Raw genomic sequence first — 57671 nt, 5'->3', positions numbered from 1 at the left:
CTCTTGGATCATAGAGGCGTTTTCAGCAGACGCCGAGCCATCCACGCCCAAGGTGATATTCATTCCTGAGTTTTCCATGGCAATCACAGGCGCTACACCACTGCCAAGACGACAGTTAGAAGTAGGGCAATGACTAATACTCGTTCTAGTTTTAGCAAATAAATCAATATCTTGCGCTGAGGCCTTTACTAAATGTGCAAACCATACATCTTCTCCCAGCCAACCACACTCCTCTGCATATTGCACCGCTGAGGTACCATGTAACAAGCGTGATTGGCGTTCATCAAAGTCTACCTCTAACAAATGAGAGTGCATTTTTAAACTATGGCGTCTAGCATATGCTGCCAATGCTTTTAAATCTTCAGCTTTAGTACTATGAATCAAGCTAGTGGGAGCCACGACTAAACGCCGCATAGCGTTGGCATCTGCTTGATGATAGCGTGACCGGCTATCATCTAAACGCTTTATCATTTGCTCAACCGTTTCGGGCTGAATACCTCCTCCTTTTAAGCCTTTGTGACTTCCAATAGATGTTGCTCCTCCTCGGCACAGAACTAAGCGCATACCAATATCAGTCGCGGCCTGCCAAACAGCCTCTTCAACTTCAGGGCTCACAGATTCATGATATAAATAATGATGGTCACAGCAGGTTGTAGCACCAGAGCGTAATAACTCAGCCAGCCCCAATGTTGCAGTGTCATACATAAGCTGCGCATCTATGTTAGGCCAAAAACGGTAAGGGACCGCTGCTAACCAATCACCTAACCCCGAATTTAACCCTGCTGGAATACCTTTTAATACACTTTGAGCTAGGTGATGATGAGTGTTTATTAGCCCTGGATAAATAACACAATTAGTAGCATCAATTAAGGTCTCATTGTTAATTAGCTCTAATCCTTGACCAATTTCGCTGATCAGGCCTTGGCTTATACGTATGTCACAGGGGGCACTTTCTGATTTTGATTGAAACTGACTTGTCGTTTTAATTGTTGACGACGCTAAGATCCCAGTCGCGTTTTTAATAAGGTAATTCAAGAAATATTCCTTGGGGTCACAACGAAGCCATAGTTACATGCTAACGACTTAATTTGATTAGGCAAACAATCTGACTATATCGAATATCCCCCAAGAGGCAAAGCTCATTTATAAGCACAAAAAAATTGGGTACTTTTGGGGCGAACTGAACTAATTGCACAATGTTAATGCATGAATCAAAACTAAAATCCAATCAACCACCTTTAAATATAAGGTTTTCAGTACACATTGAATTTGGCACATTAACTGCTATTTCTGACTCTATATTGATTTCGAACAGCTAAAAATGAATTGCAAGAAATCAGTACACAAACTTTGAGTAGAAGCTGTCAGGTAAGAATCGTAAGTGTCTTGACACACGTTTGCACTAGGACATTGCTCACAACGTTTAGTTAGTGTGGTTTAACTGACTTGGGTGTGAGCTTGCTAATTAAAATAGTTTATAAATCTCATCGTTTACCCTCGCTAGTAATCACTTTTAGTATCAGACATTTTACAGTCATGACTTAATCTTTTTTAGCTTGTAATGAGGTCAACAATGCAGAAACCACTATTTCCCCGTGTTATGTTAGCTCTTTGTTTTTTCTGTGCGACTTCCCAAGCTGCAAGAATGGATGAAGTAACCTTTCAACTAGATTGGTTGCCTGGGGGCGATAAAGCACCACTATACGTTGCCATAGGTAAAGGTTTTTTTGCAGAGCAAAACATCAAAGTGAAAATTTCTCACGGTAAGGGATCATCAGACTCATTAACCAAACTAGGAGTGGGAATTGCTGATGTAGGTTACGCCGACTTGTCTTCTTTACTCGCAGCTAAAGCGCAAGAACCATTAGCCGTTTCTGCAATCATGAGTGTTTTTAGTAAAGCGCCCCACGCATTCTTCTCTCTAAAAGGCTCTGGTATTGAATCGGTCGCAGATGTAAAAGGAAAGCGAGTTGCAACCTCAGCTTTTAGTTCATCCGTAGTATTTTTACCTTTGCTTTTAAATCTAAATAGCATCCCTAAAGACAGTATCCGCATTATAAAAGTAGATGCAGGAGCCTTAGGGCCCATGTTAGCCACAGGTAATACCGACGTGATTATTTCTTGGATGACAGATACAGTAAAGTACCAATCACAAGTCGCTACTGTTGGTAAAGAACTTCACGTTATGCCTTGGTATGATGCAGGCTTAGAGTTTTACTCAACAGTAATTGTAGGCACTGACAAATTTTTAAAAGCCCGGCCAGATGTGGCTAAACGTTTTTTAGTCGCTTTTCAAAAAGCCATTGAATTTACATGGGCTTCCCCTGAAGAATCGGCTGCAATTGTGCATAAACTGGTGCCAGAAGTGGATACCCAAATCGCCCTAGACACTATTATTAATATACGCAGTTTAGTCTATAACAACGCAAGTGACGCCCACGGCTTAGGCATAATTAACCCAGAAAGATTAGCAACATCTTGGTCTTATGTAGCACAATCTCAAGGGTTTAAGTTAGACGCTATAGAGCCTGAAGAAGCCATAAACCGTAGCTTTATGGAAGCTATTTCCCCAGTCGCAACCAATAATGATGAAAAAACAAGCGTTCTTAAAGTAGAGAGTCAATAAAAATGCTTCCCCACGTCACCTTTGAAGGTGTTGGCCATACCTACGAAACAGAGGATGGTAAAAACGTCTGTGCCTTAGATAATATAAATTTTTCAATTAAAAAAGGGGAATTTGTTGCAGTTTTAGGGCCTTCAGGGTGCGGTAAATCAACTTTACTTAGACTATTAGCGGGTTTATTTCCAGCAACAAAAGGCCAAGTTTCTATTTATGACTACCCTGTTGCAGAACCACAGTCGAATACGGGTATAGTGTTTCAAAAGCCAACTCTACTACCTTGGAAAAACGTATTAGAGAACGTGTTGTTTCCTATCCAATATAAGCAGGGCCGAGTTTCTAGAAAAAACAAAGAGTCAGCAGCGAACATGTTGAATATGGTGGGGTTAAGTGAGTTTTCTGAGCACATGCCTGATCAATTATCTGGTGGTATGCAACAAAGAGTCGGTATTGCTCGCGCCTTGTTGATGGATCCCGAAATTTTAATTATGGATGAGCCTTTCTCAGCTTTAGATGCCCTCACCCGTGAACAAATGGGGTTTGAGTTATTAGATATCTGGCGGCAAAAACCAAAAACTGTATTGTTTATTACCCATTCAATATCCGAAGCGGTTTTACTAGCCGATAAAGTATTAGTATTGAGCCCAAGACCTGCTCATATAATTGAAGATATAACCATTAGCCTACCCAGACCTAGGTCGTTAAATACCATAAACACACCAGAATTTAGCGCCTACACTGATCAAATCCGCCAGTTAATTTATCATCCGAATACTAATGCGTGCTCTTCTGTTTCTGGAGATAAAAATGACTAAAGGAAAGCTTAATTTCTCTACCAGCAAACTGTTTCCAGTGTTTACTTTGCTAGCCATACTACCAATCTGGGAAGTTATGGTGAGGATATTTGAAATCCCAAATTTTCTGTTACCTGCCCCATCGGCAATTTATCAGGCATTTATTGCGGTTGACCCCTCTCGTTGGGGGTTACATTTATGGGCCACGCTAAGGGTGGCTATATTAGGATTCTGTTTATCCTTAGTAATAAGCTTACCTTTAGCTATTTTTATGGTTAAGTCTAAGTTTTTAGCAAAGACCCTGTACCCGATTTTGGTTATTATCCAATCAACTCCTGTTGTCGCTATCGCCCCATTGTTAGTGGTTATCATGGGAGCTGGTGAAGCCCCCAGGCTTGCCATTACTTGCCTAATTACCTTCTTTCCTTTAGTGGTATCCGCAACAACTGGCATGATGTCAACACCAGAAGAATTGATAGAGTTATCAAAATCTTTAAAAGCATCTGCAGTAAAAGAGGTATGGCATATTCGCTTACCCTATGCTGTGCCACATATTTTTAGTGGTATGAAAGTCGCTATAACTTTAGCGATCATTGGGGCAGTGGTGGCTGAATTTGTCGCAGCTGAACAAGGACTAGGTTACTTTGTGCAATTCTCCACTTCATATTTTAAAATCCCTCAGGCTTTTGCAGCCCTGCTACTTTTATCGACATTAAGCTTGTTATTATTTAAAACAGTTCAGTTGATTCAATATTTATTTTTTCGTTGGAGTCTGCCGAAAGACAAGTTCTGACACTAAATATATTGGTTTATAACCCATTAATTTTATCAGCCATTTTCACGCCACGATAAATGGCAACCAGAGTAGAAGCGCTGGTAAGGTCAGCATTGCTCTTATTACATAAACTTAAGAGAGTAAAATGAAAAAAACAGAAACAAAGCAATCTAATTACGAGCTTCAAGAATTACAGCTAGAAGCTGCATTTAGCCAAGTAAAATCTGACATGCAAGAAATCAGCATTCCTAAGATTGATTTAACTGAGTTTGAAAATCGTTTTGAAGATATAGCTAATCAATTATGGGATGCAGCTACTGAAGTAGGATTTTTTCAACTAGTGAATCACGGCCTGCCATTCTCAAGTATCACCCAAGGGTTTTCTGAGTCCAAAGCCTTTTTTGACTTGCCTGAGTCTATTAAGGGCCAATATCCATTAAAAAATGGCTCAAATGCGGGTTGGGAATATATGGAACAAGTGCGCCCTTCAACTGGCGTGGCTGATCAGAAAGAGTCTTATCAAGTCACCCTGCCACGTATGCAAGGGTTATGGCCTAACACTAAAGAATTGACCACTTTTAAAACTCACATTCTTTCCTTAGAGCATCAAGCTTGGCAGCTTGGTATGAAGGTTTTACAATGCTTTGCCTATAAACTTGGGTTTGAAAGAAATTTTTTTACGGTTGCTCACGACCGAACTCAAGCCGATTATCAAAGTACCCTAAGACTGTTGCATTACCTACCCATTTCGGAGGACGCTGAATTACCCGAAAATACATGGCGTGCTGGAGCACACACAGACTATGACTGCTTAACTATGGTATTTCAAAAAAAGGGACAAGCTGGGTTGCAAGTATGTGCCGGAAAAGATGCTTCAATTCATCAATCATGGTGTGAAGTAGAGGCATTAGATGATGTGATCACATGTAATATAGGGGATATGTTAATGCGCTGGAGTGATGACCAGCTAAAATCAACTCTACATAGAGTAAGAATGCCCCATAAAGGAGAAAACAAAAATCCACGTTATAGTATGGCTTTTTTCTGTCAAGCTAATAAAAATGTAACGATTCAGGGGCCTAAAAAAACCTACCCCCCCATAAGTGCAGAAGACTACTTAAAGATGCGAATTGCGGCAAACTTTAGTCGCTAGTTAAAACACCACTCGATTACCAACAAATAATTTACCGTTGTATCGACTAGCATTACGACGGTTGCTTTGTTCACTGATAACAGCATTGAATACATCCATTGCCCGAATGAATTCTGGATTATTAGAAATAAACTCCATTTCATCATCCACATCACCAATATGATACATCATGGCTTTTTTCGCCCGTGACGGGTCGCGGCTAATGATGGCATCAACAATATCGGAATGCTCACTAATCACCGAAGTATTACGATCAATACCAATCATAGCTTTTAAATTTCTAACCCTGTCAATTTCGGCTCTAGAACTATCTAATAATAACCAAGCCCCAACAATTCCTGCATATTCAAAAAGCGTACGATGAAACAACTCGTTTATCTCGTATGAAGGTGAATTATGGTAGGTGCTGTTAGGGTTGGTGTTACTTTCATCGATTTGTTTATGCTCAGTAATAATAGCCTTTAGCTGTACTTGTTCAGATAAACTAATGCCTTTATCAGCGAGCCGTTTTACACAACCACCTTCAAGGTTAGTGCGGATAAAACAGGCTTCCAAATATCTCTCTAAACTAATAGCAGTAACATAGCTGCCGCTTTTAGGAATAATTTGTACTAAGCCATCATTGGCTAAGCGAATGAGTGCTTCTCTGACTGGAGTTTTACTAATCTCGAATATAGAAGCGATTTCTTTTTCTACTAAAGGCATATCAGGAGGTAAAGACAAATTAATAATATTGTCCCTTAAAACCCAATAAATTTGATCGACTAAGCTGCCTTCTTTGGTAATACCTGAGGCTATAATTTTATCGATACTTTTAATTTCGAAGTTAATTGTGTTCATTAAATACGTTAATAGCCTCTTATTCTAAAATCACCACACCTTATATCCATATATAAGATGCTTGCAAGTAAAAGCAATGAATACCGCATCTTTGGCGCAGGGTTGCAACCCCTCACACCCAGCAAAAAACGTTATACCAAATAGTACTTGAAATAATTGTTACATCTTTATTAGCAAAAACAATAGTTTGGCGGCTTTTTGTTGATTTTTACAATTTATTGTTAAAAAGTTGTTGCGATTTTAGAACAAATAAACTTAAAATGCATCTGATATATAAAAACAACAACTAATATATTAGATTTACACTGGCTCTACTGGGCTGAGAATTGATATATCTCCTGTATATATAAATAAGCGGTACAGGAAATATATAAACTACGGAGATACCAATGAAACTGAACAAAATTACATCAATGTTTAAACAGCATAGACACACCAATCGAAATGTTAAATTATTCGGGGCAACACTAGCGACATTGCTAGCTGCACCGACTTTCGCACAAGAAACAACCGACACAGCATCATCTGGAGTGGAAGTTATTCAAGTGAAAGGTATTGCAGGCAGCCTCGCTGAATCAGCTCGTTTAAAACGTTTTGATTCGCGTATAGTAGACGCCATCGTTGCAGAAGATATTGGTAAATTACCTGACAATAACATTGCTGAAGCATTGCAACGTATTACGGGTGTTTCAATCAGCTCAGATTTTGGCGTGGGTAATAGTGTTACCATTCGTGGTATTTCCCAAAACCGTGTTGAGTTAAATGGTCGTTCTACATCAGGTAGTGCTCGTAATGGTATCAGTTTAGAAGATTTCCCATCAAGCTTCTTAAAAACAGTTGAGGTAATTAAATCGCCAACGCCTGAAATGATTGAAGGTTCTTTAGGCGGAACAATCAACATGAAGACTGTTCGTCCATTAGAATTAGATGAGCCTTTAGTCGCTTTCTCTTTAGACGCTGAATATGCAGACAAAACTAAGAATACAGCGCCGAAATTCAATATCTCAGGAGGTAAAAACTGGGACCTTGGTGATGCTGGTACTTTTGGTGCTTCAGCCGTTTTAGCTTATCAAGACCGTGAGTTACGTCGTGATGAATATATTACTTTAGTTACGCCTACAGCGTTAGATTTAGACGGTGATGGTAATATTGATCAATCTAACTCTCCAAGTGGGAACTACTTAGTTAGAAGCCAGAATACTCTTGAGCAAAAAACTGAGCAACGTGAACGTACAGCATTGGGTCTATCTCTACAATGGGCTCCTCAAAGTAGTGATGGCTTTATTTATTTAGATATAAATTCAACTGAACTTGACGGTGGTCAAGAAGCTTATGCTATCGGTAATGATAGTAAAGATTATGATGATTTAATCTTGGATAACGCTTATGGCGATGCGCAAGGCCAACTCAATAACTTTGGTTCTGGTAGTGCATTTGTTCAGCCTAAAACTCAATCTGATTTTACAACTAGCGAAACCGTATCAAATGCGCTTGGTGGTGAATACCAAATCACTGATCAGCTGCTTATTTCTGCTGAAATTGCTTATACAACATCAGAGGAACGACGTCGTAAATCTGAGTTTAATTTACGTCCTATCGATCGCGAATTATATGATGCTGACGGTACTGTTACAGAACGCCTACTAACTGTCACACTGAATGAAGTAGGCGATCAAGTTCCAGGACTTACTTTCTCTTATCCAACAGCTATAACAGATGGTGAAAACCAAGCTATTCGCCAATTTAGCCATCAACGTTATAACACTGATAATGAAGAAACAGCATTTAGAATTGATGTTGAATACACCGAACCATTTGCAAGTTTAGAATTCCTTTCATCAGTTAAAATGGGGATTCGTACTACTGATCGTGATTATGAACTTACTCGTGCCGATTTAAGAAATAGTGGCGGAGACGGAGTCGGTGGTAGCGAGCTTAAAAATTTACAAACAAGCGTTACAGTTGATGGTGTTGTAACTCCAACTTTTGTGAATGATTTTAATGAAGAATTTGGAGGGTTCACAACAATAAACCACGGCAACACATTTGAACAAAATGGTGATTCTGGTGGTAATGCATTAACAAACTTCTTTGTTTATGATGCAGCTTTACTCGCTTACGATATTGAAGGTACTTATGACAGAGTTCAGCGCATGCTTACTGGAACGAGTCATGAATTAACGGGTAGCCTTGAAGACAACATGGTTGCAAATAATGGTTCATATGCGCACATTGAAGAAAAAACTAGAGCCTTATACACGCAGTTTGATTTAGACTTTGGTGACTTAACGGCCATTGTCGGCGCTCGTTATGTAGAAACGGACCTAACATCAAGCATTATTGACCAATCTAATACTAATGAATATTCTGATTTTCTACCAAGTATTAATGCGACTTATAATTTAAGTGAAGAAACATTAGTACGCTTTGCGGCAGCTAAAGTAATGCGCCGTGCTGGCTTTGGTGACTTAAGCCCTGCAGTAAACATTGACAACTCATTAGTAACAGGTGATCAAGGTGCTTACCAGTTAGACCCATTCCGTGTCACTCAATATGATTTATCAGTCGAGCATTACTTTGGTAAAGGCGGTGTGGCTTCTGCTGCAATTTTCTATAAAGATGTAGAATCATTTACACAAAGCAGCAGTTTTTGTTTAGCTAGTTCAGATACAGCTCTAGGTCAAAACGTAACAGAATTTGTAGACGTATGTTTCTTAGATAGCGTGGGTGTTAATAACCCAGATCTTATTCAGGCAAACACTTCTCAAGGCCAAGATCTTGCTTTTGTTGAAGCTCGACGTGACGCTGGTTTAACGGGTATTGTGATTGATACAACCGTTAATGGTGGTAGCGGTAAAGTTGCAGGTTTAGAGCTTGCCTACCAGCAACAGCTAAGCTTCGTCCCTGGTTTAGGTGTTAATGTGAATTACACTTATTCTGATAGTGAACAACCAGATGGTAACCAACTTTTAGACACTTCAAAAAATCAATTTAACGGTCAAATATATTGGGAAAGTGAGAATATTCAGCTTCGCTTAGCATATAACTGGCGTGATAGTTATTTAGATACTCAAGATGAAAAACGTGTTCGTCCTGTAGGTGCATTAGCTATTGCTGACGCTGATGATGTGACAAGAGGTAATAACTACCGTGATGCTCGTGGTCAACTAGATTTCTCTGCTAGCTACGACATTAACGATAACTTTACCGTTGTTGCTAATGTAGTTAACTTATTGGGTGAGCCAACTACCTTTTCAACTGAGTTAGATAGTATTTGGAAATATAGCGAATCGGATGCTCGTTATACTCTTGGTTTGCGTGGTAAGTTTTAATTTGTGTGTCAGCGAAGTCTTTCACCCTAACAGGTAACTGGCTTCGCTTTTTTAAACACACAACAAACATGAAAATCAATCGCCCCTTATAGGGCGATTTTTAACGTTACACAATAAATCCCAAAGGGTCTTTTTGAACAGAACGGCTTGTTCACTTATTTAAGCATTATTCTAAAGGGATGATTTATGACCATACAAAAAGCAACATTAACGGCGTCAATTTTAAGTATTATCTTAAGTGGTTGTGGCAGCTCCCGTGAGCCTGTTGATGTAAACAAAACAAATAATATTCAAGTGCCAGCCAATAAGTTTGATTTAAGTCATTGGTACCTCACCGTACCTATGGATGATGACAATGATAAAGTATCGGATATATATGATGTGGCCAAACTAAAAAGCTATCAACATCCAGATTTTTTTTATCTTGATGATAATCAGTATATGGTGTTTGCAAGCCCGAATAAAGCAGCCACAGAGCGCACTTCTACTAACACTCGTAGTGAACTGCGCTATATGATCCGAGGCCTTGATCAATCTATTTCAGAAGCAGACTTAGCCAACAACTTTGCGTTAGCCGCTCATAATAATGCGGATGAATTTGCATCAATTGGAAGCCAATTACAGGCCACCTTGCATGTTGACCACGTTGCTGTAAATGCGACTTACCCCAATAAGCCCCCGGCCTACTCAGTGGTAGTGGGTCAAGTTCATGCTTATCAAGTTAAAGATGAAGAACAAATCCCAGGCTTTGGATGGGGTAACGAACCCTTAAAAATATCCTATAAAAAATGGCCTAATCATGAAAAGGGCTCTGTGTATTGGACCTATGAAAGAAACCTAGCTACCGATGATCCAAATAGAACCGATATCTCATATCCTGTGTGGGGGAGTAATTGGGATGACGCCACAGACCCAGGAGCAAGCGGTATAGCTTTAGGAGAGGATTTCAGTTACACGGTAAACATATACAAAAATGTCATGCACCTTGTATTTACGAGCCCAAGTCATAAAACCGTACATCACCAAATTAATCTTGCAGATAATACCGATGCAAATGGTGAGAAAGATACGAAAGATTACCCAACGGCCTACGCTCAAGAAATATTATATTTCAAAGCTGGAGCCTATAACCAATGTAGTACCAAAGATGTAAAACTCAGTTTTCGCTATCCTGCATGTGCAGGAACAGGAAATTGGGAAACCGATTTAGCAAACGGTGATTATACCAAGGTCACGTTTTCTAATTTAGTAGTCAGCCCGTCTGTACCTATGTAAATAAACTTAAGGGTGGTATTGAATATAAGTTATCTTATATTGGATATCGTCAACTTCATATTAGGTGTGAGATTGTATATGGAGCTGAAAAGCATTAGCTTTTCAGTGAGTAATTTTTTAACTAGGAGTATAACAACATGTCAAAAGTGTCTAGATTACACTTTTTATTGCTTGCGCTAAGTATTGCACTTTTCTCTTGCTCGGAAACACAAACAGCGGACAGCTCAATCAAACTGGTTGAAAACATCGAACAATTCGATGAAGTAGTGGAAACACTAGAACCCGGTGACCAAGTAGTTCTTGTAGACGGTATCTGGACCGATGTTGAGTTTGTATTTAAGGCTATGGGAACTGCTGAGAAGCCCATAGAATTAAAAGCCCAAACACCAGGTAAGGTGATTATCACAGGTCAGTCTAACTTGGCATTTTCTGGTGAGTACATTGTTATTTCTGGGCTGGTGTTTAAAAACGGCTCCACCCCCACTGGCGAAGTTATTTCTTTTAGAACTTCCAATGATGATTTAGCGAACAATTCCAGAGTAACTAATGTTGTTATCGATAACTTTAGTACAGAAGACAGACCCATGTCAGACCTTTGGATTGCCATGTACGGTAAAAACAATCGACTTGATCACAACTCTTTAGTTAATAAGCGAAATCGTGGAGTAACCGTTGCAGTTCGCATGAACTCAGAAGGTAGCCGTAAAAACCATCACTTAATTGAATACAATTACTTTGGACCAAGACAAATACTTGGCTCTAATGGTGGCGAAACCTTGAGAATAGGCACCAGCCACTTCTCTCGTGAATATTCAAACACCACTGCGCAATTTAACTACTTTGACCGCACTAACGGTGAACACGAAATCATTTCTAATAAATCTAGTGGTAACTCGTTAATCAACAACGTGTTTTTTGAAACCCAAGGCACCCTAACGATGCGCCATGGCCACTTCACTATAGTTGAAGGGAATTACTTTTTAGGAAATCGTAAGCCAAATACCGGCGGCATTCGCATCATCAATGAAAGCCAGTCGGTGAGCAACAACTACATGTATGGCTTAACGGGTAAACGATTAAGGGGCGCTTTAGTTATTATGAATGGTGTACCAAATTCACCGCCTAACCGTTACGATCCGGTTATCGACTCAGCAATGAACAACAATATTGTAATTGATAGTGACCACATTGAATTGGGCGCAGGCTCTGACGAAGAACGTTCTGCTCCGCCAACAACCTCAGAGTTTAAAGGCAATATCATTTTGGGTAAATCAAACTTAACCCCATTTACCCTGTATGACGATATGTCAGGGATTAACTTTGAAGGTAATTACCTAAATGAAGAAGCTAGTACCCCAATAACATCTGGCTTTGCTAGCACCCCTTATTCAGTCTCTACTAACCAATACGGCTTAAAAAGCCCTGATCAAACGCTACTTGATGAGATTGGTTTCGGTGAAGTGAAACTTCCAGTAACTAAAGATGAAGTGGGTGCAAGCTTCTATCCAAAAACTGAAGCTATTATTGCCTTTCAAAGTGGCAAAACTATTAATGTAAAATCAGGAACCGACACCATACTTGAAGCATTAAGTTCAAGTGATGCTGGCGATACTTTAGTTCTGGAAAATGGCGGCGAATACTTATTAACTAAATTCGCTGAAGTACACCACCCTATTACTATTATGGCCGCAGCGGGTGATAAACCTATTATTCGTTCGCAAAAACCAAACTTCATTAACATCGAAAATGGTGGTGCGTTAGAAGTTGAAAACCTTTGGTTTGATGGAGCAGAATCACCTGATTACAAAGGTAACAATGTGATTAGTACCAGTAGCACTTCAATGAACATTAACTACACCTTGTTTGTACGCAATATCAAGGTGACAGATCTTGACGTAAATGGTTATTTCTACTTTTTCAAAGCTAATGCCGGCACATTCGCTGACACCATTGAAATCCTAGACTCAGAGTTCACCAATATCACTGGCGCTATTTTGCAGTTAAACCGTGAAGTGGATGACCTAGGTGTTTACAGCGTTGAAAACCTAGTTATTTCTGGCAACACCTTTACAGATGTAAAAGAAGAAGTCGCTACGGTTTACAGAGGCGGAACAGACGAAAGCACCTTTGGCCCAATCGTAACAGTTACAGACAATGTTTTAACTAATGTAGGTCAAGGCCCTACCCATAGGTCTGGCGCTTCTATGTATTTTCATGGGGTACAAAAATTAAATATCTCAAACACCACTTGGAATAAAAGTGCACCACTTGAATTATTCCTCACCAATGGTGGCCCAATCACTGAGATTAAAGATGTAGTTATGAAAGACACAGCAAAAATCAGCGCCAACAATGATGGATATACTGCTGAAAACGTTACATACGAATAATTTTCGAGGGTTTCACTCTGGAATTCCACCGGTCTTACAGCCCTAACGGGGCTTGTAGGACCAATAGATCCATAACTTAATTACCTATAAATTTAAAGTCTCAATTGACCAAGGATTAACATGAATAACAAGTTAAGCGGTAAGAATGTCCTCATCACTGCTGGTGCCCAAGGAATAGGCGAAGCTACCACCAAGCTGCTCATAGATAGCGGCGCGAATGTTGCCATTCATTATTTTTCTAGCGCAGACACTGCCAACACATTAGTGGAATATGCCACTAGTAAAGGACAAAAAGCAGTGGCCATAAGCGGAGACTTAACCACAGAAGCTGACGCAAACGCTATGGTAGCGGAAACAGTAGCTGCATTAGGGAGCTTAGACATTTTAATCAACAATGCAGGCTCACTTGTAGCAAGGCGTTCTTTAAAAGATATGGACGCTGAGTTCTGGCACAAAGTAATGGACATAAACCTTACTTCTATGATGTTTGTAACCAGAGCAGCGTCTCCCTATCTTGCTAAAAACGAAACTAGCAGCATAGTAAACTTAGCTTCACTGGCTGGCCGCAAAGGTGGCCACGCAGGCTCTCTTGTTTACTCAACAAGTAAAGGCGCCATTCTTACTTTTACCCGCGCGTTAGCGTCAGAATTAGGGGCACAAGGCACCCGAGTTAATGCCGTAGCTCCTGGCCTAATATTGGGTACATCATTCCACAATACCCACACCACTAAAGAATCTGCAGACGAGACTATTTCTGGTATTCCCATTAACCGAGCCGGTAATGTTGATGATGTAGCACGTTCAGTGGTTTATCTAGCTTCTGAATATGATGGCTTTATTACTGGAGCAACGTTAGATATCAATGGCGGCGTTTATAACATGTAAGGGCATAAGCCCTTACCGTTGTCTGCCCTAATTAACCTAACCGTTATAAACCTTGATTTAAGGATTAAGTAAATGCTCAAAACACCAGTAATACACCCTACCATAATGGAAGCCCTTGGACGTTCGGGTCATTTTTCGCAGGTTGTCATAGCTGATGGCAATTTACCTGTTGGCGCTATGAATGGCCCAAACTCGACAACTGTGCATTTAAATTTTCGCCCCGGTTTATTAGATGCACTAACGGTTCTCGAAGGAATTCTTGAAGTGTGCCCAGTACAAGGTGCAATTGTAATGGAAAAACCACCTGAAGCAAATGCAGAAATCCACCAAGCCTACCAAACCCTATTGGGAGAGGTTAGCTGGGATGAATTGGAGCGCTGGGCGTTTTACGACAAAATTCGCGACCCAGCCACTGTGTTGATTATTCAAACCGGTGAACAGCGTCGTTTTGCCAACTTAATACTCACAGTTGGGGTGGTAAAAATGGCAGAAGAAAGCAGTTTTTAGAAACTTATTCATCATGCAAAGCATTGGTATTTAACCTTAAAGTAATACCAAAAATAATAAAATAGCAGGCCGGCTAACGCCCAAAACCTGCAATAGACAACATGTTTGTGGAGAAAAAATGTGTCAACATTAATAAGAGCAATTTTAAGTTTTGGGCCAGCGTTCTTAGCCATTGGTTATACCATAGGTACTGGCAGTGTAACGGCTATGATAGTTGCAGGTAGTACCTTTGGAATGCAGTTATTATGGGTATTATTGCTAAGCTGTTTGTTTTCAGGGGTACTGATATACGCATACGGTAACTTCGCCCTAGTCACGGGTGAAACCGCCTTATACAGCTTTAAAAAGCACCTCAAATTCGGTAAACCCATGGCGATACTCATCATCCTAGGGGTGAGCTTTGGTCAGTGGAACTCTCTAGTGGGTATTTTAGGGATATCTGCCAATATCATCTTTGAAATGATTGCATTGTATTTCCCCGCGGTTATTGAATACAAATATGAAGTGGTGATCGCCATAGCCGTGATTGTTATTGGTACGATGTACACTATTTTATTGATTGGTAGATTCTCATTATTTGAAAAAATCTTAGTGATTTTTGTATCTTGTATGGGCTTGTCTTTCATACTGTCTTTGTTTGTTGTTAGCCCACTGCCATCAGAAGTAATTCAAGGTATGATCCCCGTTATTCCAGATGTAGAAGGCGGAAAAATGATGGTAGCTGCATTTGTAGGTACGACTATGGCAGCAGCTACATTCTTATCTCGTCCGCTATTCATTCAAGGTAAAGGTTGGGACATTGCAGATAGAGGCCAACAAAAGAAAGATGCCATAGTTGCTGCTGTTTTAGTATTTATTATCAGTGGGTCAGTCATGGCTGTAGCTGCAGGTGCTTTATACCACGACGGCAACAAAGTAACCGACGTACTTGATATGGTAAATGCCCTAGAGCCTATCGCTGGTAAAGGCGCGTTAACTGTGTTCTTTTTTGGAACCTTAGCCGCAGGTTTATCTTCGGTATTTCCTTGTATGTTGATTGCACCATTATTAATTGAAGATTACCGCTCGGGTAGACTTGATACTCAATCTAAGCAATTCCGAATTATTACTGGTATTGCAGCCATAGTCGCCCTTACTATTCCTGTGGTTGGTTTTAACCCTGTTAAGGGCCAAATATTGACTCAAGTGTTTAACGTGTTTGTATTGCCCCTAGTTATTTTGGGTATTATTTTACTGATTAATAAAAAAGACATTATGGCTAAACACACAGCAGGTTATGTACTTAATTTTGTATTGGGATTAGCGTTTCTTTTCTCCGTCATCATTTCGTACAATGGTGTATTAGCCCTTATTGGACAATAAAAAAGGAAATTAAATGATCCTGATCATCTGTGGCGTTTCTGGTACCGGAAAATCAACTATAGGTAGCCAACTAGCCAAAAAGCTTGAACTACCTTTTTACGATGGTGATGATTTTCATCCAGAAAGTAACGTGCAAAAAATGCAAAGTGGCAGCCCTTTGAATGATCAAGATAGACAGCCTTGGCTAGAGTCTCTAGCCAAGCATATTGCTTATTGTGAAGCTGACGGCGGTGCAGTACTGGCTTGCTCTGCATTAAAAGAGACTTACCGTAGCATTTTAGCTTCTCAAGCTAACGGCAAAATAATCTGGATTATGCTCAATGGAACCCGTGAGTTATTAATCGAACGTTTAAACTCAAGGAGCGGCCACTTTTTTGACTCAAACCTTTTAGACTCGCAGCTAAATGCCTTGGAGTTACCTGACTACGGATGGTTAGTAGATATCAAAGATACTCCAGCTGCGATAGTTGATACAATTTCAACACGGTTACAAGAATTAAAATTACCGAATTAAACAAGGAACAATTGACGGCCAACATAAAATCGTTAACGTATCCCCTACAACAAAACAGCAATAGAGATTAACAGAGTACTCAAAATGAATTTCAATAAAAAACTAGTTACATTGACAACTACAGCCTTAAGTACATTCGTACTTGTTAGTTGCAACACCACAGAAGATGCAACTAAGCATACCACTTTACCGGCTGAAAAATTTGATCTGACTCATTGGAAAATTACCATTCCAACCGACATAAACAATGATGGCAAAGTAGATTCTATCAGCACACAAGCTATCCAGACCTACCAACACCCAGACTACTTTTATTTAGATGCTGATGATAATTTGGTATTTACAACGCCTAATAAAGCCTTCACTACCCCGAACTCTTCTAATACTCGCAGTGAGTTGCATCAAGTAGTAGCAGGACTAGAAGACAAAGGCGATAAATACGCTAACAACTTTACTATACAAGCCAATGAAGACGCAGAAAAATACGGTCAAATTGGCGGTAATTTACAAGCAACACTCCAAGTAAATCATGTAGCCAAGCGGGCTAAATACACAGAAAAAGCTCCGGCTTATTCTGTTGTTGTTGGGCAGATACACGCCACTAAAGACAAAGAATTTGTAGCAGAAGGTGAAGGATACGGCTACGGCAATGAGCCATTAAAAATCTATTTTAAAAAATGGCCAGAACACGATTACGGCTCTGTGTTTTGGAACTACGAACGTAATCTTGAAAAAGAAAACCCAGATAGGAAAGACATCAGCTACCCAGTTTGGGGTAACTCTTGGTTCGATAGCACTAATCCACGTGAAGCAGGTATCGCCCTTAACGAAACCTTTAGCTACGAAGTTAACGTGTACGAAAATACTATGTATTTAACCTTCATTAGCGAGCGCCTAGGTACAGTTAAGTATTCTATAAATTTAGCTGATAATGTTGATGCATATGGAAAAGTTGATGAGCTTGACCATCCAAATGGTTACACAGGAGATGGCAACTTCTTCAAAGCTGGGGCCTATGACCAATGCAGTATCAAAGACGACCCAGGGTTTTGGTATCCAGCATGTTTAGGTACGGGCAACTGGGAAACTGATAAAGCAAACGGCGATTATGCCCAAGTAACCTTTATGGAATTAAAAGTTGGTCCGGCGACAGCGCCTAAAGAATAGTTAAAAATTAACTCTCCAACAAGAAAAAGGGAAATGGATAAAACCATTTCCCTTTTTCGTATCTACATTAATCTTTAATGCTTAACGTACTAATTTTAAGTATTACCGGGATAACATTCTAAGATAGACATACCTGAGTCAGATTGATATTCAAATTCGGTGACACCAGCAGGGCAAAAAAAGCGCTCCCAACGTTCCAATTGGACCACTTCATTACCAATCTTAAGTTTACCAGAACCGTCAGTTACAATACCGTAAAAGAAAGTTTCTTCTTTTCGCTCAAAACGCCCCATTACCGATGCTCTTCTAACAGTAAAACAAGGAGTTTGATCTGAGCCAATTAATTCTTCTAAACGATTACCCTGCCCACCTGAGTTTAACTCTGTTGGCTCACAACGAAATTCAGCATCTGTTTTTTCTGGAGTAACAGGGTCAAAGTTAAACACGTCTAATGCTGTTTCAATGCCCCTGTCCATAAACCTTGCTTTTTCTGGGATTTCGTAACCACAACGTTCAAATTCAAATCGCACAGCAAGATCGGAAGGCTCCATGATTTCTAGCATCAAAATGCCCTCCCCTAATGCATGAGGTCTGCCCCCAGGTAATAGAAATACATCACCTGGTTTCACGGGAATACGGTCAAAACACCCCTCTATTGAGTCTATATCTTGGGTCTCAATCCACTCTTTAAGTTGTTCTCGAGTTGGCGGACGCTGAAAGCCAGCATAAATATAAGGTTCGCTTATATCTTCGCGGGTTTCTAAAATAACATAAGCTTCGGTTTTACCTCTGGGTAGGCCTAATCGCTCTTGAGCAAACTCTCTAGTAGGATGGGCTTGAAAATGCAAACGTGTCGAGCTATCTAGATACTTAACCAGAGGGATATCATCTAAAGGGCGCACCTCAGAACCCTTTTTACCTAAGAAGTATTCTTGGTTATTTTTTAGAAGATCCCGAAAAGGAACAGACTTACCTTTTTCATCCTTAACCATGGCAAGTCCTTCAGAGATATGCTCTCTACCAACATTACGGGCTTCGACAGTAGAGCCAATCCAATCTTCAGGGAAGCTAGAATCCACAGGCACTTCCTTTCCTTCGATGGTATCTAACAATTTCCCACCTTGATAGGTACGCCAAACTCGGTTGGCACCAAACTTTATAACTTTGCTCATGGATACGGCTCCAATTTATTTTACGGCTTTACTTTTTTAGTAAGGACCCGTTTACTGCGGTCATTAACATTCTCATGTCGTTATGAGAGCTATGTTAAAAATGAAAAATGTAAGTATTACAGCGCTTGTAATGTAGAAACAATGCCATTGTAACTCATGTAACTCATAACCAAAGCAAACACAAATATCAAAGATAATAAAACGTTTACTAGAGTCGAAAACTTGTGCTCTCCCATTAATCCTTTTTTATTCCCTATGTAAAAAATGCAAGCAACGGTAGCGGGTAAAACCAATGCACCAAACGCTTGAGAACCAACCATAACGGCAATTGGCTTAGCATTGAATATTGGTACAACTAAACCTAAGCATGAGATAACAAGGGCCATTACTCGGTAACTTGGACGCTTTAAATTAGGCTTACGCGCATGAAAGTCATCTAATAACCATGGCAACAAAGCTACGTTAGGAAATTGCGAAGACACACCTGCAGCAATCAAACCGATTGTAAAAATGGCAACCGCGGAGGCACCAGCCAATGGCTCTAACAAGTTTATCATCTGAGTTACATTTTGTAAGGTAATACCCTTTACATATAAAGAACCAGCCGCCGCTGCCATTATTGAGGTACTAACAATAAACATTAAAAATGCTGAAAATAGCGCGTCTCTGTTTTGGGCTTTTAAATCAGACATAGTCCAACCCGCTTCTTTAACTAATATGGTTCTTAATATAAACAGCCCAGAAAAAACAGTAGTGCCTACCATAGATGCGATTACCAAAAATGAGCTTTTATTAGCAGTAGCCTCTGGAACATTTGGCACCATACCTCTTAATATTTCCATGGCAGGTGGCATCAAAATAAAGAAATTAATCAAAAAACATAACGCCATAATAGCGACGAAGAGAGCCAACACCTTTTCAAACACTTCTGTTTTCCCGATTAAGAAAATGACGTAAACAAAGCCAATGAAAAACAAAGCAAAATAAAGTGGGCTTATTCCACCTTCAATAAAGGTTTTAGACCATTCGTAACACACATCAGCCAGAATCCCCATCACTCCAATCACACTGCCGCATATCTGGGTAGTCAACGCCACGATAAAAAACAAACTCACCCCAGGGTGGATATGTTTCTTAAAAGATTGCAATGCAGTTAAACCTGTTACTAAGGTAAATTTTCCAAATAAAGAAATCAGAAAGTAAGTAATGGCACAGGATAAAAAGATAGTCCAAAGTAAGGACATACCATAATCTGCCCCAGCTTTAGCCATAGAGGTAACACTGCCAGTTCCAACAGTAAAGCCAAATAAAAAAATGCCAGGTAAAAGTGATTTAAAAAATGTTTTGATATTTGTCATTATTATAAGTACCACCAGTTTGATTAATTGAAGCAATCATTTGCCGGCTCAAAACCAACTAGACTAAAACGGTTTAGTGCTAAGGTAAAATCATGAAAAATTTGTTAATTAATTGTATCTACTATTATTAATAATTGTCAATAACTACCTAATAAACAAAGGATTTTAATATTGACTTATAAGCTCTAAGTCATAAAACTAAAGCTTTAGGATGATAACGCAAATTTACTGCAGTGCAGACAAAGCACTAATATCTTTGAGGACTTCAACTAAGCCGTTTATACGAACCAGCGCTGAATAACTAGGATGTACAGTTTTTGATCACCATGATCAGGGCAAGCATAAATGGTTAACATTTATCAATCTAAAGTCGCTCTTCTAGATTCATTGTTTAGCCGCTTTTAAACCAAAGCTATCATATCAATTTCACTATCAAGATGGCTGGCATCAAGTTATGACAGATACGATTGATGCCACATTCAACATCATCTTCAATCGCCAAGCTATAAATATAACCAAACCTATAATCTCATTTACATTAAACAAGAAAAAAAAAATTTAACAAAACTTACAGTTAGCATTAAAAAATAAGTGCATTTTTTAATCTACAGAACCTAAAACGAACATTTTTCAAACAAAATAAAAACGAAAAACCGGGCAATGTAAAATATTTGTACGTATAAAAGTTCAATAATAACCCAACTTAAAAGTTATAAGATAAAACACCAAAGTTAACCTTTTGTTTACAAAAATCATTTTAAATAAGTTCAAAACAAACAACACCAAAACAATAAACTACTGTTTTATAATGAAATTTAAAATTTTCGGCTTAAAAAACTCTGGATTGGTATGTCCAAAAATACCATATTGGTAATACAGAATTTGTTAAAAAACATGTTTCAAACAGGATTAGAGGTTGACCAATATTTATTTTCATGGATAATTTGTAACAGCTTTGTAATTCACCTGTAATCAATGTGCGCCATATAGGTTAATTATTAATGTTGTAAGGTACTAGAATTTAAAAACCAACTATGCAGAGTAAGGTCTCCTACATTTACCTATACTCTGCACCAGGAGACACACACATGACACATAAGTTATCGAAAATTACCTTGGCTATGTTATCTGCGACCGCGTTGTACATGCCATCATTGGTTCATGCTCAAGAAACTACCGCAGAAGTAGAAGCAGCTGATGATTATGAAGTTATTCAGGTTTCAGGAATACGTAGCTCTCTAACCAGCGCTCTTCTAGAAAAACGTGAATCCACTAATCTTATTGAAGTAATAGAAGCCGAAGATATAGGTAAGCTACCTGATCAAAACTTGGCAGAAGTGCTTGAAAATATAACAGGTATCCAAATTACAAGAACAGCCGGTGTTGGTACCGGTGTTCAAATTCGTGGTTCAAACTCAAACAATGTATTGATTAACGGCGTTCAGACAGTCAGTTCAGGTACTGGCCGTGGTGGTATTAGTTTTGAAGATGTTTCAGCATCCATCATCGCTGGGGTTGAAGTTACTAAAGCTTCAGATGCAAAAACAATTGAAGGTTCTGTTGGCGGTACGGTTAACTTGCGTACAATTCGCCCTTTAGAGCTTAGTGAACAGTTAATTAACGTCCGAATTCAAGGTGAAGACAGTAGTCTAACTACAGATGGTATTCAGCCTCGTTTTTCTGCAGTTTATGGTGATAACTGGGATACCGACAGTGGTAAATTTGGTTTTGTATTTAGTGGGAGTTTAACTAAACAAGAATCTTCCTCTTTCCGTCCACGTGTTGACCGTGACGGTAGCTTGGTTGAAAACTGTGACGCCGACGTTGTACGTAGTGGCAACCTTGAACCCATAGAGGACCGTCCAGTATGTCAAGACTTCGATTTCTTGGGTATACAATTCTTAAACCAAGAATATGAAAACTATGAGTATGACACCACTAACATTTCTACCACATTTGAATATGCACCAAATGATGACATGAAATTTTTCGTAGACCTAGTTATAACAGATCAAGAGCGTCGTCAAGATAGTACCCGTGTCCAAGGTTCTGGCGTGAGCGCGGTACTTAACCAAAACTTACCAACTGAATTTGAAACAGTTAACTATGGTTCTTTAGACGGCGTTCAATTAGGTAGCATTCAAGCTGCAGTTGTCGGCGTAATTGAACCTGATTTAGATAAAGATGACGATGATCCTAACCTACGTTTTAGTAGTGATACTGGTGCCCGGGTAACTGATACCTCCCTTTTCCGTATCGGAGGTGAATGGCAAGGTGAAAATTTATTCGCAAGTTTTGAAATATCATCAGCTAATTCTGATACCGTTAATCCAAATCTGAGTTCTACATTGAACTTTATTAATCCAAACTGCCCATTAGACGCAACAAGCAACGATAATTGTGTACCATTTAGATATGATTTAACGGGTGGTGCATTAACATTTGGTATCAACTTTGATTCAGACTATGCACCAACAGTTGGCCAATTATCAGACACATCAGGTGAACATGTTGTATTAGACCAAGTTCAAATAGGTCGCAACGAAACTGAGAACTCATTAGATGCATTACGTGCTGATTTTTCTTATTATTTAGACGATTCACCAGTGACGTCAATTGATTTTGGTTTCCGCTTCAGCGAACGTGAAAGTACATTCAACGATATATCTGATAATATCGGTGGATTCAGTCAAATGGCAGATAGTCCAAGTGGCTCATTGTTCTCTGAGTTACTTGTTCAAGGGCCAAGTAACTTTGGTGATGCTGATGGTCGTGAATTGGCCATTCGTAACTTCGTAATCATTGATCCAGATCTAGCGTTTAAAAACCCAGATTATGTTATTGAAACCTTAGAAGCTGCTTTGATTGCCCATGACGACACACCTGATTTGTCAAATTTAGAGCCGGACTCTACTGCTTTCTTTAATATTTCTGAGGAAACTTTAGCAATATATGCCCAAGCTAATTTTGAATTTGACTATGTTGTGGGTAACTTTGGCGTTAGACACATAGAGACATCAGTTGATTCAACGGGTAACACCGTCACCGATGCTGGCAACACATTGACCACTATTTCTGGTGACTATAGCTTTACATTACCCAAACTGAATTTAGTAGTTACACCACATGATGACGTTGTTCTTCGTTTAGGTTGGGGGCAAGATATTCGTCGTCCTGACTTTGATCAATTAAACACCTCAGTGTCTTTTGATCCAAATATTAACCAATCTGTAAATATTGGAAATCCAGGTTTAGAGCCACAAGAAATCACGACTCTAGATATATCAGCAGAATGGTATTTTGCTGAAGCAGCAGTAGTTAGCATTGGTTATTTTGATAAAGAAATCAGTAACTTATTTGTTAGCACATTGGACTCATCTCCAACAGATGCAAATGGTTATTTTGAGTACAATGACACTTCATGTTCTGGTGGCGGATTCTTTAACCCAATTGCAGCAGGTGATGACTTCTTGGCTCCTTTAGGTGTAACAGGTGCATGTGTTGATTTACAAACTGACGTTAACGACAGTGCAAAAACCACTCAAACGGGTATAGAAATGGCTGTTCAGTATGACTTATCTAGCTTTGAAGATGAGTTAGGTTGGGCGTCTGGTTTTGGTTTTTTAGCAAACTACACTATCCAAGAGTACAAAGGTGGCTCTGTAGTTAACGAATCAGCTACCCGTGGTACAGATATTTTCAATGCAATTAACGGTATTTATGACGATGCTGATTTTGTGACATATACAGCTGTTCAAGGCCTATTAGACTTTTCTGAGAATGCCTATAATATTACTGCATACTACGAAAAATATGGATTATCAGCACGTCTACGTTACACATGGCGTGAAGCGTTCCGGACTGATGATACTGCGGGTGGCGCATCACGTAACTCTACATTAGGTTTCCCAGTCGTTACTCATGACCGTGGCCAACTTAATGCCAGTGTTAGTTATGACGTGAATGAGAACCTAAATCTAGGTATTGAAGCAGTTAACTTAAATAAAGAAGGTGTAAGCCAGTCTTGTGTTAACGAAGGTGCTATCCTTTGTTTCCAAGGTTTAGCAGACCGTCGTATTACATTCGGTGCAAGCTACCGCTTCTAAAATGTTATTATGATGTTCACAAGTATGTGAAATATAACAGTACTAAACTAACCCCAGCTATTGCTGGGGTTAGCATTTATATAAGGTTAAGTTTTGATTTAGATAAGGTTTATGCGGTGTTTCAACATGTATAGTCGGGCACTTACATTGCCAACCTAAGCAACTTAATATCTAATAGTCGGATCACTAATAAAAATCATTAAGACGATAACCATGCATTATCGACTAACCAAAAAATGAAAAATACCTTACATTAAATAAAATTGGAGCTACTGCTGATGAGCAAAATGAAAATCTCTGCCCTATTGTTAATGGCAGCGACACTGACTACCCCCCTTACTGTTCAGTCGCAGGAACATCCCAACTTAATTATGACCAAAACCGGGATGGAAAAGGTCAGAAAAAACCTAGGTAACGTGCCTTTATTTGACGCGTCAGTACAAAGCGTAAAAGAAGAAGTTGACGCTGAAATTGCATTGGGTATCGACACCCCAATTCCAAAAGACTTTTCAGGCGGTTATACCCATCAAAGACACAAATTAAACTTTTTTATCGCTCAAAAAGCTGGTGCACTTTACCAAATATTAGAAGATGACAAGTACGCCAAATATGTTCGCGACATGTTGTTTCAATATGAAGCCATGTACAAAGATTTACCCGTTCATCCGCAAGAGCGTTCTTATGCTAGGGGTAAGCTATTCTGGCAATGTCTGAACGACAGTAATTGGTTGGTTTATATGGCTCAAGCCTATGACGCAATTTACGATACGCTTTCAAAGCAAGAGCGAGACAAGTTAGAAAACAACTTGTTTAAACCCTTTGCCGATTACATTTCTTTAGAGAATCCTAAATTTTATAATCGTGTCCATAATCATAGTACTTGGGGTAATGCCGCAGTGGGTATGATTGCCCTGGTAATGGATGACAAAGAGTTACTAGACAGAGCTTTATACGGAATCGAAGATGACGGCCTACCCATTGGCGGCGTAGACAATGACGGGGGCACAATTAAAGTTGAAGGGCAAAAGAAAGGCTTTCTTGCTAACTTAGAAGACCCCTTCTCACCAGATGGATATTACACAGAAGGTCCTTACTACCAACGTTATGCCATGTACCCTTTCCTTATTTTTGGTTTAGCCATGAACAATGTAAAACCAGAAATGAAGGTATTCTCACATAAAGACAATGTGTTATTAAAAGGGGTGGATGCACTGTTGAATTTGACCGATGCTGATGGTGAATTTTTCCCATTAAACGATGGTCAGAAAGGTATGTCGTACTTCACTCCCGCACTAGTCACAGCCGTTGATATAGCCTACCAGTACGGTGATCAAAACCCGCAGTTATTAAGTATTGCTGAAAAACAAAATAAAGTACTACTAGACCAATCTGGCCTCGCAGTAGCTATGGGTATTCGTGATGGCAAAGCTCAACCTTTCGTTAAAAACTCCCTTAACCTAACTGATGGCCAAAACGGTGATCAAGGTGGTGTGGGTGTCTTACGTTACGGCAATGAAGACTTAACCTTAGTATTTAAATATGCAGCCCAAGGCTTAAGTCACGGTCACTATGACAAACTTTCGTTCTCTTTATATGAAAAAGGTGACGAAGTTATACAAGATTATGGTTTAGCTAGATTTGTTAACATTGGTCAAAAAGGCGGTGGTAACTATTTAAAAGAAAACAAAACCTGGGCTAAAACCACCATCGCCCACAACACTATCTCACAAAATGAAGAAATGCATTTTGATGGTAAGTATCAGGTCGCTAGTCAACACCATTCAGACTTGTATTTTTATGATGATTCAAACAAAGATGTTCAAGTTGTCAGTGCCACCGAAGCTAATGCCTACCCTGGCACTGAGCTACATCGTACTATGGCAATCATTAAAACTGACGGCTTTGAAAAACCATTTCTGTTAGACATTATGAAAGTTAAAGCTGATAAGAAAAACCAATATGATTTCCCGTTTTACTTTATGGGCCAAGTGTTAAGTGACAACTTTGATTATGAGTCACCTGAAACCTTAAAGCCTTTAGGTAAGAAAAATGGTTATCAACACCTCTATCTTGAAGGCAAAGGCAAACCATCAAGTGATAGCACGCAATTTTCTTGGTTAGGCGAAGGCAAGTACTACACATTAACATCTGCAACAAATAAAGATGATGAGTTATTATTTACTCGTATGGGTGCTAATGATCCAGACTTTAACCTGCGCAGAGAAGCCGCTTTAATGATCCGCAGAGATAACACAGCTGATACTAGCTTTGTATCTGTGATTGAACCGCATGGCAGTTACAGCCCGGTATCAGAGCTATCAGTTAACTCCAATAGCAGCATAGATGAACTTAAAGTGGAACTAGATACTTCAAAATACACAGCAGTGTCTATCAAGGATGTAAAAGGAAATGCGAATATCTTTATTTTGTCTAACACCAATGCTTCTATGTCTAAACAACATAAGTTGAAAGTCGATGGAAAAACATATCACTGGAAAGGCCCTTATTACTTCAATAAAAAGTAATATCTGTTACTAATGCATTTTGCTAATACAAGCCTCTAAGTATCACTCAACTTGATACTTAGAGGCTTTTTTATAGAGCAATCACCTCTCTCTACATTGCTGCTCATATTCTGATACTTGCATATCCCCTTCGTAAACTGGTCCGCCACAAAACCTAGTTTTCATAGATCATAAATAATTAACACAATTAGTTAATTCATAATAATGTCATTTTTCTGTCATAGAAACGTCTCACAAAACTTTTAGTTTGCCTGCTTCGGTGAAACCGCTTTAATAAAAATAGAGAAACACAATAATGACACACACAAAATCACTCATACCTAGACTAAGTAAATTGTCCTTACTCATAAGTGCAGCACTGAGCGTTCAAGTAAATGCACAACAAGCCAGCGACCAACAAATAGAACAAATAACCGTTACAACTCAGAAACGAGTCCAATCAATACAAGATGTACCTGCAAGTATTAGTGCTTACAATGGTGACTTTCTAGACTCACTTGGTGTGGGTGAATTAGATACTTTATCGGAAATTACCCCAGGCTTAGTTATTCAAGAGCAGAGCCCAAATAACCCAGGCTTCGTTATTCGTGGTATCACCTCTGACAGTGGCTCATCACAAGCCTCACCCCGCGTCTCAATCTATTACAATGGTGCAGATATTTCTCGCTCACGTGGTTCATATTTTGAAATGTTCGACATACAAAGGGTTGAAGTAGTTAAAGGTCCTCAAGCTACTTTGTTTGGCACGGCGGCTTCAGTGGGTGCGTTAAGCGTCATTACAAACAAACCAGAAGAAGACTTTTCTGCAGCGGTAACTATAGGCGCAGGAAATTTTGCAGCGAAACAAGTTAAAGGCTACGTAACGGGTGGTAACGATACACTTCAAGGCAGATTTGCATTTAGCTACCGAGACCGTGACGGTTACATTAAAAATATAGCAGGTGAAGAAGGCTCACAGTCTGCTGATGGTACTCAGCAAGATGATATGCATGCCATTGAGCGTACTGCATATCGTGCATCTTTAAGGTTTTTACCTACGGAAAAAATCACCGCAGACTTAACCTATACCCATGAAGAAAACCAAGATTCTGGTACATCATTCAAAAATGGACTTTATGCACCAACAGGTGGTGATACTAGCCCTTATAGTTTTGTTGAGTTATCAGGTAGCCCCTACTCTGCTGAAGTACTAGGCGCTGAAAAGTTAGGTGTAAACCGCACAACAGAGGATCTTAACCTGACGGTTGAATGGTTAATGTCTGAAAACCTCACGTTTACTTCAGTTTCAGCAACACGAAACTTTGACTCCTTAGAAGTATTTGATGGTGATGGTACTCAAGCTTGGTTTTTAGAGTTTGCTGAGGACGCTGAAGGCGATCAATTTAGCCAAGAGTTTAGATTACTACACACAGGTGAAAAGCTAACCACCATAGCAGGTGTTAGTTACTTTACCGAGGACGGTAATCAAGCGGTACCATTTAGTACCGAAGAATCTATATACTTAAATTGCTTAGGGGCATTAGGTACTGGTATACCTTGTATTAATGCAGATGGCTCTGTTAATCAACTTAGCGCCGTATTAACAGAAGGTGTTTATTCCGAAATTCCATACAGCGCAGTTTTCAGTAACTTTGGTGAAACAGATTCATTATCAGCCTTTGCTGACTTCACCTATGCCCTCACCCAAGACTTAGAAATCACTGCCGGTTTACGATATATCTCTGAAGAAAAAACCAGTGGTTATAGCTCTGTTGCGCCCGATTCACTCATATTAACGTTAATAGGCGCTCCTGCTCCATTATTACCAGTCGTTAATACCGATGGTGTAGTACTTGAAGCAACAGATAAGTTTAACGACTGGTTACCGCGCTTTAATATGCTTTATAAACTAAGCGATAACACCAATATCTACGCAACGATCTCAAAAGGCCGGCGTTCAGAAGTATTAGATGTAAGCTCAACCACAGATGAAGATGGCAATGTAGTGGCAGATGTCACTTTAGTCCCAGCAGAGATAATCTGGAATGCAGAAACAGGCGTGAAAGGCCAAGCACTAAACCGCTCTGTTACTTACTCTGCATCTGTCTATTATCAAGACTACTCTGATTTTCAAGTGACCCAACAAGACGATGCAGGTAACTTCTTTACAGCCAATGCTGGCTCTGCAACAAACTTTGGATTCGAGTCAGAAGTAAGAGCTTTAATGGGTGATAACTTTGACGTATTTGCGAACTTGGCCTACATAGACGCCACAATCGATGACGATAGCGCCAATGGCGAACTAGCGGGTAATCGTTTTAGGTTACAACCAGAATGGACTGCTAGTACTGGAGTGTCTTACTATCAAGAGTTGTCAGACAACTATAGTTTGACGGGCTCTTTGATATACAGTTATCGCTCAGACATATACTTTGAACCAGATAACGCCCCTATTTCAGGTTTAGATATCAGCGAAGACGCAATCAGTTTAGTTAACGCTAGAATTGGTATTGCTAATCAAGAGAGTGGCTGGAACCTGAGTTTATACGCGAGTAATTTGTTCGACAAAGAGTATTTAGTCGATGCGGGTAATACTGGCGGCAGTTTCGGAAACCCAACCTTTGTAGCAGGGCCGCCTAGATTTGTAGGTATAGACTTCTCCATGTCTTTTGGTAACTAAGTTACACCACAAGCACTAAACCTATACAAAGGCACCAACATTGGTGCCTTTTCAATATTCAGCAACATATCGTTTAACTCTCTGCTAAATAGCCGATTATGACGAATACGCTTACAAACTAATAAATATTAGAATAGCAACACCCAAGCTTCGAAATCAACGGCTCACACCTCACGGCTTATGGTAAAGAATGCGTTTACACAATATCTACAGCATACAGATTTATTAGGCCCACATTATGATTCCATGGTCTCTTGTAGACACAGCAAAAATCCCTAACGATGGCGGTGAATTAAAACTCTCCCAGCGTGGTGGTGAATTCACAATAAAGAAGACAGGTAAACGTGGCGAACTAATAGATAGCTGAGTATATAATTCAGATAAAGTACTGGCTCAAGTAGGTTGCGCGCATATTAAACCTCACCACGACGCACATGTCTTGGTTACAGGTTTAGCTATGGGATATACCCTAACAGCCGCCCTAAAAGCGATAAACTCTGACTCTCAAGTGACAGTTTCTGAGTTAACACCTGAAGTTGTCGAATGGAATAAAGGCCTTTTAGGACAATGTGCGGGCAACCCACTACAAGACCCCCGCACGAATGTTCATATTGGTGATGCAAAAGAATTATTAAGCACCAGAAAACCCACATACGATGCCATTTTACTAAAAGTGAGTCATGCTCCAAAAAGTCTTCACCCAACAGATAATAATTCGATTTATTCTGAAGATGGACTCAAAGATAGTTACGACACATTAGGCCCGAATGGCATGCTAGCCATTTTGGCTCCCGAGGCTGACTATTTATTTACGCTACGTTTAAAAAAAATAGGGTTTAGAGTGGATACACGTAATGTCCAAGCCGGTTCGAAAAAAGGCAAACAACCCACTATATTCTTAGCAAGAAAACTTTAGTAGCAAATTATATTTATAAGGCAAAACATGTCATTTTCAGCATTACAGTTATCAGAAACTATTCTAAAAACAATAACTGATTTAGGTTACACACTGCCTACTCCTATTCAAGAAAAAGCCATTCCCGTTATCTTATCAGGAGAAAACTTGATAGCTGCGGCACAAACGGGCACAGGTAAAACAGCAAGTTTTGCCTTACCGATTCTTCAAATGCTTGATACTGAACGTAAGTTGAGGGGTAAACGTATTCGTGCGCTTATTCTAGTCCCTACTCGCGAGCTAGCAGTGCAAGTTGAAAAGAGTTTTATTGCCTATGGTCAAGATATATGCCTAAGCACCATGGCGATGTATGGAGGGGTTGATTCATCTGAACAAAAGCAGCGCTTAATTAACGGCATTGACGTACTTATAGCGACACCTGGCCGTCTCTTAGACCTTGCTCATCAACGTTCACTACATTTTGATGAACTTGAAGTTTTAGTTCTAGACGAAGCCGATCGAATGCTGGATATGGGGTTTATTGGCGACTTAAATAAGATTATTGAACGCCTGCCAGAAGATCGTCAAAACCTGCTTTTCTCTGCGACTATTTCTAGCGAAGTACACGCATTAGCCAAACGTTCTATCTACAACCCTATTGAAATATCCATTAAGCAAGACAAAACCACCGCAGCTAAAATTGAACAATGGTTAGTAACGGTTGATAAAGGTAATAAATCAGCTTTATTAAGCCATCTCATTAAAGAACAAGAATGGGACCAAGCCCTTATTTTTATTGAAACCAAACAAGGTGCCGCTAAATTAGTGAGTCAATTAGCAAAGCGAGGTATTACAGCAGAAAGTATTCATGGTGACAGAACCCAAGCAGTCCGAGAGAATATATTAGTGGGCTTTAAATCTGGAAAAATTAAATTTTTAGTCGCCACTGGTGTCGCATCCCGTGGATTAGATATTGAAAACCTATCACGGGTCGTAAATTATGACTTACCTGACCAAGTTGAAGATTATATTCATAGAATTGGCAGAACAGGCAGAGCTGGAGCAATGGGTGAAGCCATCTCATTTGTAGCTAAAGATAACTTTAGAAACCTGTGTGCTATCGAAAGTCGTCTTGGCCATGTGATAACCAGAAAAACTTTTGAAGGATTTGATGTTAAAAAAACAGTCCCCGTTTCTATTTTAAATTATGTACCTAAAACCAAACGTAGGTAATTTATCAAACAAGCTAGGATTTAACTGCCACTACAAACTTAGATTTGAGTGCTGGCGTAAACCACAAAGTCTACGCCAGCCTGAAGATATTAAAACAATAATTAATGCTTAATAAGCTTTTCTAAAAGGTATCCGGTAAAACAAGCTATAAAATACCGGTACAGCAACTAGAGTTAACAAGGTTGCGAAGGCTAGACCTCCCATAATAGTGACCGACATATCAGCAAAGAACGGGTCAAACAATAACGGCATCACCCCTAAAATGGTCGTAATCGCAGCTAACGCGACGGGACGTAAACGACTCACACTCGCTTCAATCAAGCCATGTAATGGCTCTTTTCCCTCACCAATTTGTAAATCGATCTCTTCTAATAGCACTATGGCGTTTTTAATCAGCATGCCAAACAAGCTTAAGAAACCTAACAAAGACATGAACCCAAACGGCATATCCGCAGTCAATAAACCTGCCACCACACCGACTATGGCCATAGGTACGATTAACCAAATGATTAACGGTTGGCGTACTCGGCCAAACAACACCACACTAATTAAAAACATCACCAGAAATCCTAATGGCAAACCGGCACCTAATGCTTTTTGGGCATCGTTAGCGGTTTCATACTCACCGCCATACTCCAGAGAATAACCAACAGGTAAATCAATATCTTCTAGTTGTTGTTTTACTCTGGCAAAAGCAGCACCTGCGGTTTCATTTGCCCCAGGCTCAGCGGATATACTAATGGTACGTACACGATCCCTTCTTTGAATTAACAGCTCTTCGCTTTCATACTTAATACCACTAGATACCTGTTGAAACGGAATATATCGCCTTTGGCTGCTACTCCAGACCATACTATTTTGTATGTCTGATAAATCAGGTTCAGTTTGCATGCGACTCTTAGCAATAATCGGATACAAATAGTCTCCAAACTGCAATTGCCCAATTTGTAAGCCACTACTAGCAAATTGAATTGCCTCTGAGAAATCTAACCTTGATACACCGGCTAATCCAGCAGTAATTTCATCGTACTGAGGAGTTAGAATAAAGCCTTTTTCTCTCCAATTATCCCTAACATTACCAATACTAGGATCATCAATGTAAACATCTTTAGCTTGGGCAGCGAGGTCTCGTAAAACTTCTGGATCCGGGCCCGAAAATCTAACCTGCAACTTAGCTTCAGCGGAAGGACCAAACTGAATCACCTTCACATAATAACGCCCCTCTGGATCTACAGCCTGTAGCTTTTTAGTTAATGCCTCGGCGGTCGCTGGAATATCTTCTGCGTTTTCAACCCTAACCAAAAACAGCCCATAACTTTCATTTGGTAATTCAGGGCTATACAACAAGGTAAATCGCTCAGCACCGCGCCCCACAAAAGTAGCAACCGAAGAAACACTGTCATCAGCTAATATGATTTTTTCACCTTCTATCATATTAATTTCTGTTTCCCGAATATCTCTGTCTTGAGGGCTCCAATAGTTAATAAAAAACACCGGCGCATTTGAAGGAGGGAAGAAACCTTGTTTTATCATTCCAAAACTAGCGTAAGCGGTTATGGTAATAATAATTAATACTGCCAAGCTCACCCATCTAAAACGTAAGGCTAATTTTAAAAAGCTCAAATAGCCCTTAGACAAAATTGATAACTTAGGTTCTGTGGTAACTTCTTCGCCAACTTTATAGAAATATTTACCTAATAATGGGGTCAATGTCACAGCAAACACCCAGCTAAGTAATAAAGAAATCAATACCACAGCAAAAAGTGAAAACAAAAATTCGCCGGTAGCATCATTGGATAATCCAATTCCAGAAAACGCCATAATGCCGATTACGGTAGCACCTAATAAAGGCCACTGGGTTCGCTTCACAATAAAACTAGCCGCTTCCATAGCCGATTTACCTTTGGCCATGCGCATCATCATACCTTCGGCTACCACTATGGCATTATCCACTAGCATCCCCATGGCAATAACCATTGCACCTAAAGATATGCGTTGTAAACGTAGCTCACTCAGCCACATCAATAATACTGTTCCAAGTACAGTAATAAGTAAGGTTACCCCAACTACTACACCGGAGCGCCACCCCATAAAAATACATAAAGCTAAGGTTACGACTAACACGGACACTTCTAGATTGAGAATGAAACCATCTACGGCCTCTTCTACAATTCCCGCTTGGTCATACAAAGGCTCAACAACTATGCCAGCTGGAAGAGACTTCATTAGCTCTTCAACCTTTTGATTTACTTTTTTCCCAACATCTACAATATTTACGTCAAACTTAGCTGACACTGCAAATGTAGTAGCATCTTTGCCGTTGTATCGCATGATACTTTGGGGAATTTCTACAGGCTGGATGCTAATTTCGGCAATATCCCGTAGCTTTATAGAAGCATTATTTCCGGGTAAAACAATAGATAGATTTCCTATTTCATCTATTTTATTTGTAGAATCAGCTAAGGAAATCCTAACTTGCTTACCTTCCAGCAATAACCTACCACCGGTAAAAGGTTGCAAATTATTATTTAGAAGTTGCGTAATATCAGGAAACGACAGACCTAATCCAGCTATTTGATAAGTATCAAAAGTAGCAACAATTTCTTCTTCTAAAATACCATTAACATCAACTTTTGCTACGCCATCAATAGTCAATAACTCTCTGCGAATAACCCGAGAAAACTCTCTAATTTGATAGGGAGAAAAGTCAGGTGCAGTCAGCGCATAATATAATCCGTACACATCACCAAAATCATCAATAACCAAAGGCGTAGACGTACCAATTGGTAAAGAGGAGTTTAGGTCTCGTAGTCGCTTTCTCAACTCATCCCAAATTTGGGGTAACTCTTCAGTATCGTATGTTGAAAGTACTTCAACTCTAATTTGCGATACACCGGGTTTACTAGTTGAAACCAAACGCTTCAACTGCGGCATTTTCTGTAACGCAATCTCAATTTGTTCAGTTAATTCTTTTTCAACTTTTTCTGCATTCGCCCCAGGATAATAAGTCATTATCATTGACTGTTTAATAGTAAAAGCGGGATCTTCTAATCGACCGATACTTCCAAGGGCGATCAAGCCGCCAATAACACACACTATGGCCAGTAACCATATATTGACGGGCCTAGTAAGAGAATAACGAGCGATATCCATTATGGCGCTACCTTATACTCACGTACGAGTAAGTTATCTCGCATATTAGTGATACCCGCAGATACAATTTTGTCACCTGCTGCTAATCCATTACCAATTAGAACGTATTTATCGAAAATTCCATTAACAGTAACCGTCTTTTTAGTCACTCTACTCTGTGCTTCGTCATACCACCACACAGCAAACCCCGACTCAATATCACCAAATACTGCCGATACAGGCACCGCAATAACATCAGCTTTGCCAACCTTAGTTTCAATTGTGACCATGGCCCTAGATCCAGGAATGAATAACGTCTCTTTGGCGTTATCGATAGCAAAGGTAACATTGTAAGTCTGAGTAATAGGGTCAGGTGTAGCTTCGTGTTCTACGTAATGAATAGTATAAATTTGATCTTCAACACCTATGATACGAGCCGTTGCCAAAACGTCTTTATTGCCATTATTCAAGGTCATTACTCGTTCTGGCACATCAAACGAAAAGTACAAACTTGAACGATCTTGAATAGTGGCTATAGACAGCCCCACTTGGACATAACTGTCGTTTTCAACATATCTGTCAGATACAAAACCATCAAATGGTGCGGTAACTTTGGTATAACTTAAATCCTGCTTGGCATTATTAAGGTCTAACAGAGTAGTTTCGAATTGAGTTTTGGCATTATCGTAAGCACTAGGCGAAACCCCACCCGTTTTATAAAGCGCCTCAATTCGTTTCAAATCATTAGTGGCTAGCTCATGTCTAGCTTCTCTATCTTTTACTTTGCGCTCATAAGGAGCAGGATCAATTTGAGCCAATACCTGACCTTTTTCAACTTTTCGACCTTTCACTAAATCCGTAGCAATCAAGCGTCCTGCCACTTCAAATCTGAGCTCCACATTTTTGACAGCAGAAACAACAGCAGGAAATTCATAGATATCATTACTTGGTTTCTCAACCACAGTAAAAGTTTGCACCACAACCGGCTCTTCTTTTACTTCAACAACCTCCGACTCACTACAACTCTGACACAATATTATCAGACCTATAAAGATCCACTGTTTCATCCTACTCTCCAAAAAATTACGCCAATTGCACATCAACTAACTTGGCGCGATATTAACACATTAACACTAAGTGTAAACCTAATTGAAAAATAAACTGATTCAGGTAAACTAGCGTCCTGAAATTAAGGCTGAGATAAATGCTAAAAAGTACCCGAAAAATATTTGATACCGCCAAAGAATGCTTCTTTCTACATGGATACAGCGCAACCAGTATTGCCATGATCAGCCGTTACTCTGGGGTATCGAGAGTGACAATTCATAAGCAGTTTTCTTCAAAGGAGGTGTTATTTAGAGCCACTTTAGAAAATTACCTATTAGAAAAAGACACTGAAATTCAAGAATATACCAATAAAACCGGGTTATTTTGGAATGACACCTACGAGTTTTTAGCAAGACGCTGCACAGAAGTCTTCGACAACATTCCTAATGCGATGATCAAGTCAGACTTAATCCTCGCAGGTCATTCTCATTGTCACGATTTACTAGAGCACAACCGCATAAAAACAAGACATGCTATTCAAACACGTTTGCAGCGAGCTACCAAAGACGGACAGCTTTGCCTCAAAAAAATAGGCTTAGACTGCGAAACCCTAGCCACAAATATACAGCTATTAGCTGAAGGGATCATGCTATCGAGTTCAGCGGCTGATCCTAATCAGGTTGTAAAAACAACCCTGCACGTTTATGAAGTATCTTGCACCGTTTAATTTAACTCATAGATCCGAGCAATTTATTCACCAAAACTAATTGTTTTTTACAAATTCATTATGACTCACTGCTTTTAACTGTGTTTTTCGTATAAAATCGCCCTAGTGATTTTTATTAGTAAATAACATCCTAAATGAAACGGTCCCTCTACACCGTCCTATTCCTTTTTACTTGGCTACACAACAATGACAGATAAAACCATAGTTACCCACAGTGGTAATTTTCATGCTGATGACGTATTTAGCGTTGCCACACTTAAGAACGTTTACCCAAGCTTTACCCTTGTACGAACCCGTAACAAAGACGTCATAGCCAAGGCCGATATCGTAATAGATGTAGGCAGAGAATATGATCCAGATGCAGGGCGGTTTGACCACCATCAACGAGGGGGCGCAGGCGCCCGTGAAAATGGCATCCCCTTTTCGTCCTTTGGTTTAATTTGGCAAAAATACGGCTTAGCACTTTGCGAAGGAGACCAAGAAGTGGCCGACGCCATTGATGCAGGGCTAGTCTCAACTATTGATGCTATAGATTGTGGTTACACAGAAGGTGTGTCAGAAGGTATTAGCCTTAGCCAAACCATTTCAATGTTCAACCCCACGTGGCAAGAAGACAGTCAGTATGACGACTGCTTTAATGAAGCCGTTGCCTTTGCATCTCGCATCTTAAAGCGCTTTATTGCAGCAGCAAGTGGCGGGATTAATGCCAAGTCTATCGTGGCCGAAGCCATTGCAAACGCCGCAGACCCACGGGTAATTGTGTTAGAAAAATACACCCCTTGGAAAAAAACAGTTCATGCCCTATCAAAGCAAGCGCTGTATGTTATTTATCCGTCAGATACGGGCCAATGGAGAATCCAAACAGTACCTGTTGAACCAGGCTCTTTTGAAAACAGAAAGTCCCTACCAAAAGAATGGGCAGGCTTATCAGATGAAGCATTACAGCAAGCCACTGGTATTGCTGATGCTATGTTTTGTCATAATGGGTTATTTATTGCCGGAGCAGAGTCCTTCGAAAGCACCATGAAGATGGCATCTATTGCCCTTCAGTAGAATTTAACAAGCTGACAAAAAAGGGAGTCAATTGACTCCCTTTTTTTATTGCTCTTAGCCGCACTTAGGCTGGATAGCTCACTTGATGCTCATTTGAGGTGGTATAATCCGTAGACAAAATATTATCGACAAAACGCCAAGTCGCATCAATATTTTGCTCCGTAACAGTAAGCTGCAAATATCCTCTTTGATGCAAATCACAATACTGCAAATCATCAATCAATAAGGTTAGTGCCTGTGCGGTTTGTTTAGCACCTTGCTCATCTAATTTTAGATAAGTTTCAATTCCCGGAGAGGTGACTGCAGGTGTTGCAAATTCAATCCCTACAATGTCTCCTTTGCTATTAGTTAATTGGCTAGTCCACGCATTGTGGGTATCACCGGCCACCACAACCAGTTTTTTACCTAATTTAGCAGCAGCGGCATATAGTTTTTCTCTTTCAACTGGGTAACCGTCCCATGCATCTAAGTTATAGGGTAAAACAGTATCAATTAAACTTTGCTCTTGTGGCGTTAAAGCTTCACCTTTGAGTAATCTAGTTTTTATACTCGTCAATTTTGTCATTAACGCAGCTGAGTCCTTCTTACCAAGCTGGCTCAACATTGCCCCGGGAATATGCATTTTACCCATTAACACCTGCTGTCCTAATAATTGCCATTTTGCGTCAGAGGTTTTCAACGAATTAAGCAACCAATCAAACTGCGCTTTACCGAGTAAACTTCTATTTTTATCCTGTAAATCAGCAATGAAGCCTTCGCTATCCATCTGTTGGGTATCTTTGTTGATGTAATGACTGTAATCAAGCTGTTCATCTCGACCTATCACTCGCGTATCTAACATGTGTAATGACAACAAGTTAGCAAAATCAAAGGTACGATAAATATGAGGTTGTAAATCCCCTTTAGGCGGCCTGATAGGTAACCATTCGTAATAAGCCTGAATTGCCGCAGCGCGGCGCTCATAAAAGTCACCTTCGCCAGGATTATGGTTTTCTCCCCCACCCGACCAAGTGTCGTTCATGATTTCGTGATCATCCCACACAGCAATAAATGGTGCCGCAGCATGCAACGCATTCAAGCCTTTGTCAGTGCGATAAATGGCATATCGGTTGCGGTAGTCCTCAAGGGTAAGTAGCTCACCAAGGTTATCAGCAGCAAACTCTCGCCCTATCTCGGCTGCTCGCTGTGTTGCATAACCTTTAGCATCATATTCATAGATGTAATCACCTAAGTGCAATATCGCGTCTAAATCAGGAGTATTGGCAGCTTCTTGATAAGCATTAAAGTATCCTGCAGGGTAATTAGAACATGACACCACAACAAACTTGATCTGCTCTGGGTTAGTTGAGGGTAAGGTTTTTGTGCGGCCTGTCATACTGACTTGCTGACTACCTTTAAAGCGATAGAAATACTCAGTAGCAGGGTTTAACTCTTGTACATCTACTTTCACCGTATAATCTCTAGACTCAGAAGAATCCACCAGCCCAGAGCGTACAATATTCGTAAAGTTTTTATCGGTTGCTAGCTCCCAAACCAAGCGAGCAGAAACTGCACCGTCATGGGGTAATGCCCGAGTCCATAAAATCACAGAGCCTTGCAAAGGATCACCACTGGCGACACCGTGGCTAAACTCTACATCACTTAAGTCATCTGTTTTGGCACTTGAAATAGCGCATCCTGTTAAACTAGTAGATAAAACCATGCTACCGATTGAGGTAGCAGATAAGGATAAAAAGTGACGTCGGGATAAAGGTTGCAACATAATACCTATAAATAAAAAAAGTAATTTGTTGGTATCATAAAGACCCTGTATGACATATTTATAACGGAATAATTGCAGTTTTGTGGCGAATGGAAGTCTAATATATAAAACTAAAAATAATTCTGATTAACACGACTACTGAGGATATATCCTAGCCTTTTCACTGTGCATTAGCCTAGCAACCTGATGCTTGGGAGTTTTAGTAAGCTTTTGGGTTAATGAAAAAGGGATCGACGACATACCATATTGCTGCTCCATATCTGCCAACATCACCAACCAAAATTTGGCTGTCATTTCCGCATCATATAAAGCCCGGTGAAACCCTCCCTGTGACTCAATACCTGTATAACTAATTAAAGATGACAATTTATGATTGGGCGCGTCTTGATATATACGCCTAGCCATCAACATAGAACATGAAAACTGCCCAGAATAAGACTCAGAAATAGCTGCAAACTCAGCATCCAAAAAGCGTTTATCAAAGGATGCATTATGGGCAACTAAATTATAACCGGCAATAAAATCTGCAAACTGCGCCATAACATCCTCACAAGGTGGCGCGCCCTTGAGCATAAAGTTGTTGATACCCGTATAATTTTCAATAAAAGAACTAATAGGTTTACCCGGGTTCATTAATCCTTGAAAGCGCTCAACTATCTCCCCAGACTCAATCTTCACAGCACCTATTTCTATGGCCCTATCGCCGTAGTCAGGTGACAAACCCGTGGTTTCAAAATCTAGCACAATAACTGTATTAGCATCAGCCATATAGCCCGCCCTTACACATAGGCTGACAAAAATAACGACATTTCATCAGTATCATTCTGTTAAAGACTCGTCCCAAAATGTTACTTGGTTACGGCCTAAAGATTTAGATCGAAACAAGGCAACATCTGCCTGGTTAATTAACTCAGAAGGGCTTTTTGCTTTAAATTTAATGGATGAAACCCCTAAACTAGCTGTGATAGCTATATTTTCAAACCTTGTGATTTCGATTTGTGAACGAATAGTTTCAGATATACGCATAGCTTGGTGCTGTGAAGCGCTTGGTAGTACAACACAAAATTCTTCACCGCCATATCGAGCAACAATATCATTTTGCCTTACAGCATTTTGTAATAAGTCGCCAACACCACGAATCACTTCATCTCCAATACTGTGCCCATAAGTATCATTTACTCTCTTAAAATGATCGATATCTATCATAATCACACAATACTCATTTAAAGGCTCTAAACTCGCAAAGTCACGACTCATAAGCTCAAATAAAACCCGTCGATTGTAACAGTTGGTAAGAGGATCACGTGCGGCTAAATAATCTAACTCTCTGTTACGTTTTTTGGAATCATTAAAGCGCCTATAAATAGCTAAAACTATAAATAAACAAACAATTAATAATGCCACTAGAGCGATACTTGCATATTGATTCTTTACGAGTTCTAACTCTGAAATTTTCTGAGCTTGCCCAGCTATTTCTATTTCATGGTTTTTTCTCTCTAACTCTAATTTATCTAACTTTGCCTTCTCTCTCAGAGATTCCAACTCAATTTCCATTTTATGGGAATACAAACTAGCTTTTTGTAACACCAGCTCATTGCTTTCATTTTCTTCTTGAATAAGGAGGCTTAAAGCAATTTCTTTTTCTGCGTAGTCTAATGCCGATGCAATATTTCCCTTTACCTTTTCAGCTTCAATTAACAAGCGGTAGGCGTATAACATCTGAAGTTTATTATTTATTTCTTCTGAGGTTGCAACTGCTTCTATGAGTAGGCTTATGGCCTCATCTGTGTTTTCACCAATTAAGACCCCAGCTAAAGCTGTTTTCGCTTTAGCTTCATATATTTTACTACCTATCTCAGATGCCGTACTTAGAGACTGTCTGTAAAAGTGAATCGAACGGGTCTGGTCACCCGCATCTCGATAAATATTCCCAATAATACGTAAAGCTAAAGCTTGTTTACTTCTGTCATTTTCAGCTTGGTAGGTGTTAAGAGCTTTTTCTGCCATAGTTAACGCAGTTTCATAATCTCCGTTATTTAAGTCAATTACAGCAAGTTCTCTTAGGGCTGTTGATAAGGTATTAGCATCTATTTCCGCTCTGGGCAGGTCAACGGTTAGTTGATAAAACGAACGCGCTTGAGCAAATTGTTTTAGCCTAGTATATATAAGCCCCATTTGATTAGAGGTCTTAGCTAAACCGCTATTATCCCCCACTTTTTTATAATACAGGTGAGCTTCGTGAATATGTTTTAAAGACTTTTGATAGCGTCCAATATATCTGTATATTATTCCAGCGCCAGTTAAAGCCTTTGCTCGCCCCTCTGGATCATCAAGTAATTTATGAAGCTCTATACCGCGAATTGAGTACTCTAAAGCGATAACATAATGACCTAAATAACGCTCTGCTTCAGCCAATGTATTTAAAGTTCGTGCAATTAACCTTTGGTCACGTAAAGCAGTATAAACGTCCAACGTTTTTTTATAATAAAGAGCAGTTTTTTCTCTATTTTTTAAACGCTTATAAGACTGGGCAAGTTGTTTATAAGTATTTCCAAGAAACTTCTGTATGACCTCATCATGTCCAGTGAGATAGGCTGTAGCTTCTGAGTATGCTGCAATTGCATCCTCATAACGTTTACTCTTGTATAATCCATCACCCTGCAGTATCAAAGAGCGCCCAATAAGTGGCTCATCACCATATTCTAATGATATGGGTAAAAGCTCAGTGATGACATCTACGGCTTCCGTATAAAGCTTTTGTTTTAACAAAGCCTTGGTGTAATAAAGAGACATTTTGATAAAATTTTCTTGATGCTCCTCTTCTTTATATATGAGCGACCCTTTTAAAAAATGGCTGGCGGCTAACTCAAAGTCATTTGCGTTTTCAGCAAAATTGCCCAAAAACCTATGTGTCTTAGCACTCAAAATAGGATCGTTATTTTCTATGGATTTGTTCAGAGCTTTAATTGCTAATTGCTGGCTTAAATTCACATCACTGTCTTCAAAATACTCAGCCATCTCAAGAAGCTCAGCATCAGAAAGGCCCTCATATTCACTCCCAACAATACTGGTTTGCTCATTATTCTGTTGAGATAAAACCTCGATCGAATTCAATAAAAAAGTACAAAACAACAAACCCAATAGAGGTATGCGACTAAAAGACACCAAGTGTTTGCTAGTCAAGTTTCTAGTCAATACAGATAAGCCAACAACCCATTGGCACAAATTGCAGTCATGCAGCATGTTTCAAATTCCAATTCTCATTCGTTTTCCGGCATTTACCGCCGAAATGTAAAAAGCAACACATATTAACAACATTTCATTAACTTACAAAATAACCTTAAAAATCAATGTAAAATCAGATTCTATGGTAATCCTAAATTAGGGGGCATTTCTTTGTTTTGGATCCATCTTAAAACCTTTAAGCATAGTATGAGGATCTACTTCATCTCTATATTTTTGAGTAGCGGCTGCCCACCAAGTAAGTTGCTTAAAAGTACGTCCAAAATAAGTAAACCAATCTGTTTGGCTTTCACCAACCTGCATCGCTCCGTCTTCAGTAAAAACTTGTTGTGCATTAGGCACATGGACCATAGCAGACACAGATAAACACCCCAGTTCAGCCAAAAAAGTACGCATTCCCACAGCAGCCCGCATGCCCCCCCACTGCCCAGCTGAGTATGTCACTATGGCACTAGGTTTATATGAAAACAGTGAGCTACCAAAATGATTCAAAAGATTCGCCAATACTGGACTCATTGTATGGTTGTACTCAGGGCTAATCATCACAAAGCCATCTACCTTTGCAATCTTTTGAGCAAGCTCGTCTAATTGTTCAGGCGCCCTGCCTTTTGAATAAGCAAAGTGAGGCTTAAAAACAGTGTCCAAGGGGTAATCAAGGGCATCAATTAGTTCGACGTCTAACTGAGAGTAATCAATACGAAAACACTCCATACACGCATTCGCAACACGGACACCCAATCGAGCCGGTTTAGGTGGGGTACTATCACGAACCGTTCCCAAAAAAACCAAAATTTTCATATCTACGTTCACTCCAATACATCAATCAGCTGACAACATAAGAAACCTGAAATTATGTTTTAAGCTCCTGATTTACCTCGTAAAGCTGACAAGACACTAGCTACTAAAACAAAGCTAAGAGACATCATCAAAGCCATATCAAAAGTTTCAATCAAAGCAGGATTTTGCTCAGCACTAAACTGTGCATCACCAATATAAAAATGCACCATCAAGTTAACCAAACTCATACCAAACAGATTACCAATAGTTCGTGACAAGTTTAAAGAAGCAGACGCTACCCCAACTTCATCAGGCTTCACAGCCCCCATAATGGCATTATTATTAGGAGTAGAAAACAACCCAAATCCAATTCCTATCAATAATAGCGAAATAGCAATATACAGAATACTAGTTTCAGTGCTAATCATACTCAGTACAGCTAACCCTATCCCCACAATGACACAACCTAATGTCGAGATAAGCCTGGCTTCGAGCTTATCTGCTAACTTTCCAGAAATTGGTGCCAATATCGCCATTGATAAAGCTTGCAGCAATATTATCTGACCAGCATGAGAAGGTGTGAAACCCTTCACATACTGCAAATATAAACTTATTAAAAATACCAAGGGAAAGTTACTGGCATACATTAATAGCGAGGTAGACAAAGACATAGAAAACACCCGACTATCGCGAAACATTTGTACTCGTATAAGAGGCTTGCGGCTGCGACTTTGATGTAGCACAAACATACCTAGACTTGCAGCAGACAATACAAGCATGCCAACGCCTAAGATTTGCGGCAGTATACTAAGGCCATATACGAGCGAACTTGCAAACAAAGCAAAAATGCCAGTTCCCCACCAGTCAAACTTGGTTTTGTCATCGTTTTTCCACTCACCACTTAAGCGCATCTTAATTAACACCAATAACGCTATGACTATGGGCACTTGAAACAAAAATACCGAACGCCACCCCCACAACTCAGTCAACCAGCCCCCTACGGCTGGTGCGATAGTTAAGCCAATATAAATACACGCTGATGCCATACCCAGCGCTGCACCGCGCTTATGAGACGGAGTAACCGAGGTAATGATGGCTATGCCCGTTGCAAAAATCATTGAAGACGCAAGCCCCTGCACAAAGCGCCAAAACAATACCCACTCCATGCTGCCACTCACACCGCACATTAAAGACGAAAAAGCATTTAATGCTAACCCATAACTATAAATACGCTTGCGGCCATAGTTATCAGCCAACTTACCTGCCGGTAACATAAACACCACACTGCTTAAAATAAACAAGGTAGGTAACCAAGACACCATTTTAGCATTAGCGTGTAAATCAGCTGCCATATCAGGAATGGCGATATTCACAGACGCCATACCCAAAGGGCCAATTATGGATCCCAAACACACAATGATCAGGGCAAATTTAGCTAAAACAGATTTTTCGGCAACAGAGTCGGGCAAAATAGAAAACACTTATTTGTAATATGAGACAGAGATCATAGTGAAGCAATGACGATTGTATATAAGAATAATAGTTTTATTTAAGGTAGGTCAGAATAAATCGAAATAAAGTAAAAACATCGGGGCTGTTAGACACCCCCTGTGCCCAAAAGATTAAACGTTAATCTGCGGAATTTTTTAGTGTTTTTTCTTTTTCTTCTTGCTCTTTTTTAGCATCCGCTCGTAGATCATCACGAGTTTTTTCAACTCTTTCGTAAGCAGCAAACGCGGCCTCGCGGTTTTCAAATTCAAAAATACTTTTTATGGGGCAAGCTTCATCAGAAGTAATAATCTTATCATTGCGCCCACCACACACTTCAGAAAAACCCCCTTTAAAACCCGCCTTAAAACTAGTCAATAAAGAATTACAGTTCATAAAAGTTGTGGCTAAGTAATAACGTTTTTTACCACTACTACTAATGCTAATCACGTCATCATCCAACGAGCCATACCCTCGTATACTGCGCTGGCGAACACACGCTCTGCCATCTTGTTCTGTTTCCATCCTTAATAATTCATCATGGCTCGGTAAATTTACACCCAAGCTTGAGCATGACGTTAAAATTAACACCCCGACCGAAACAGAAGTAACTTTTAAGATATTCATACATTCTCCAAGCTAGTGCAGATAAAGTTTAAACCAATGATAAGCCAATACGTTAACCGACTTAAGTTAAACATCAAGTTACTTAGTTATATCCGCTCAATAATGAACCTTCACTTAACAAGGTAATTGCTTACAAAATAGTGTGTAAAGATAAGTAAGGAGAGACATGTAATATCTGTCGGTTAACCTAAATATAATAAGGCTTAAACTCTATCAAGAGTTTAAGCCTTCATTACAACCGTTATTTGCAACAGCTAGAGTTCGCTTTCTGCCCTTTGTACATATTTAAACAGTACATCTTTCAAATGCACTCGACGGCTTTTAGCTGCATCTAAATAATCATCAGATACTGCTTCATCGTTTTTCTCAATGTGGTGTACTTCATTTTCAAGTTCATGGTACTCATCAAACAGCTTAGCAAAATGGGCATCGTTCATTTTAAGGTGACGAATAGTATGGTGATGGTCTGGAAAATCTTTCAGTAATGTATGTTTATCAACTTGCATAGTGGTACTCCTTTTTAAGTAACCTTTAATCATTATGTTAATTATATGTAAGCAAACCAAAACACTATTGATCTAGGTCAGGTAAAGCATTCAAAACCACATTTACTCGCCTCCGTTCACCTAAGCCAAACCAGCAAGAGACACCAAAAGTAATTCCTTAAAATCTATAAAAAGCTAACAACAGCAACAAGTTACGGTAAATTATTTTCCTGACCACTTGGACTACTTATGGCACAGTAGTTGCTCAATCACAACACTTGTACATTAGTCGTGTTTTAAATACCCGCAATTGCTCAAAGAGAGTGCAAATGGCCGTTAATATGCTCCCAAATAGCCTCACCTTAAATAAAGGTGCCGGTTCGTTACTGTTGGTTTGCTCGATCCTATTGGGATATTCCCCTAATTCTTTTTCAGAAACAATGGATCTAGATTTTTTACAGCATCAAGCAGCCGAATTAATTAATGACCGCTGCGAAAATTGCCACAATGACTATATTTTTGATGGTAACTGGTCTGTAGAAGACGTAGACGTTAGCGATGTATCACTTGGTAACAACCAAAGACTATGGGAAGCAATGCTTAAGTCTGTAGCTATGGGCGACATGCCACCAGCTGACAAAGAGCCTCTTACCCCAAAGCAAAAATCCTCATTTATCACTTGGCTACAGACTTCTTTAGACAACTACAGTGAACTTAACCCTAATCCTGGCCGTGCCACTATTCGCCGCTTAAATCGTAGCGAATACGCTAATTCAGTGAGAGATTTGCTGGCACTAGATATTGATATTAGGCAATCCCTTCCCGGAGATAACTCCGGCTATGGCTTCGACAATAATGCTGATGTATTAGGCGTATCAACCACACTACTAGAAAGGTACTTATCCATAGCCGGTAAACTTAGCAAACTGGCTACTGGCCTAGCTGGTACAACCCCTAGTAAACAAAATTATCTCGTTCCCAAAGATGGCTCTAAAAAGAATAGCGGGATCCCTTCATTCGACCTACGAATGAGCGACCAATTGCCGTTGGACTCCCGTGGAGGAGGCAGTTTTGAGTTTTATGCCCCAGTAACAGGTGTTTATGAAATGGCAGGATTTATTAATGCCAATACTACCAATGAAGTAGACCGCATGGATATTCACCGTCATAGCTACACACTCAATTTAGTAGCTGGTAATCACACTATAGGATTGAGTTTTAGAAAACGATTAGCTTTGAGCGAACATGTCCCAACTGTACGTGAAGGCACAAGTTACGTGGTACTGCCAGACAGAGACCCAAGCCTTCTCGACCTAGACTTTATTCTTGATGGCGCACCTGTGTATTCTAAAAAGGTGCCATCTTATTATATGTTCCCGCGCTTTTCTCAAGCTGCTTTTTTGCGAGATGTACTCGAAATAGAAGTGATAGGCCCCCTTGAAACCGCCCCAGAACACCAAGCTAACAATAAAACCACTGAAAACAGCGAGACTGCAAGCACCCGTAAGATATTTATCTGTACCCCCAACACTGTTACTACAAACCCAGAGCCAATATCTGAACAAGAGTTAGACTGCGCAACCAAGATTATTGAAAACCTAGCCACCCAAGCATACCGCCGCCCCATCTCAAACGCAGATATTCAGCCGTTACTACAGGTTTTTACACAAGCCAGAGCAGACTTAAACTTTAAAGCAAGTATAGCCAACACAATACAAGCCTTTCTGGTTGCTCCCAGCTTTTTATATGTTCAAGAACCCACTCCAACCAATACTACACCGGGCAGTGTTTATAAGATCAACGACTACGAATTTGCTAGCCGACTGGCTTTGTTTTTATGGAGCAGCCTACCCGATAAAGAATTAAGTGTTTTAGCCGCAAAGGGTACACTACGAAAGCCAGAGGTTTTAAGCCAACAAATTAAGCGCATGTTGCAGTCTCACAAAGCTCAGGCACTTACCGATAATTTCGCAGGCCAGTGGCTTTATTTGCGCAACCTACCCCACCATTTTCCTGATGTATTTGAATTTCCGCAATTTAATGTGCCATTAAGACAATCAGTACAGCGTGAAACCGAATTGTTTTTCACCCGAATATTAAAAGACAACAAGCCCATTTTTGATTTTTTAAATGCAGACTATAGCTACCTAAATGAGCAGCTAGCCAAGCATTACGGAATAACTGGCGTTAAAGGCACAGCATTTAGAAAAGTATCGTTAAAACAATATCCTAACCGCGGTGGTGTATTAGGGCATGCCAGTATTTTAACCTTAACCTCAAACCCAAATCACACCTCTCCTGTGAAACGGGGGAAATGGATCTTAGATAACCTGCTCGCTGCTAGTCCTCCTCCCCCGCCGCCAGACGTACCCGCATTAATCGCTGAGCATGATGGCATAGCCTTGTCTGCAAGAGAGCAACTTGCTAAACACAGGGCTGACCCAGTATGTGCGTCATGCCATGTACGTATGGACCCCCTAGGCTTAGCCCTAGAAAAATACGATGCAGTTGGTGCCTTTAGAACACGCTACGCTGACCAAGAGATTGATGTGACCGCACAAATGCCAGATGGTAGCAAATTTGAAGGCTTAGATGGCTTACAGTCTATATTGTGGGACCGTAGAGAACGTTTTACCCAAGCCTTTACCGACCGTCTACTCACCTACGCACTTGGCAGAGGCTTAGAGCCCTACGACCAGCCAATCATTAGAAAAATTGCCACACAAGCAAGCACCAAAGGTTACCGAATCCACTCTATTATCGAAGCGGTTGTTAGCAGTACTCCGTTTAACTATAAAAAAGCTCCAGAGGCTAACAATGAAAACCAACAGATCGCTAAAGCACTTTAGTAGCAGTACCAATAGCAGCGAACACAGTGGGCCATCACGGCGAGTGTTCTTAAAAGGCTTAGGTGCCGCCGTTGCGCTTCCTGTGATGGAGTCACTCTTGCCAGCAACAGCTATGGCTAAATCCTTTGAACAACGCCCCAAGCGAATGACGGTATTTTACTCGCCAAACGGTATGCGGATGCAGCGTTATACACCAACCACAGCGGGTAAAAACTACCAAGCCACGCCTATCCTGCAACCCCTTGAAAAAATGCGAGAAAAATACACGCTAGTGTCAGGGTTAGGCCATTATCAAGCCAGTGCCTTTGGCGACCCATCAGCTGGCCATGGCCGCAGTTGCCCAGCGTTTTTAACGGGTGCCCATGCTAAAGCCACCGAAGGCGCAGACATATACTGTGGTATATCAGCTGACCAAGTAGCGGCACAATATTTTGCTAAAGATACCCAGTTAGCCTCACTAGAGTTAGGCATTGAGCCTCCCAGCTTATTAGGCAGTTGTGATATCAACTACAGCTGCACCTACACCAATACCATTTCATGGCGCAGCCCAACCCAAGCCTTACCTGCAATGGTTACCCCAAGTGACGTATTTGAACACCTATTCGGAGATGGCAATCAAATTGACGAAGTCACCCGTCAAAAAAGGTTGGCGCAAAAAAGTAGTCTTCTTGATTTTATAAACGCAGAAGCTAAACGGTTAAACCAAAACCTTGGCATGAATGACCGTCACAAAATGGCCCAATATCTTGAATCTATTCGTGACGTAGAGCGGCGCATCACCAAAGCCCGAGAAACCACAATAGAAATGAATCTAGATGGTTTCACCGTGCCCGCAAACATCCCTAGTGACTACGAAGAACACGTAAAAATCATGTTAGATCTGCAAATGCTAGCGCTGCAAACCGACATGACCCGAGTGAGTACCTTTATGCTAGGGCGAGAGCTAAGTAACCACGCTTACAATAACCTTGGTATCCCAGACGGCCACCACGCTTTAAGTCATCACGCCAATATCCCCGACAACATAGACAAGCTAGTTAAGGTCAATACCTATCACATGCAATTGTTTGCTGATTACCTTGAAAAAATGGCCAGTATTCCTGACGGCGATTCCAATTTACTCGAAAATACCTTTGTGATCCGCGGTGCCTGTATCGGAGAGTCTAACGACCATGACCACATGGACTTACCCATTATTTTTGCAGGAGGTGGGTTAGAAGGTAACCGCCACATAGCCGCCAAAAAACATACGCCTATGTGCAACCTACTACTTTCGGTTTTACAGCAAATGGGCGTACCGGCCCAAAGCTTTGGGGATAGTTCCGAGCCCCTTGCCGGCCTAATAACCTAAGAGTTAACCTATGACATTCAAGCTATTGCCATACAACAACAAGAGCACCTTTCTAAATTCGATGCTAAAGGTGTGTGTTACTACATTAGTGCTTAGCCAACTAATGAGCTGTAATAATGAATCAAACCAAAGCGTAACCGAGCCAGAGCTGAGCAATCAAGAGCATAACCAGCTATTACTTGATACCAAACAGGCCATCTTAAATTTAGATATTGCCAAGGTAGATACCTTAAGCACTCAAATAGATATCAATCGATTATTACCTGACAGCTCAAGCCTGTTAGCCTGGGCAGTAGAAACCCAAGAACCACAACTAGTAGAACTGCTATTACAAAAAGGCGCAGCGGTAGACGTTGCAAATAGCAATCGCTTTACCCCCATCATCCAAGCGTGCAGATACGGCAACTCTGCCATCATCAACGCCCTGTTAGACAAAGGCGCTAATCCAAATTCAACCATAGAAGACGGCACCAGTGCCTTTCAGCTATGTGCAGGCTCAGCCTCAAGTATCGACCTAGCAACAATGGCTAACCTAGGTGCTAACATCAGCGCCCAAAATAAACACGGACAAACCCCATTAATGTTTGCCGCCAATTTTGGAAACACCGAAAACCTAAAATACCTAGTTAACCAAGGTGCCAAGATTAATCAGCAAACCCAACAAGGTTATAGCCCACTGTTTTTTGCTATAAAAAGCTATAATTTAGACACGGTAAAAGCCGCGATTACACTTGGCGCTGATTTACACGCCACAGCTAAAGATGGCACCAGCGCCCCACAACTTGCCCTGTACACAGCCAATTACGAATACTTAAATTGGTTTGCAAATGAGTTGAATTCATTGATGGCACCAGACGCAGTCAAACAAACTCTCACAGCCTTTGACCGAAATGGCCAACAACTGCTCCATGCTGCTGTTGAAGCGAATCAACCACAGCTGGTATCGCAATTACTAGCACTGGGCGCTGACAGCACAACCATTAGCGAACCTTCAAAGCTGAAATGGCGTTACGAAGCCAACTTTAAAACCGAAAACTACTACCCACCCCAACTCACCCCGCTAGAGCTAGCAAAGAAAAATAAATTACCTGAAATCATAAACATGCTGGGAGGTTAAGAAGGTAATACATCACATATTGGAGTTTAACCAATGCTAAGGCTTAGGGCTTTACCACTCTTGCAGTTGTTGCATTTCTTTCAATCTACCTCTTTGTAAAATCAGCGCTTCAAATAGATCGTCAATTGATTCGTTGTTTGAACTTAGCCCGGGTAAAGCGATGTTAGCTTCGGCGAAAAAGCGTTTGATTTGATTGCCTTGTTGCCATCCTTCCAGTGAGGGCTCTGTAACTTTTGAGCTAGTCTCACTACGACCAATACGATAACTTGCAGATTGCTCTCTTACTGCTAGCTTCTGGTCAGTAGTTTGAAGCCAAGCTTGTTGCCACCAGCTTTGGATCCGTTCTTTAGCTTCTTTTAATTTTTGCTCAGATGGTAGCTTATCGCTTTTTTGATTATTAATTTTGCTATCGGTTGGTAACAGGTTCCACAGATCGTTATTGGGCCAGCGAGCAAACGGCATACTGTGGTCAATGTCGTACTTTCTTTTAAGTGATTTAGCAGACCAAACGCACTGAGCGAGTTCAGGACTTTGTTGGGTTACTTGTTCAAACCTTGTTCGCACCTCACCTGTGCTGCGTTTAGGCTCTAACCAGAGTAAAGCTTGTTGCAAATAATACTGACTTTTAGGTGCTGCATATTGCTGGTTGCCAGTATAACCCGCCATGATTTTAACCCACTCGCTCACTAATACAGGCTCTATCCAACAGGCATAGCGATTAAAGGCCAACCATGTAGACTCTGGCAATGAAAACTCGCCCCATTTCTCTAGAGTGTGCAAGTCTAGAAACAAGCTGTCTTTAGCTCTGACTGTTTTATTGTCTACTTCAAATATAGTCTGGTCACTATTGGGCAAGGTTATATAATGACAAGGCATGGCTTTAATATTAGCGACCGCTGCCGACAGTGCTCTGTGAAGTGAAATAGCATCCTCACCTACAAACAAGTTACCAATACGGTAATCTGCAGCTGTGCGATGAGTTAACTTATGCCAGCCATTTTCTTTCATAAACCCCATATTTGGAGATTTATTAGGTGTTTGATATAACTGGTGCGTGTCAATTAGCGCTTTATATTGATGACACCAATACAAAGCCACTAACCCCACGGGCAAAATCACCCTGTCACCGTTTGGGCTTGATTCGCGCCGTAACACAGCGCCGGGGTGTCCATCAGCAATACGTAATAACACTCTAAGCAGTGCTAGTTTATGAGTGCCAGATTTACCGTCATTAATAGCAACGTGGCGAATAAAAGGAAATGCGCCCGTGCCATCATCTGCTAGTTGTAACACTAAGGTTTGCCAATAGACGGCATCGCGACCTAGTTTGTCTTTGTCGGCAGAACCCGCCAAGGTTGAAAACAACCCAAGGGTTTGCGCTAAGTGTTCAAGCTCTTCTACACTGACATCAAACATACTGCGTTCTTGCTGCTCGCTGACTGTCATACCAAACTTAAGCGAAATAACAATTTTACCGCCAGGTTTAAGCAAATTTGTAAGCTTACGTAAGGCGCGATTACGCTGTGACGGTGGCACATGCATCCAAACAGCGCTCAATAGAATTAAATCAAAGCTAACTTCTAAAGAGGTGATTTTATCTAACGACGGTAAGGAATCTTGTAGCCAATTTACATTATGGCCAGCGGTAGTTTGCTGCCCTACTTTTAACAAGGCCTCTGAAGGCTCAGCTCCATATATTTGGCATGTGCTGCCTTCGGGTTGTTCAGCAAGTGCGAGCTCAGCCATTCGCTTTACATCTCGGCCAGCCCCTGCTCCGACATCTAAAATAGCAAGGTTCGATTTTTTCCAAATAGCAGGTAGGTGATGTAACCAACTAGCATGAACATCTTCAAATGAAAGCGATAGATACTGCTCAGACACGCTTTTAACCTGCTTGGTGTAATACTCCGACGACATTATATTCCTTTAGTCATACAGCGTTTCAAATTGCCAAACTTGAGTGTTTTTAGAACTGATATTTTATATTAAAAGAATAAAGGTTCTGGCGTAAAGGTAATTATGTGCTCTATCAACCAAAAGCCAATGCAGGCCATTTAAAACAGTTTTAGTTGGGGGGTGTCTTGAGTGCTTGGTTTATCTTTTTGTTTGGCTTTCTTTTGGGGGCTGTTACGTTTTCGTGAGCCGTGCTTTTTAAACACTTGTTTAGCATTTTGCCTACCACTTACAGACTTTGATATTCCGTAGAGGGCGTCTTTCATTATTTTTGATTCTTTTTTGAAATCAATAATGGGTTTTGCATATTTTGGTGCCACGTTTTCGTGGTTTAACGCCATGATTTGTTCGGTACTTAAAGAGCGCAGCTCAGGTATCATGCTGCGCACAAAGTGGCATTGGGGGTCATGGTCGCTGAGCTGTTTTTGGGGTGAATATATTCTAATGGCGTTAATACCTGTGATACCTGCCTGCATTTGAATTTGCGACACATGTATACCGGGTACGTAGTCAACCATTAGCTTAGACAACTCGTACATCACTGTTTGCCACGGTAGTCTTAGAGCATTGCATGCAAAGCTGGTGATCATGGCTCTTGATCTAAAATTTAACCATCCATATTTTTGGTAGTAGCGCATGGCAGCGTCAATGGCCGGAAACCCCGTTTCGCCATATAACCATGCTTGAAGCCGTTTTGTGTGCTCGGTTTCGTCTTCTTGTTTGGTGATGTAGGGCAAACCACTTCTGAAGGCTGGGTTAACCGCTTGCACTTCCATTTCGACTTCGTTCTCTAGCTTTTGTACAAAGTGAGCATGCCAAAAAAGCCGCGAGGTGAAGTTTCTTAAGCTCGATATCCATTGCTTGTAGTTAACCTCTGGCGCTGCACGCTGGGTTTCAACCAAGTGCTGTAACCTAACATCGCATTCTTGAAATACCGCCCTTAGGGATAATGCGCCCCATGCTAACTGGGTCGACACCCTTGAACATGCGCTGGGGGCTTTGTTCATGCTGCTTATTCCGCCTCGGTATTTTTTACCCCGTACCCATAAAAAGTCTTTGAGTGTAGACCTAGCATACCTTTCGCTTACCGATGAGTATTCGGCTGCAAAGGAGTTAAGTTTTAAGGCTGGGTGGTTGGGGTGTAAATGCTTGAAAAAAGCGTGTTTAAGCTCATCAGGAAAACTACCCTGTAAGGGCTCTTTGGGTATATTAAGTAGAGGTTTGAATATGTAGTCTTTAAAGTGTTTGTCCCAGTAATCGCGATTCATGGGGCCACGAACCACACCATTGTTGGTGTATTCATGCCATTTTATATGATTGTTATCGCACCAAAGCTTAAAGGCTTTATCACGCTCAAACGTATGGGTTAAGCCAGTTTCTTCATGGGAGAACACTTGATTGATTACAAAACCAAGCTCGCTGATGGCGGCGTTAATATATTGCACTGCCTGTATGGGCGATAGCTTAAAGACTAACAGGGCACTGCCAAAGTGATTCAGGTTTTGGCTTAGAGCATTGGCCCCAGTTTGTAAGGCATGGGTATGAAACGCGCCCCAGTCTGGCCCGTTTAGTAGTAATGGCTCTTGTAAAAATACCGGGATAACAATCTTACTGTGGGCCAAAGCTTGGGTTAACGCTTCGTTATCAAACAGTCTAAGGTCTCTTTTAACCCACCAAATGGCCACGTTTGTTGGGGTATGGGGGGCTGTGCTCATGCTTGTATCTTGGTATCCGGTGTTTAAACGTTAACAAATAAAAAAGCAGCACTAGGCTGCTTTTGGTAATACGTGTAAAACCAAATTTTGGATTAGAACAAAGCTGTGAATTATTAGCCTTAACTGGGCTAGTTAAGGCTAATAAACCTAACTACCTAATATTTTTAAAGGTAAAGACAAGGCATCATTACCGGTTTGTCCAACTAACCAAATAATCGCGCTTAGGCCGCCTATTGTAACCACGTACCAAGCTACAGACACAAACTGTGCATAACGGTTTAGTGGCAACAGTTCACTTAAATGCCTGCGTTTGTATTCAAAGAATATCTCTAGGCTACCTATAGCAAGCAAAAACCCTAGCAGAGCCAAACCAAAATAGTAACTAACAAACACGCCTAATACCGCACCCAATATACAGGCAATAATGCCCACCCAAGAGTTGACCGAAAACGCGATGCTTTTTAGCACATGGCCACCGTCTAGGGGGAGTACTGGCAACATATTGAATAAATTGAGTAAGGCGTTAAATACCGCTAAACCTGCGAGTATTTCTATATCGGTGATCCAATATGCCAGTAAACATGCCACAGACAAGATTAAACCAAAAAATGGCCCCATGATTGAAATCACGATATCTTGCCAGCGGGTATTTATTTTGCTGTCGCTTAAGGCCAAGCCCCCCACAAAGGGGATCAGGTAAATGCCTTTGGTTTTTAAACCAAAGTACTGCATAGCCTTAATATGACCATATTCGTGAAACACCAAACAAAGGATAAGGGCAATGGCAAACTCGATAGAAAACAACCAGCTATAAGCCGCTAAACTGCCCGCAGCAAACAGCACCTTAACCACCTTGGCGCTTTTTAGCAGTTTTAACCCCAGGCTTGCCATACCCACAAAACTAAACTTAATTGGCTGCTTTTTACCTTGGGTAATCTGCCGCTGCTCTATGTCTTTTTCGTTAAGAGAGCCCTCATTTACCTGCTCATCGTTGACTAAAAGCGTAAATTGCAGTGCAAATGGCTGCCAGTTAAGCGCCCCACTCAACTCAATATGAACATCGCCCTGCTCACTTTGTAACGTAAACTGGTGTGAAAACGGCGTACCGCCTGCCTCATCACTGTTGTTATGGGTGGCGCTCGCATCAATTTGCGACACGCACTGATCACCCCAAAACAACTGCTGCCACCCTGCCATAGACCCTTCTAACTTAAGGGGCTTACCTAAACACTCTACTTCTAATAACTGCACTATTTACACTCAACAAAAATTCTTGGGGCGATTATTATTATTTATTTTAAAGGAACAAGGTTTATCGACAACAAAACTAAAAAAGTCACGAAAAATCAATCGAATCGGGTTAAAGGCAAAGTGATGTCAGTGAGACCAATAGAACTTAAGGCTCATCAACAAACTCAAGGATATCGCCAGGTTGGCAGTCTAAGTAATGGCAAATGAGCGACAGGGTTTCAAACCTTATGCCCTTCACTTTACCCTGTTTTAGTAAAGACATATTAGCCGGCGTTATATCTACTTCTTTTGCTAAATCTTTCGACTTCATCTTACGCTTAGCTAGCATAACGTCTAGATTCACAACGATTTTCATATGAATTCTTTATTCTCGTTTTCAATTTTATTGGCATGCTTCAACGCGTGAACCAGTGCCAGTGAGATAAATAAGGTAAATACATAAACCAAGTCTATGACAATAGGATATTCATCACTGGTGTCGATTTTACGCATATACAGTGCAAAACCAATGTTTAAAACCAAAGTGTACCCATAGAGCGCCGCGTTAGTGACCACAATCCAAATAAAACACTGAATGCTCTTGGGAGAAAAATAACAAGACTTCGCGTAAAGTTGAAACAATTTTTGCAACCAAAAAAACAAAATACCCGCGCCAATAACCCTAGGAATTAGTAAAATATTAACGATATATGCACTGGTACTCGGTAACTTAGCATACTCAATTTCGGCCTTCCCCCCCCCTACAATGGGTATTTGTCCATTAACCAATACCGACCAAATAACATAAAAGCATAAGCTCGCAGCTAAGCTCAAGATAACCCAACGGCACAACATAAAGATCAAACTAGTCTTCATTATTTTTCTTTCCTACAGATATAAATTATTGTATAACGATAATTAATGAGCATGTTACAGTAATTTTAACGGGTAAGGATCGACAATGAAAGCAATGTATTTTTTAATTTTTTTAAGCTTAAACCTCTCGGCTAATGAGTGGATGAAATTTGAGTGGGGCCAACAAACCATAGAAGGAGTAGAATTAAAACGAGCAGCAATGTTAATTGAATTAAAAGATGGCACTAAACTGCAACTGGATACCGGTGCGCCATCTTCTTATCTGTATGCCCCCGCTTATAAATTTGATGGTAATAAAGTCATGTCATTTGAAACACCATCTGGTCAACTAATCAATGAAACCTTTCAGGTCCATGACACTAAAAGTTCTGATGAATATGCAGTGGGCACTTTAGGTGCAAGCTTTTTTAAAGACAGCGTGCTAATTATCGACTTTCCCCGTAATAGGCTTATGAAAGCCAGCTCTATTCCTGACGAGCTTTCAGCATCTGCCATTAGTTATATTGATGGGCAGGTAACTGACAGTTTACATATTGTCACATCGGTAAATGTGGGAGATACAACATTATCCCCAGTGGTATTTGATACAGGTAGCTCAATCTTTAAGCTGGTGTTAAATAAAGAACAATGGCTCCCCCTTGTGTCTAAAGCACATGCAGACACACCCGAACATGTAA

Annotated in this window: 40 protein-coding genes and 1 pseudogene (1 of these 41 running past the window's edge); 23 read left to right on the top strand and 18 right to left on the bottom strand. The window is 40.4% G+C overall.

The annotated features are described in order from the left end of the window. Nucleotides 1-1035, bottom strand: the 5' portion of a protein-coding gene (locus ABJE44_RS10485; RefSeq protein ID WP_348110665.1) for an amidohydrolase family protein. 366 nt of this gene lie to the left of the window's left edge; 1035 of the gene's 1401 nt are visible here — the first part of the coding sequence; the start codon lies at nt 1033-1035; the stop codon falls past the left edge of the window. A 538-nt stretch (nt 1036-1573) separates the two neighbouring features. Between ABJE44_RS10485 and ABJE44_RS10480 the strand changes: the two genes are divergently transcribed. From ABJE44_RS10480 to ABJE44_RS10465, 4 genes are all read left to right on the top strand, one after another. Continuing rightward, nucleotides 1574-2626 (top strand): ABC transporter substrate-binding protein, encoded by a 1053-nt coding sequence (locus tag ABJE44_RS10480; protein WP_348110664.1) that lies wholly within the window; start codon nt 1574-1576, stop codon nt 2624-2626. A 2-nt stretch (nt 2627-2628) separates the two neighbouring features. Next, the gene (locus tag ABJE44_RS10475; RefSeq protein WP_348110663.1) at nt 2629-3435 is read left to right on the top strand and encodes an ABC transporter ATP-binding protein; all 807 of its coding nucleotides are present in this window, start codon (nt 2629-2631) and stop codon (nt 3433-3435) included. Then, the gene (locus ABJE44_RS10470) at nt 3428-4207 is read left to right on the top strand and encodes an ABC transporter permease (RefSeq protein WP_348110661.1); all 780 of its coding nucleotides are present in this window, start codon (nt 3428-3430) and stop codon (nt 4205-4207) included. The genes ABJE44_RS10475 and ABJE44_RS10470 overlap by 8 nt, the downstream gene beginning before the upstream one ends. Nucleotides 4208-4334: 127 nt before the next feature. Beyond that, nucleotides 4335-5342: a 2OG-Fe(II) oxygenase family protein gene (locus tag ABJE44_RS10465; protein WP_348110659.1), complete on the top strand. Its 1008-nt coding sequence runs from the start codon at nt 4335-4337 to the stop codon at nt 5340-5342. Here ABJE44_RS10465 and ABJE44_RS10460 read toward each other — a convergent pair whose 3' ends face one another. Then, complete coding sequence (locus ABJE44_RS10460) at nt 5343-6182, bottom strand: GntR family transcriptional regulator (protein WP_133469618.1); 840 nt, start codon at nt 6180-6182, stop codon at nt 5343-5345. 389 nt (nt 6183-6571) lie between these two features. On the opposite strand from ABJE44_RS10460, the gene ABJE44_RS10455 reads away from it, so the two are divergent. The 8 genes from ABJE44_RS10455 to ABJE44_RS10420 all read left to right on the top strand — a co-directional run bounded on the left by ABJE44_RS10455 (nt 6572) and on the right by ABJE44_RS10420 (nt 17614). Continuing rightward, nucleotides 6572-9514: a TonB-dependent receptor gene (locus tag ABJE44_RS10455; RefSeq protein ID WP_348110657.1), complete on the top strand. Its 2943-nt coding sequence runs from the start codon at nt 6572-6574 to the stop codon at nt 9512-9514. Nucleotides 9515-9700: 186 nt separating this feature from the next. Further along, nucleotides 9701-10789, top strand: a complete 1089-nt coding sequence (locus tag ABJE44_RS10450; RefSeq protein ID WP_348110655.1) for a polysaccharide lyase family 7 protein — start codon at nt 9701-9703, stop codon at nt 10787-10789. Nucleotides 10790-10926: 137 nt separating this feature from the next. Then, a complete protein-coding gene (locus ABJE44_RS10445; RefSeq protein ID WP_348110654.1) occupies nt 10927-13179 on the top strand; it encodes a polysaccharide lyase 6 family protein in 2253 nt (750 codons plus the stop codon). Nucleotides 13180-13299: 120 nt separating this feature from the next. After that, nucleotides 13300-14064: an SDR family oxidoreductase gene (locus ABJE44_RS10440; RefSeq protein ID WP_348110652.1), complete on the top strand. Its 765-nt coding sequence runs from the start codon at nt 13300-13302 to the stop codon at nt 14062-14064. Between the two features lie 72 nt (nt 14065-14136). Continuing rightward, on the top strand, nt 14137-14571 hold the full coding sequence (locus ABJE44_RS10435) for an RbsD/FucU family protein (protein ID WP_348110650.1): 435 nt from the start codon (nt 14137-14139) through the stop codon (nt 14569-14571). 120 nt (nt 14572-14691) lie between these two features. After that, nucleotides 14692-15933 (top strand): divalent metal cation transporter, encoded by a 1242-nt coding sequence (locus ABJE44_RS10430; RefSeq protein WP_348110648.1) that lies wholly within the window; start codon nt 14692-14694, stop codon nt 15931-15933. Between the two features lie 13 nt (nt 15934-15946). Then, nucleotides 15947-16447, top strand: coding sequence for a gluconokinase (locus ABJE44_RS10425; RefSeq protein WP_348110646.1), 501 nt, complete (start codon nt 15947-15949; stop codon nt 16445-16447). A gap of 84 nt (nt 16448-16531) precedes the next feature. Further along, entirely contained in the window at nt 16532-17614 is a 1083-nt protein-coding gene (locus ABJE44_RS10420; protein WP_348110645.1) for a polysaccharide lyase family 7 protein, read from the top strand. Nucleotides 17615-17709: 95 nt separating this feature from the next. Here the strand turns inward: ABJE44_RS10420 and ABJE44_RS10415 are convergent, their stop codons facing one another. Then, nucleotides 17710-18786 carry a class I mannose-6-phosphate isomerase gene (locus tag ABJE44_RS10415; RefSeq protein WP_348110643.1) on the bottom strand — a complete coding sequence of 359 codons (1077 nt, stop codon included), beginning with the start codon at nt 18784-18786 and terminating at the stop codon, nt 17710-17712. 116 nt (nt 18787-18902) lie between these two features. Next, the gene (locus ABJE44_RS10410; protein WP_348110642.1) at nt 18903-20144 is read right to left on the bottom strand and encodes an Nramp family divalent metal transporter; all 1242 of its coding nucleotides are present in this window, start codon (nt 20142-20144) and stop codon (nt 18903-18905) included. A gap of 1088 nt (nt 20145-21232) precedes the next feature. Between ABJE44_RS10410 and ABJE44_RS10405 the strand changes: the two genes are divergently transcribed. From ABJE44_RS10405 to ABJE44_RS10385, 5 genes and pseudogenes are all read left to right on the top strand, one after another. Continuing rightward, nucleotides 21233-24250: a TonB-dependent receptor gene (locus tag ABJE44_RS10405; RefSeq protein ID WP_348110640.1), complete on the top strand. Its 3018-nt coding sequence runs from the start codon at nt 21233-21235 to the stop codon at nt 24248-24250. A 278-nt stretch (nt 24251-24528) separates the two neighbouring features. After that, complete coding sequence (locus ABJE44_RS10400) at nt 24529-26775, top strand: heparinase II/III family protein (protein ID WP_348110638.1); 2247 nt, start codon at nt 24529-24531, stop codon at nt 26773-26775. A 295-nt stretch (nt 26776-27070) separates the two neighbouring features. Beyond that, nucleotides 27071-29434, top strand: a complete 2364-nt coding sequence (locus ABJE44_RS10395; protein ID WP_348110637.1) for a TonB-dependent receptor — start codon at nt 27071-27073, stop codon at nt 29432-29434. A 238-nt stretch (nt 29435-29672) separates the two neighbouring features. Beyond that, nucleotides 29673-30350 (top strand): annotated as a pseudogene (locus ABJE44_RS10390) (hypothetical protein). A gap of 27 nt (nt 30351-30377) precedes the next feature. Further along, entirely contained in the window at nt 30378-31562 is a 1185-nt protein-coding gene (locus ABJE44_RS10385; RefSeq protein WP_348110636.1) for a DEAD/DEAH box helicase, read from the top strand. Between the two features lie 108 nt (nt 31563-31670). On the opposite strand, the gene ABJE44_RS10380 is transcribed toward ABJE44_RS10385, so the two are convergent. Both ABJE44_RS10380 and ABJE44_RS10375 read right to left on the bottom strand, forming a co-directional pair. Further along, on the bottom strand, nt 31671-34715 hold the full coding sequence (locus ABJE44_RS10380; protein ID WP_348110635.1) for an efflux RND transporter permease subunit: 3045 nt from the start codon (nt 34713-34715) through the stop codon (nt 31671-31673). Beyond that, on the bottom strand, nt 34715-35761 hold the full coding sequence (locus ABJE44_RS10375) for an efflux RND transporter periplasmic adaptor subunit (RefSeq protein WP_348110634.1): 1047 nt from the start codon (nt 35759-35761) through the stop codon (nt 34715-34717). The genes ABJE44_RS10380 and ABJE44_RS10375 overlap by 1 nt, the downstream gene beginning before the upstream one ends. 137 nt (nt 35762-35898) lie before the next feature. On the opposite strand from ABJE44_RS10375, the gene ABJE44_RS10370 reads away from it, so the two are divergent. Then, nucleotides 35899-36468: a TetR/AcrR family transcriptional regulator gene (locus ABJE44_RS10370; protein ID WP_348110633.1), complete on the top strand. Its 570-nt coding sequence runs from the start codon at nt 35899-35901 to the stop codon at nt 36466-36468. A gap of 186 nt (nt 36469-36654) precedes the next feature. Continuing rightward, complete coding sequence (locus ABJE44_RS10365) at nt 36655-37521, top strand: MYG1 family protein (RefSeq protein ID WP_348110632.1); 867 nt, start codon at nt 36655-36657, stop codon at nt 37519-37521. Nucleotides 37522-37585: 64 nt separating this feature from the next. On the opposite strand, the gene ABJE44_RS10360 is transcribed toward ABJE44_RS10365, so the two are convergent. The 7 genes from ABJE44_RS10360 to ABJE44_RS10330 all read right to left on the bottom strand — a co-directional run bounded on the left by ABJE44_RS10360 (nt 37586) and on the right by ABJE44_RS10330 (nt 45924). Then, entirely contained in the window at nt 37586-39283 is a 1698-nt protein-coding gene (locus tag ABJE44_RS10360; protein ID WP_348110631.1) for an alkaline phosphatase D family protein, read from the bottom strand. Nucleotides 39284-39418: 135 nt separating this feature from the next. Then, on the bottom strand, nt 39419-40051 hold the full coding sequence (locus ABJE44_RS10355; protein ID WP_348110630.1) for a 3'-5' exonuclease: 633 nt from the start codon (nt 40049-40051) through the stop codon (nt 39419-39421). A gap of 51 nt (nt 40052-40102) precedes the next feature. After that, nucleotides 40103-42526, bottom strand: a complete 2424-nt coding sequence (locus ABJE44_RS10350) for a tetratricopeptide repeat-containing diguanylate cyclase (protein ID WP_348110629.1) — start codon at nt 42524-42526, stop codon at nt 40103-40105. A gap of 138 nt (nt 42527-42664) precedes the next feature. Continuing rightward, complete coding sequence (locus ABJE44_RS10345) at nt 42665-43324, bottom strand: NAD(P)H-dependent oxidoreductase (protein ID WP_348110627.1); 660 nt, start codon at nt 43322-43324, stop codon at nt 42665-42667. A 59-nt stretch (nt 43325-43383) separates the two neighbouring features. Then, nucleotides 43384-44772, bottom strand: a complete 1389-nt coding sequence (locus tag ABJE44_RS10340; RefSeq protein WP_348110625.1) for an MFS transporter — start codon at nt 44770-44772, stop codon at nt 43384-43386. A gap of 160 nt (nt 44773-44932) precedes the next feature. After that, on the bottom strand, nt 44933-45418 hold the full coding sequence (locus ABJE44_RS10335) for a DUF6491 family protein (RefSeq protein ID WP_348110624.1): 486 nt from the start codon (nt 45416-45418) through the stop codon (nt 44933-44935). Between the two features lie 254 nt (nt 45419-45672). Further along, nucleotides 45673-45924: a DUF465 domain-containing protein gene (locus tag ABJE44_RS10330; protein WP_133469594.1), complete on the bottom strand. Its 252-nt coding sequence runs from the start codon at nt 45922-45924 to the stop codon at nt 45673-45675. 308 nt (nt 45925-46232) lie between these two features. Here ABJE44_RS10330 and ABJE44_RS10325 point away from each other — a divergent pair, with 308 nt between their 5' ends. The 3 genes from ABJE44_RS10325 (at nt 46233) to ABJE44_RS10315 (ending at nt 51220) form a co-directional block, all read left to right on the top strand. Beyond that, on the top strand, nt 46233-48752 hold the full coding sequence (locus tag ABJE44_RS10325) for a DUF1592 domain-containing protein (protein ID WP_348110623.1): 2520 nt from the start codon (nt 46233-46235) through the stop codon (nt 48750-48752). After that, on the top strand, nt 48721-50103 hold the full coding sequence (locus ABJE44_RS10320; protein ID WP_348110621.1) for a DUF1552 domain-containing protein: 1383 nt from the start codon (nt 48721-48723) through the stop codon (nt 50101-50103). The genes ABJE44_RS10325 and ABJE44_RS10320 overlap by 32 nt, the downstream gene beginning before the upstream one ends. A 103-nt stretch (nt 50104-50206) precedes the next feature. Continuing rightward, nucleotides 50207-51220 carry an ankyrin repeat domain-containing protein gene (locus tag ABJE44_RS10315; RefSeq protein WP_348110620.1) on the top strand — a complete coding sequence of 338 codons (1014 nt, stop codon included), beginning with the start codon at nt 50207-50209 and terminating at the stop codon, nt 51218-51220. A 51-nt stretch (nt 51221-51271) separates the two neighbouring features. On the opposite strand, the gene ABJE44_RS10310 is transcribed toward ABJE44_RS10315, so the two are convergent. The 5 genes from ABJE44_RS10310 to ABJE44_RS10290 all read right to left on the bottom strand — a co-directional run bounded on the left by ABJE44_RS10310 (nt 51272) and on the right by ABJE44_RS10290 (nt 56994). Beyond that, a complete protein-coding gene (locus ABJE44_RS10310; protein ID WP_348120754.1) occupies nt 51272-53137 on the bottom strand; it encodes a class I SAM-dependent methyltransferase in 1866 nt (621 codons plus the stop codon). 137 nt (nt 53138-53274) lie between these two features. Further along, the gene (locus ABJE44_RS10305; protein WP_348110618.1) at nt 53275-54888 is read right to left on the bottom strand and encodes an FAD-binding domain-containing protein; all 1614 of its coding nucleotides are present in this window, start codon (nt 54886-54888) and stop codon (nt 53275-53277) included. A gap of 147 nt (nt 54889-55035) precedes the next feature. Continuing rightward, nucleotides 55036-56139, bottom strand: coding sequence for a site-2 protease family protein (locus tag ABJE44_RS10300; protein WP_348110616.1), 1104 nt, complete (start codon nt 56137-56139; stop codon nt 55036-55038). A gap of 145 nt (nt 56140-56284) precedes the next feature. Then, the gene (locus ABJE44_RS10295; protein WP_348110614.1) at nt 56285-56494 is read right to left on the bottom strand and encodes a helix-turn-helix transcriptional regulator; all 210 of its coding nucleotides are present in this window, start codon (nt 56492-56494) and stop codon (nt 56285-56287) included. Beyond that, nucleotides 56491-56994, bottom strand: coding sequence for a hypothetical protein (locus ABJE44_RS10290; protein WP_348110613.1), 504 nt, complete (start codon nt 56992-56994; stop codon nt 56491-56493). Before ABJE44_RS10290 ends, ABJE44_RS10295 begins: the two co-directional genes overlap by 4 nt. Before the next feature lie 85 nt (nt 56995-57079). Between ABJE44_RS10290 and ABJE44_RS10285 the strand changes: the two genes are divergently transcribed. Beyond that, nucleotides 57080-57671: hypothetical protein (locus ABJE44_RS10285; RefSeq protein WP_348120752.1), on the top strand; the 592-nt coding region annotated here is incomplete at its 3' end.

It is taken from the genome of Paraglaciecola sp. (genome assembly GCF_039942875.1).
Classification (GTDB): domain Bacteria; phylum Pseudomonadota; class Gammaproteobacteria; order Enterobacterales; family Alteromonadaceae; genus Paraglaciecola.
This window is presented reverse-complemented; position numbering and strand designations above follow the sequence as displayed.

Coding starts and splice junctions, on each gene's coding strand:
- ABJE44_RS10480 (WP_348110664.1), top strand. CDS start 1,574: ATGCAGAAACCACTATTTCCCCGTGTTATGTTAGCTCTTTGTTTTTTC.
- ABJE44_RS10475 (WP_348110663.1), top strand. CDS start 2,629: ATGCTTCCCCACGTCACCTTTGAAGGTGTTGGCCATACCTACGAAACA.
- ABJE44_RS10470 (WP_348110661.1), top strand. CDS start 3,428: ATGACTAAAGGAAAGCTTAATTTCTCTACCAGCAAACTGTTTCCAGTG.
- ABJE44_RS10465 (WP_348110659.1), top strand. CDS start 4,335: ATGAAAAAAACAGAAACAAAGCAATCTAATTACGAGCTTCAAGAATTA.
- ABJE44_RS10460 (WP_133469618.1), bottom strand. CDS start 6,182: ATGAACACAATTAACTTCGAAATTAAAAGTATCGATAAAATTATAGCC.
- ABJE44_RS10455 (WP_348110657.1), top strand. CDS start 6,572: ATGAAACTGAACAAAATTACATCAATGTTTAAACAGCATAGACACACC.
- ABJE44_RS10450 (WP_348110655.1), top strand. CDS start 9,701: ATGACCATACAAAAAGCAACATTAACGGCGTCAATTTTAAGTATTATC.
- ABJE44_RS10445 (WP_348110654.1), top strand. CDS start 10,927: ATGTCAAAAGTGTCTAGATTACACTTTTTATTGCTTGCGCTAAGTATT.
- ABJE44_RS10440 (WP_348110652.1), top strand. CDS start 13,300: ATGAATAACAAGTTAAGCGGTAAGAATGTCCTCATCACTGCTGGTGCC.
- ABJE44_RS10435 (WP_348110650.1), top strand. CDS start 14,137: ATGCTCAAAACACCAGTAATACACCCTACCATAATGGAAGCCCTTGGA.
- ABJE44_RS10425 (WP_348110646.1), top strand. CDS start 15,947: ATGATCCTGATCATCTGTGGCGTTTCTGGTACCGGAAAATCAACTATA.
- ABJE44_RS10420 (WP_348110645.1), top strand. CDS start 16,532: ATGAATTTCAATAAAAAACTAGTTACATTGACAACTACAGCCTTAAGT.
- ABJE44_RS10415 (WP_348110643.1), bottom strand. CDS start 18,786: ATGAGCAAAGTTATAAAGTTTGGTGCCAACCGAGTTTGGCGTACCTAT.
- ABJE44_RS10410 (WP_348110642.1), bottom strand. CDS start 20,144: ATGACAAATATCAAAACATTTTTTAAATCACTTTTACCTGGCATTTTT.
- ABJE44_RS10405 (WP_348110640.1), top strand. CDS start 21,233: ATGACACATAAGTTATCGAAAATTACCTTGGCTATGTTATCTGCGACC.
- ABJE44_RS10400 (WP_348110638.1), top strand. CDS start 24,529: ATGAGCAAAATGAAAATCTCTGCCCTATTGTTAATGGCAGCGACACTG.
- ABJE44_RS10395 (WP_348110637.1), top strand. CDS start 27,071: ATGACACACACAAAATCACTCATACCTAGACTAAGTAAATTGTCCTTA.
- ABJE44_RS10385 (WP_348110636.1), top strand. CDS start 30,378: ATGTCATTTTCAGCATTACAGTTATCAGAAACTATTCTAAAAACAATA.
- ABJE44_RS10380 (WP_348110635.1), bottom strand. CDS start 34,715: ATGGATATCGCTCGTTATTCTCTTACTAGGCCCGTCAATATATGGTTA.
- ABJE44_RS10375 (WP_348110634.1), bottom strand. CDS start 35,761: ATGAAACAGTGGATCTTTATAGGTCTGATAATATTGTGTCAGAGTTGT.
- ABJE44_RS10370 (WP_348110633.1), top strand. CDS start 35,899: ATGCTAAAAAGTACCCGAAAAATATTTGATACCGCCAAAGAATGCTTC.
- ABJE44_RS10365 (WP_348110632.1), top strand. CDS start 36,655: ATGACAGATAAAACCATAGTTACCCACAGTGGTAATTTTCATGCTGAT.
- ABJE44_RS10360 (WP_348110631.1), bottom strand. CDS start 39,283: ATGTTGCAACCTTTATCCCGACGTCACTTTTTATCCTTATCTGCTACC.
- ABJE44_RS10355 (WP_348110630.1), bottom strand. CDS start 40,051: ATGGCTGATGCTAATACAGTTATTGTGCTAGATTTTGAAACCACGGGT.
- ABJE44_RS10350 (WP_348110629.1), bottom strand. CDS start 42,526: ATGCTGCATGACTGCAATTTGTGCCAATGGGTTGTTGGCTTATCTGTA.
- ABJE44_RS10345 (WP_348110627.1), bottom strand. CDS start 43,324: ATGAAAATTTTGGTTTTTTTGGGAACGGTTCGTGATAGTACCCCACCT.
- ABJE44_RS10335 (WP_348110624.1), bottom strand. CDS start 45,418: ATGAATATCTTAAAAGTTACTTCTGTTTCGGTCGGGGTGTTAATTTTA.
- ABJE44_RS10330 (WP_133469594.1), bottom strand. CDS start 45,924: ATGCAAGTTGATAAACATACATTACTGAAAGATTTTCCAGACCATCAC.
- ABJE44_RS10325 (WP_348110623.1), top strand. CDS start 46,233: ATGGCCGTTAATATGCTCCCAAATAGCCTCACCTTAAATAAAGGTGCC.
- ABJE44_RS10320 (WP_348110621.1), top strand. CDS start 48,721: ATGAAAACCAACAGATCGCTAAAGCACTTTAGTAGCAGTACCAATAGC.
- ABJE44_RS10315 (WP_348110620.1), top strand. CDS start 50,207: ATGAGCTGTAATAATGAATCAAACCAAAGCGTAACCGAGCCAGAGCTG.
- ABJE44_RS10310 (WP_348120754.1), bottom strand. CDS start 53,137: ATGTCGTCGGAGTATTACACCAAGCAGGTTAAAAGCGTGTCTGAGCAG.
- ABJE44_RS10305 (WP_348110618.1), bottom strand. CDS start 54,888: ATGAGCACAGCCCCCCATACCCCAACAAACGTGGCCATTTGGTGGGTT.
- ABJE44_RS10295 (WP_348110614.1), bottom strand. CDS start 56,494: ATGAAAATCGTTGTGAATCTAGACGTTATGCTAGCTAAGCGTAAGATG.
- ABJE44_RS10290 (WP_348110613.1), bottom strand. CDS start 56,994: ATGAAGACTAGTTTGATCTTTATGTTGTGCCGTTGGGTTATCTTGAGC.